Origin of the sequence: Bradyrhizobium sp. 62 (assembly GCF_023073035.1) — a bacterium.
GTDB lineage: Bacteria > Pseudomonadota > Alphaproteobacteria > Rhizobiales > Xanthobacteraceae > Bradyrhizobium.
In genome coordinates this window covers 1-55,096 of record NZ_JADPIT010000009.1, presented here as the reverse complement: position 1 = coordinate 55,096, position 55,096 = coordinate 1, and the positions used below count along the sequence as shown (strand labels likewise).

48 protein-coding genes are annotated in these 55,096 nt (G+C 63.5%); 21 read left to right on the top strand and 27 right to left on the bottom strand.

Annotation, left to right across the window (positions count from 1 at the left end; all coding sequences use genetic code 11):
- Positions 1–457 (bottom strand): NADH-quinone oxidoreductase subunit NuoB (gene nuoB / locus IVB47_RS03755; RefSeq protein WP_276576858.1); only part of this gene is annotated, 457 nt, incomplete at its 3' end.
- 229 nt (positions 458–686) lie between these two features.
- Here nuoB and IVB47_RS03750 point away from each other — a divergent pair.
- Both IVB47_RS03750 and IVB47_RS03745 read left to right on the top strand, forming a co-directional pair.
- Complete coding sequence (locus IVB47_RS03750; RefSeq protein ID WP_026234016.1) at positions 687–1,184, top strand: ferritin-like domain-containing protein; 498 nt, start codon at positions 687–689, stop codon at positions 1,182–1,184.
- Positions 1,185–1,292: 108 nt separating this feature from the next.
- Positions 1,293–1,553, top strand: coding sequence for a hypothetical protein (locus IVB47_RS03745; RefSeq protein WP_247290808.1), 261 nt, complete (start codon positions 1,293–1,295; stop codon positions 1,551–1,553).
- Between the two features lie 24 nt (positions 1,554–1,577).
- Here IVB47_RS03745 and IVB47_RS03740 read toward each other — a convergent pair whose 3' ends face one another.
- The 15 genes from IVB47_RS03740 to IVB47_RS03670 all read right to left on the bottom strand — a co-directional run bounded on the left by IVB47_RS03740 (position 1,578) and on the right by IVB47_RS03670 (position 17,277).
- Positions 1,578–2,645, bottom strand: coding sequence for a UDP-glucuronic acid decarboxylase family protein (locus IVB47_RS03740; RefSeq protein ID WP_027566456.1), 1,068 nt, complete (start codon positions 2,643–2,645; stop codon positions 1,578–1,580).
- Between the two features lie 11 nt (positions 2,646–2,656).
- Entirely contained in the window at positions 2,657–3,781 is a 1,125-nt protein-coding gene (locus IVB47_RS03735; RefSeq protein ID WP_247459949.1) for a glycosyltransferase, read from the bottom strand.
- The gene (locus IVB47_RS03730) at positions 3,778–4,866 is read right to left on the bottom strand and encodes a glycosyltransferase (RefSeq protein WP_247459948.1); all 1,089 of its coding nucleotides are present in this window, start codon (positions 4,864–4,866) and stop codon (positions 3,778–3,780) included. The genes IVB47_RS03735 and IVB47_RS03730 overlap by 4 nt, the downstream gene beginning before the upstream one ends.
- Entirely contained in the window at positions 4,863–5,993 is a 1,131-nt protein-coding gene (locus IVB47_RS03725) for a glycosyltransferase (RefSeq protein WP_247459947.1), read from the bottom strand. The genes IVB47_RS03730 and IVB47_RS03725 overlap by 4 nt, the downstream gene beginning before the upstream one ends.
- Entirely contained in the window at positions 5,990–7,093 is a 1,104-nt protein-coding gene (locus IVB47_RS03720; protein ID WP_247459946.1) for a glycosyltransferase family 4 protein, read from the bottom strand. Before IVB47_RS03720 ends, IVB47_RS03725 begins: the two co-directional genes overlap by 4 nt.
- Positions 7,090–8,376 carry a TIGR04295 family B12-binding domain-containing radical SAM protein gene (locus tag IVB47_RS03715; protein ID WP_247358994.1) on the bottom strand — a complete coding sequence of 429 codons (1,287 nt, stop codon included), beginning with the start codon at positions 8,374–8,376 and terminating at the stop codon, positions 7,090–7,092. Before IVB47_RS03715 ends, IVB47_RS03720 begins: the two co-directional genes overlap by 4 nt.
- Positions 8,373–9,437 (bottom strand): GDP-mannose 4,6-dehydratase, encoded by a 1,065-nt coding sequence (locus IVB47_RS03710; protein WP_027566462.1) that lies wholly within the window; start codon positions 9,435–9,437, stop codon positions 8,373–8,375. Before IVB47_RS03710 ends, IVB47_RS03715 begins: the two co-directional genes overlap by 4 nt.
- Entirely contained in the window at positions 9,437–10,549 is a 1,113-nt protein-coding gene (locus IVB47_RS03705; protein WP_247459945.1) for an NAD-dependent epimerase/dehydratase family protein, read from the bottom strand. Before IVB47_RS03705 ends, IVB47_RS03710 begins: the two co-directional genes overlap by 1 nt.
- Positions 10,550–10,758: 209 nt before the next feature.
- Positions 10,759–11,964, bottom strand: a complete 1,206-nt coding sequence (locus IVB47_RS03700; protein ID WP_247459917.1) for a phosphopentomutase — start codon at positions 11,962–11,964, stop codon at positions 10,759–10,761.
- Positions 11,952–12,905 (bottom strand): beta-xylosidase, encoded by a 954-nt coding sequence (locus IVB47_RS03695; protein WP_247358999.1) that lies wholly within the window; start codon positions 12,903–12,905, stop codon positions 11,952–11,954. The genes IVB47_RS03700 and IVB47_RS03695 overlap by 13 nt, the downstream gene beginning before the upstream one ends.
- Complete coding sequence (locus tag IVB47_RS03690; protein ID WP_247359001.1) at positions 12,902–13,669, bottom strand: TIGR04290 family methyltransferase; 768 nt, start codon at positions 13,667–13,669, stop codon at positions 12,902–12,904. The genes IVB47_RS03695 and IVB47_RS03690 overlap by 4 nt, the downstream gene beginning before the upstream one ends.
- The gene (locus IVB47_RS03685; protein ID WP_247459915.1) at positions 13,666–14,475 is read right to left on the bottom strand and encodes a nucleotidyltransferase family protein; all 810 of its coding nucleotides are present in this window, start codon (positions 14,473–14,475) and stop codon (positions 13,666–13,668) included. Before IVB47_RS03685 ends, IVB47_RS03690 begins: the two co-directional genes overlap by 4 nt.
- A gap of 2 nt (positions 14,476–14,477) precedes the next feature.
- A complete protein-coding gene (locus IVB47_RS03680; protein WP_247436229.1) occupies positions 14,478–15,581 on the bottom strand; it encodes a glycosyltransferase in 1,104 nt (367 codons plus the stop codon).
- Positions 15,578–16,177: a histidine phosphatase family protein gene (locus IVB47_RS03675; protein ID WP_247436232.1), complete on the bottom strand. Its 600-nt coding sequence runs from the start codon at positions 16,175–16,177 to the stop codon at positions 15,578–15,580. The genes IVB47_RS03680 and IVB47_RS03675 overlap by 4 nt, the downstream gene beginning before the upstream one ends.
- Positions 16,177–17,277 carry an inositol-3-phosphate synthase gene (locus tag IVB47_RS03670; RefSeq protein ID WP_247436235.1) on the bottom strand — a complete coding sequence of 367 codons (1,101 nt, stop codon included), beginning with the start codon at positions 17,275–17,277 and terminating at the stop codon, positions 16,177–16,179. Before IVB47_RS03670 ends, IVB47_RS03675 begins: the two co-directional genes overlap by 1 nt.
- A 354-nt stretch (positions 17,278–17,631) precedes the next feature.
- Between IVB47_RS03670 and IVB47_RS03665 the strand changes: the two genes are divergently transcribed.
- Together IVB47_RS03665 and IVB47_RS03660 are read left to right on the top strand one after the other, a co-directional pair.
- Positions 17,632–17,919: a hypothetical protein gene (locus IVB47_RS03665; RefSeq protein WP_247459912.1), complete on the top strand. Its 288-nt coding sequence runs from the start codon at positions 17,632–17,634 to the stop codon at positions 17,917–17,919.
- Positions 17,920–17,957: 38 nt separating this feature from the next.
- The gene (locus tag IVB47_RS03660; protein ID WP_247459910.1) at positions 17,958–18,884 is read left to right on the top strand and encodes a hypothetical protein; all 927 of its coding nucleotides are present in this window, start codon (positions 17,958–17,960) and stop codon (positions 18,882–18,884) included.
- On the opposite strand, the gene IVB47_RS03655 is transcribed toward IVB47_RS03660, so the two are convergent.
- Together IVB47_RS03655 and IVB47_RS03650 are read right to left on the bottom strand one after the other, a co-directional pair.
- Positions 18,859–19,641, bottom strand: coding sequence for a Crp/Fnr family transcriptional regulator (locus IVB47_RS03655; RefSeq protein WP_247459908.1), 783 nt, complete (start codon positions 19,639–19,641; stop codon positions 18,859–18,861). The genes IVB47_RS03660 and IVB47_RS03655 overlap by 26 nt on opposite strands.
- Before the next feature lie 635 nt (positions 19,642–20,276).
- Positions 20,277–21,227, bottom strand: a complete 951-nt coding sequence (locus IVB47_RS03650; protein WP_247459905.1) for an AraC family transcriptional regulator — start codon at positions 21,225–21,227, stop codon at positions 20,277–20,279.
- Positions 21,228–21,435: 208 nt separating this feature from the next.
- Here IVB47_RS03650 and IVB47_RS03645 point away from each other — a divergent pair, with 208 nt between their 5' ends.
- The 4 genes from IVB47_RS03645 (at position 21,436) to IVB47_RS03630 (ending at position 26,202) form a co-directional block, all read left to right on the top strand.
- The gene (locus IVB47_RS03645) at positions 21,436–22,359 is read left to right on the top strand and encodes a methyltransferase domain-containing protein (RefSeq protein ID WP_247459903.1); all 924 of its coding nucleotides are present in this window, start codon (positions 21,436–21,438) and stop codon (positions 22,357–22,359) included.
- A 107-nt stretch (positions 22,360–22,466) separates the two neighbouring features.
- Positions 22,467–23,225 carry a methanethiol S-methyltransferase gene (mddA, locus tag IVB47_RS03640; protein WP_027566476.1) on the top strand — a complete coding sequence of 253 codons (759 nt, stop codon included), beginning with the start codon at positions 22,467–22,469 and terminating at the stop codon, positions 23,223–23,225.
- A 412-nt stretch (positions 23,226–23,637) separates the two neighbouring features.
- Positions 23,638–24,813, top strand: coding sequence for a helix-turn-helix transcriptional regulator (locus tag IVB47_RS03635; RefSeq protein ID WP_247459900.1), 1,176 nt, complete (start codon positions 23,638–23,640; stop codon positions 24,811–24,813).
- A 180-nt stretch (positions 24,814–24,993) separates the two neighbouring features.
- Positions 24,994–26,202 carry a multidrug effflux MFS transporter gene (locus IVB47_RS03630; protein ID WP_247459898.1) on the top strand — a complete coding sequence of 403 codons (1,209 nt, stop codon included), beginning with the start codon at positions 24,994–24,996 and terminating at the stop codon, positions 26,200–26,202.
- Positions 26,203–26,271: 69 nt separating this feature from the next.
- Here the strand turns inward: IVB47_RS03630 and IVB47_RS03625 are convergent, their stop codons facing one another.
- Complete coding sequence (locus IVB47_RS03625) at positions 26,272–26,622, bottom strand: RidA family protein (RefSeq protein WP_247459896.1); 351 nt, start codon at positions 26,620–26,622, stop codon at positions 26,272–26,274.
- A gap of 328 nt (positions 26,623–26,950) precedes the next feature.
- Here IVB47_RS03625 and IVB47_RS03620 point away from each other — a divergent pair, with 328 nt between their 5' ends.
- On the top strand, positions 26,951–29,272 hold the full coding sequence (locus IVB47_RS03620; protein ID WP_247459893.1) for a molybdopterin guanine dinucleotide-containing S/N-oxide reductase: 2,322 nt from the start codon (positions 26,951–26,953) through the stop codon (positions 29,270–29,272).
- Between the two features lie 81 nt (positions 29,273–29,353).
- Here IVB47_RS03620 and IVB47_RS03615 read toward each other — a convergent pair whose 3' ends face one another.
- Positions 29,354–30,337 carry an AraC family transcriptional regulator gene (locus IVB47_RS03615; protein ID WP_247459892.1) on the bottom strand — a complete coding sequence of 328 codons (984 nt, stop codon included), beginning with the start codon at positions 30,335–30,337 and terminating at the stop codon, positions 29,354–29,356.
- A gap of 353 nt (positions 30,338–30,690) precedes the next feature.
- Between IVB47_RS03615 and IVB47_RS03610 the strand changes: the two genes are divergently transcribed.
- Entirely contained in the window at positions 30,691–33,573 is a 2,883-nt protein-coding gene (locus IVB47_RS03610; protein ID WP_247459890.1) for a winged helix-turn-helix domain-containing protein, read from the top strand.
- Positions 33,574–33,624: 51 nt separating this feature from the next.
- On the opposite strand, the gene IVB47_RS03605 is transcribed toward IVB47_RS03610, so the two are convergent.
- The 4 genes from IVB47_RS03605 to IVB47_RS03590 all read right to left on the bottom strand — a co-directional run bounded on the left by IVB47_RS03605 (position 33,625) and on the right by IVB47_RS03590 (position 39,274).
- Entirely contained in the window at positions 33,625–34,581 is a 957-nt protein-coding gene (locus IVB47_RS03605) for an alpha/beta hydrolase (protein WP_247459887.1), read from the bottom strand.
- Between the two features lie 136 nt (positions 34,582–34,717).
- Entirely contained in the window at positions 34,718–35,419 is a 702-nt protein-coding gene (locus IVB47_RS03600; RefSeq protein ID WP_247459885.1) for a type 1 glutamine amidotransferase domain-containing protein, read from the bottom strand.
- A gap of 185 nt (positions 35,420–35,604) precedes the next feature.
- The gene (locus IVB47_RS03595; protein WP_247459884.1) at positions 35,605–36,312 is read right to left on the bottom strand and encodes a hypothetical protein; all 708 of its coding nucleotides are present in this window, start codon (positions 36,310–36,312) and stop codon (positions 35,605–35,607) included.
- A gap of 118 nt (positions 36,313–36,430) precedes the next feature.
- Entirely contained in the window at positions 36,431–39,274 is a 2,844-nt protein-coding gene (locus IVB47_RS03590) for a winged helix-turn-helix domain-containing protein (RefSeq protein ID WP_247459882.1), read from the bottom strand.
- Between the two features lie 335 nt (positions 39,275–39,609).
- Here IVB47_RS03590 and IVB47_RS03585 point away from each other — a divergent pair, with 335 nt between their 5' ends.
- The 7 genes from IVB47_RS03585 to msrA all read left to right on the top strand — a co-directional run bounded on the left by IVB47_RS03585 (position 39,610) and on the right by msrA (position 45,079).
- Positions 39,610–40,281: a sensor histidine kinase gene (locus IVB47_RS03585; protein WP_247459880.1), complete on the top strand. Its 672-nt coding sequence runs from the start codon at positions 39,610–39,612 to the stop codon at positions 40,279–40,281.
- Between the two features lie 33 nt (positions 40,282–40,314).
- Positions 40,315–41,052 (top strand): VOC family protein, encoded by a 738-nt coding sequence (locus IVB47_RS03580; protein WP_247459877.1) that lies wholly within the window; start codon positions 40,315–40,317, stop codon positions 41,050–41,052.
- Between the two features lie 264 nt (positions 41,053–41,316).
- The gene (locus IVB47_RS03575) at positions 41,317–42,630 is read left to right on the top strand and encodes an epoxide hydrolase family protein (RefSeq protein WP_247459875.1); all 1,314 of its coding nucleotides are present in this window, start codon (positions 41,317–41,319) and stop codon (positions 42,628–42,630) included.
- Positions 42,631–42,689: 59 nt separating this feature from the next.
- Positions 42,690–43,538 (top strand): enoyl-CoA hydratase/isomerase family protein, encoded by an 849-nt coding sequence (locus IVB47_RS03570; RefSeq protein WP_247459873.1) that lies wholly within the window; start codon positions 42,690–42,692, stop codon positions 43,536–43,538.
- A 109-nt stretch (positions 43,539–43,647) separates the two neighbouring features.
- The gene (locus IVB47_RS03565) at positions 43,648–44,070 is read left to right on the top strand and encodes an OsmC family protein (RefSeq protein WP_027566489.1); all 423 of its coding nucleotides are present in this window, start codon (positions 43,648–43,650) and stop codon (positions 44,068–44,070) included.
- 23 nt (positions 44,071–44,093) lie between these two features.
- Positions 44,094–44,534 carry a cupin domain-containing protein gene (locus IVB47_RS03560; protein ID WP_247459871.1) on the top strand — a complete coding sequence of 147 codons (441 nt, stop codon included), beginning with the start codon at positions 44,094–44,096 and terminating at the stop codon, positions 44,532–44,534.
- 29 nt (positions 44,535–44,563) lie between these two features.
- Positions 44,564–45,079, top strand: a complete 516-nt coding sequence (gene msrA, locus IVB47_RS03555; RefSeq protein WP_247290708.1) for a peptide-methionine (S)-S-oxide reductase MsrA — start codon at positions 44,564–44,566, stop codon at positions 45,077–45,079.
- Between the two features lie 49 nt (positions 45,080–45,128).
- Here msrA and IVB47_RS03550 read toward each other — a convergent pair whose 3' ends face one another.
- Entirely contained in the window at positions 45,129–45,845 is a 717-nt protein-coding gene (locus IVB47_RS03550) for a TetR/AcrR family transcriptional regulator (protein ID WP_247459869.1), read from the bottom strand.
- 59 nt (positions 45,846–45,904) lie between these two features.
- On the opposite strand from IVB47_RS03550, the gene IVB47_RS03545 reads away from it, so the two are divergent.
- From IVB47_RS03545 to IVB47_RS03535, 3 genes are all read left to right on the top strand, one after another.
- A complete protein-coding gene (locus IVB47_RS03545) occupies positions 45,905–47,050 on the top strand; it encodes an HlyD family secretion protein (RefSeq protein ID WP_247459867.1) in 1,146 nt (381 codons plus the stop codon).
- Positions 47,047–48,543, top strand: a complete 1,497-nt coding sequence (locus tag IVB47_RS03540; protein ID WP_247459865.1) for an MDR family MFS transporter — start codon at positions 47,047–47,049, stop codon at positions 48,541–48,543. The genes IVB47_RS03545 and IVB47_RS03540 overlap by 4 nt, the downstream gene beginning before the upstream one ends.
- Before the next feature lie 93 nt (positions 48,544–48,636).
- On the top strand, positions 48,637–49,575 hold the full coding sequence (locus tag IVB47_RS03535; RefSeq protein WP_247459863.1) for an aldo/keto reductase: 939 nt from the start codon (positions 48,637–48,639) through the stop codon (positions 49,573–49,575).
- A gap of 23 nt (positions 49,576–49,598) precedes the next feature.
- On the opposite strand, the gene IVB47_RS03530 is transcribed toward IVB47_RS03535, so the two are convergent.
- On the bottom strand, positions 49,599–52,439 hold the full coding sequence (locus tag IVB47_RS03530; protein ID WP_247459861.1) for a winged helix-turn-helix domain-containing protein: 2,841 nt from the start codon (positions 52,437–52,439) through the stop codon (positions 49,599–49,601).
- Between the two features lie 296 nt (positions 52,440–52,735).
- Between IVB47_RS03530 and IVB47_RS03525 the strand changes: the two genes are divergently transcribed.
- Positions 52,736–53,725 carry a tripartite tricarboxylate transporter substrate binding protein gene (locus IVB47_RS03525; protein WP_247459859.1) on the top strand — a complete coding sequence of 330 codons (990 nt, stop codon included), beginning with the start codon at positions 52,736–52,738 and terminating at the stop codon, positions 53,723–53,725.
- Positions 53,726–53,731: 6 nt separating this feature from the next.
- Here the strand turns inward: IVB47_RS03525 and IVB47_RS03520 are convergent, their stop codons facing one another.
- Entirely contained in the window at positions 53,732–54,871 is a 1,140-nt protein-coding gene (locus tag IVB47_RS03520; RefSeq protein ID WP_247359055.1) for an MFS transporter, read from the bottom strand.
- Between the last annotated feature and the right edge of the window lie 225 nt (positions 54,872–55,096).

The window sequence follows — 55,096 nt, the reverse complement described above, 5'->3', positions numbered from 1 at the left end:
CGACCGAGTAGGAATAGTGATAATAGCCTCCGCCGTTGGCACAGGACCCCATTGAGATCACGTAGCGCGGCTCGGGCATCTGGTCGTAGATCTTGCGAAACGCCGGCGCCATCTTGTTGGTGAGCGTGCCCGCGACGATGATCACGTCCGACTGGCGCGGTGATGCGCGTGGCGCGAATCCGAAGCGTTCGGCGTCGTAACGCGGCATCGACATCTGCATCATCTCGACCGCGCAGCAGGCGAGCCCGAACGTCATCCACATCAGCGAGCCGGTCCGCGCCCAGGTGATCAGCTCCTCCGCCGTCGCCGTGAAGAAGCCCTTGTCCCCAAGATCGTCGCGGATCGTCATGAAGAACGGATCGGAAGTGTTGTCCGGCCGTCCCTCGCCCGGCCGGCCAGATCCAGGCCGGCCAAGCGAAGGGCCTGAGCTGCCGACGTGCGGAAAATTGTTTGTCATTCGTGTCCCTGAGCGCTGCGGCCGTTTGGCGATGCGACCACCCGCTCCGGGAAACAGTGATTTGCATGCGGCGTTCCTGCGGCGGGAGGAGGATTTGCGTTCTGTTATCGCAGGTTAGCTTCGGGTCCGACGGCCGGAACCCGGCATTGGCGTCGTGGATCACCCTAGGAACGATCCACCGAAACTGCGGTTGGCGGCGACAGGGCCCCGTGAAATGGAGAAACATGAAATGACGAACGCAGCCCGCGATACATTCGTGGTTGGATTACGCAATGCGCATGCGATGGAAGTGCAAGCAAGAGAGCTGATGGAGCGCCAGTCGGAACGACTGGACGAATATCCCGAAGTCAAGGCCAAGGTTGCCGCCCACCTTCAAGAGACCAACGAGCAGCTGAAGCGGCTGGAGAGATGCCTGGAAGCTTGCGGCGAGAGTACCTCCAGCCTCAAGGATACGACGCAATCCATGATGGCGAACATGCAAGCGATGGCACACTCGGTGGCCGGCGACGAGATTCTCAAGAACACTTTCGCCAACAATGCCTTCGAGAATTTCGAGATCGCTGCCTACAAGTCTCTGCTCGCCCTCTGCGGCGCCGCCGGTTTCGCGGAGGCCAAGGAGCCGCTCGAGACATCGCTGAAGGAGGAGCAGCGCATGGCCGCCTGGATCGACTCAAACGTCGAGAAGGTGACAATGGAATATCTGGCGCATCAGCGCCAGGCGGCCTGATCGCACATCACACCCGCAAGGGCGAGACCAGCGGCTTCGGCCGCTGAGTCGCCTGCGTCCTCATATGGGCTCGCAGGACCGAAACCCTCTCATCCGCGTTTTGCTGCAATGGCGCACATCATCTTCAGCGACTACCGCAATCCTGCTGCCGAACAGGCCTATGAGATCGCATGGGACTTTCTGGCCCGCAGCGGGGCGATCCACGATGAGTTCGAGGCGTGCGTGTTTCTGGCTCAACGCATCACCATGATGGTCGAGGAAGGGCAGGCAAACCGAATCCGGATGGCCAATCGCGCGATCTCCGAATACCAGTACCATCTCGAGAACCTCTGCAAGCCGGCCCGTGGCGCGGCTGCTTCACGCGCTTGAGGGCTCGCGCGGGTTCGTGGGCTGTTACTGCCGATCTGCGATCGTGAGCTGGCCGCGTGCCCCGGTACGTCCGCTCCTCCGCGGTGCAATGGCCGGGACCAGTGCCGGCGCTTCGCCGGCCATGCGCATGGCGAAATAAGCAATCGTCGCGCGAAGACCATCCTTGAGCGCCACGCGCGGGCGCCACCCCAACGCCTTCACGGCCGTGTCAATGACGGGCTTGCGGCGCTTCGGATCGTCTTTCGGCAGCTCCTCGAACCGGAGCGGGGAGGCTGATTCCGTATACGCCAGCACGTCGCGCGCGATCGCCTCGATCGTAACCTCGTGCGGATTACCCAGGTTGCACGGTCCGGTGACTGACGATGGGCTCTCCATGAGCAACTGGAGGCCACGCACGAGATCGTCGACGAAGCAGAAGCTCCTGGTCTGCGTACCACCTCCATAGATCGTGATCGGCTCTCCGCGAAGCGCCTGCACGATGAAGTTGGAGACCACGCGCCCGTCGTTCTCCAGCATCCGGGGGCCGTAGGTGTTGAAGATGCGCGCGACCTTGATTTCGACCCCGTACATGCGATGGTAATCAAACATCAGCGTTTCCGCGGCCCGCTTGCCCTCGTCGTAGCAGGCCCGGGGTCCGATCGGATTGACGTTGCCGAGATAGGATTCCGGCTGCGGATGCACTTCGGGATCACCGTAGATCTCGCTGGTCGATGCCTGCAGGACCCGTGCGCCTTTGCGCTGCGCGAGCTCCAGCATGTTGATAGTGCCGAGCACGCAGGTCTTCATCGTGCCGACCGGATCTTTCTGATAATGACGGGGTGACGCCGGGCAGGCGAGGCTGTAGATCCGGTCGATGTCGCCCTCGATCTCGACGGGATCGCGTACGTCATGTTCGATGAAGCGAAAGTTCGGATGATTGAGCAGCGGCCGGATGTTGTCGATCCTTCCCGTAAACAGGTTGTCGAGGCAGATCACGGTGTGGCCGCGCTGCAAAAGCGCGTCGCAGAGGTGGGATCCGATGAAGCCGGCGCCTCCGGCCACCAGAACGGTGGGAGAGCGGCGGGACGCGTTGATGCGGGTCTGAACTGTCATGGTGCTGCCTTTCAGATTTGAGCGACCTGCATGGGACGCGAGGCGGGAAGTTGCGGGGGTTTCCGGCGGCGACGTACCGATGCCTCGGCATAGTAGGTCTCCACTTGCCGGGCGCGGTGGTCGGAGGTGTGGTCGGCCAGAACGCGGCGCCGCGCGTTTTCCGCGATCGTGCGCCTTTGCTCCTCGGGCATGTCGCGCAGGATCTCCACGACGTCGCGGGGGCTCGATGCGAGCAGGATTTCCCGGGAAGGCTCGAAGACGGTCTCGATTCCAGGCCACCGGTCCGAGATGACGGGCGTGCCGCACGCGGCCGCTTCGAAAAGCCGAACGCTGGGCGAGAAGCCGAGCGCGCGCATGTCGGCGCGGGTGGCGTTTAGCGTAAAGCGTTGCTGTGCGTAAAATCCCGGATGATGTCTGGGCGTGAGGTGTTCGATCCGGGCGACATTGGCGGGCCAGACCACCTCATCAGGATATTGCGCCCCGGCGACGACGAATTGCTCGCGTGACAGAGTGCGAGCAGGGGCGAGCAGCAACTCCTCCAGAACCGGTTGCCGGTCCTCGCTGTAGGTTCCGAGATAGCCCAGTGCCCATTTCTTCTCCGCGCGTTGCGGCGCGTAGATGTCGGTGTCGGCACTGCAATACAGCACCCGAGCCAACGGACTGCCATAGTTCTCCTCGATCATGCCGGGCACCGGGCCGCCGGCAAAGGACAGATAAAGGTCGAAGCGCGGGATCATCGCCGCGGAAAGGTAGCCCAGGCCCTGCTCGAGCTTCGCAAGCGTGACCGGCGTGTCGATGTCGTAGAAGGCGGTAATCCCCCGGGCGTGGGTCGTGATCCATTCGGAGATCGCGATGCCGTCAGGCACGTAGGAGCCGATGACCACCAGGTCGGCGTCGCGGATCATTTTGCCAAAGCGCTGCGGGATGTCCTTCAAGGATTGATAAAGCTCGACGGTCCAACCGGAAGGCTTGGCAAGATCACGATGCTCGCGATACCAGGGGACGTCGCGTTCCAGAAACGTGACGTGGTGACCTCGTCGTGCCAGGGCTTCGATCAGGGCGCGGTAGGTCGTGGCATGACCATTGCCCCAGGACGAAGTAACCGAAAGACCGACGACGACGATGGTGAGCTTCATTCTGCTGCCTCGATTCGCGAACTGCTTGCGGCAAAGAGATCGTTGAACTGGCGCGCGCGCTGCCGGTAGGTGTGATGGCTCAGAATGCGCGCACGAGCGCGCGCCGCGATCGCCTGAGCCCGGTCGGGGCGCAGTGCGGCAAGATGCTCGGCGACCTCCGTCCCGCTCGCGGCCACCAGCACCTCGCGATCTGGCTCGAGAAAATGATCGATGCCGTCCCACTGGTCGGTGATCAGACAGGCGCCGGCACCGATGGCTTCGAACACGCGCGTTGGCGGCGAGAAGCCGTAGCGCGCCATGCTGTCGCGATTGACGTTCAGCGTAGCCAGCCCGGAGCCGAAAAACGCGTTGTGGTCGCCGGTCCCGACATGCCCGACCTTGTGCAGATTGGCTGGCGTGTCTTTGGAGTCCCACCCCGAGCCACCGAGCACGAACGTCTTGTCGGGCAATTGGCGTGCGACATCGATGAAGAACCGCTCAACGCGCTGCTCGCGATCAGGGAGGCGGTTTGCCAGCAAGCTCAGATCGCAAGTGAAGTGCGTATTGGGCGGCGCCGGAAAGTGCGTGGCGGGGTCGAGCGCATTGTAGATTGGCACGCAGTCTCGCGCGCCGATGCCGCGATAAGCGGATATGACGGCATCGCCGCCGCCATAGGTCAGAACCATGTCGTAGGACCGGATCGCATGGCGCAGATGATGGTCTGGATTGTCCGCCACCGACTCCAGCGTCGCGGGGGCATCGACGTCCCAGTAGATGCGCATTGCATTCGACGGGATGTCGGCGACCGCGTTCTCCAGCTCCTGATCGAAGACGCCGACGCCGCTGGCCTTGACCAGCATGTCGGCCGAGCGGGCGGCTTCCTCAAGCGAGCTTCGCCAACCGTCGGTCGTCGCGGCATAGACCACCACCTTCGCCCAGTCTGGATCGTCGATGTCTCGATGAGCCTGGCGCTCGAAGGCATCGGGCTCGAAGAATGTGACGTCGTGGCCGAGCGCCGCGATCTCCTTCAACATGCCGCGGTAATAGGTGGCGGCACCGTTCCAGTAGGATGAGACGAGGCTGGATCCGAAGAAGCAGATCTTCATGCGGAGGCTCCGATATATCGCAGGGGCTGTGTGGAGTGGCGTGAGGCCCGGAGGTTCTGCACGATGCCGACAAGCTGTTCCGCCCGATGACGGCAGGTGTGATGCTCCTTGATCGTCCGGAGTCCGGTCTCCACCGTGGCGGACCATAAGTCCCGGTCATCGAGCAGCGCACGGAGCGCCCGCTTCATTTCGGTGCCGTCGGAAGCGCTGAGATAGGCACCTTCCGGGAACAGTCCTTCCGCGTCTGACCAGGGGGCCGAGACCAGTGGAATGCCGCACGCCATCGCCTCGAAGACGCGAATGGTCGGAATGCCCGGAAGCAAGCGGACATAGGGGCCGCGGGGGACGTGGACAGTCGCACGTGCGCCAGCGAAAGCAATGGGAGCCCAGTGCGCGGGCAGCCAGCCGCCATACCGAATACCTGCGGCTTGAATGGTGGCGAGGGCTGGGTCCGAATAGCGGACGCCATAGACCCCCGCGCGCAGCTTCAGCTCGGCCACGGGTTCGACCAGAAATTCGTTGAGCTCGGCACTGCGTTCGCCGTCGCCCCAATTGCCGATCCAGACGACATCGTCGGTGCGCTCGATATGCGGCAGCGGATGATACAGGGCGACATCGGCCGCCTCGTGCCAAGTAAAGGCCCGGTCGGCCCAGCCGAGCTTCAGATAGATTTGGCGAAGCACCTCGCCAAAGGCGAGCACACCGTCGAATCCGTCGAGGTCGAACTGCGCAAGTTCGTCCGGTGCGCTGACGGCGCGATGATGGGTGTCGTGGAACAGCAGCGTAAACGGAGCGCCGTGAGCCCGTCTCGATCCGATGTCTGCGATCAGATCAGGTGAATTCCATTCGTGGACGACGACGAGATCGGCGCCGTGCAGCGCCTCATCGAGATCAAGGGAGGCATCGTAGCGGCGGATGCCGATGCCGGGAAACAGCGTTGGAATATCCTCCATGGTCTGATTGCCACCCTCGCGGATCGCATTCAACCGGCTCCAGCCGTCGATCGGCTCGAACACGACGACCTCATGACCGAGCGCGTGAAGTTCGCGGGCATAACCGCGCAGGAAATGGGCATTGCCGTTGTTCCAGCAGGAGGTGAACGCGTGGTAGAACAGAACGCATTTCATGCACGGACCTCCATGGGGGCGGGCGCGTGATGGACGGCAAGCAGCTCCTCGTACAGGCTGAGATAGGCGCTCGTGGTTCGGGTCAGCGAGTAGGTCAGGGAATGCTCGAAGGCGGCACGTTGCAGCCGCACCCGCTCGCGATCGTCGGTGCACAGACCTGCGAGCGCTCGATGCAGCGCCTTGCTGTCGGTGGGATCGACGAACAGCGCGGCCCCACTCCATAATTCCTTAAAGGTCGGAATGTCGGACAGGACGAGGGCACATCCCGCGGCCGCGGCTTCCAGAACGGAGAGGCCGAACGGCTCATAGAGCGCGGGGCTGGCGAAGATGGCAGCGTGCTGCAAGTGCGCGCGCATGGCTTCGTGAGACAACTGCCCGAGCCAGGTGACGGAAGCCGAAGGGCACTCATCCGCCGGCCCGGCGACCTGAACGGGCCAGTCCAGTCCAGGCGCCGCGGCCGCCAGGACCTCGATGTTCTTGGCGCGGTCCCAGAGCCGGCCCGCTGCAAAGATCATGTCTTGCTTCCGTCCCGCGAGGCCCTGAGGCTCAATTCCATTCCAGATCACGATGCCGCGCGAGCGAGGCCGATAGATTTCCGCAATGTCATCGTGGAAGGACTGGCTGGGACAAACCCAGGCCTGTGCCGTGTCGAATGCGGCCGTCACCCGTTCGGTGTAGCCGCGCCATTTCGGTTCGCCGAGCCAGCTCGTATCGCGGCACGCGAGCCCCCAGGAGTTGACGCAGGAATGCGCGACGACCACCACTGGAGCGCGCCAGGCGAAGTTCGCTTCGCGAAAGCTGTTGAGGTGAACGACGTCAGGCCGGATTTTGGCTTCGAGCTTCGTAAGGACGCGCCTGGCCTGGGACAGATCTTGTCCTTCCGGATCCTGCCATTCGAGTGCAAGGTCCGTTTCGATCAGGCGGACCCGCGAGCCACCGAGCATCTCAAGCTGGCCGGCCCGCGCGCGCGGACCCATCGTCACCAGGGTGACGTCGGCCCCCTTCGCTGCAAGGGACGAAGCCAGAGATGACGAATAGGTCCAGACGCCTCCGACGGTATCGGTCGTCATAAGGATCCTGAGCTGCGAGCTGCGGCTCATGATGCCACCTGCAGTTCGAGAGCCTCGAGCGGGACCGGGCGATCGTTCTGCACATCGCTGAACTGGTCGAACATCGCGAGATAGTGCCGGTGTGCGCGTTCCCAGGCGAAATCGTCGGGCTCGCCCCACAGCTTCCGATAATCCGGCGAGCCGGGATAAGGATAGAGCGGGACCGGATCGTTGGCCCAGATGCCGGCATCCTGCATGGTGCGGCGCCAGCGCTGCACGATGGGATCCTCGTCCTCGGGCACTTCGATCAAATTGGCCTGCACGAAGGGGACGTGACGGCGCGCTTCGACCAGCCGTTCGGCGAGCTGGTCGGTCGTCATCTTGCAGTTCTTGGCGAGCGCGGCGCGGCCCTCGACCGTGAGGCTCTCGATGCCGGCTTCAATCGAGACGCAGCCGGCGCGGCCGAGCAGAGCCAGCATGTCCGGCTTCCAGAGGTCGATGCGGGTCTGCACCCCGAACTTCAGCCCGCGTGTGGCCAGCCCTTCCAGCAGTTCCTCGTTCGGAAGAAATATCTCGTCGATGAAATAGACATATTCGATGCCTTGACGGCGCAGGCCTTCGACCTCTTCGAGAACGATGGTGGCAGGCCGCTTGCGGTAGGCGTTGCGGAAGTTCTCCTTGGCGCAGAACGTGCAGTTGTACGGACATCCCCTGGACGCCTCGACCTCAGCGCCCGGCGCCTGCGGCCCGGCTTCGAAACGGTGGTGGTGATGGTGGTGCCGCCGGATCATCTCCTCCGGCCAGTCAAGCGGCGGCTGATCCTTGAATGCGACCGCCTGCGGGCCGCCATTGACGCGGAGCGAGGCGCCATCGGCAAAGCACAGGCCCGGAAAGTCCCGTTCGCCATTGGCGAGACGCAATAAGGAGGCCTCGCACTCGCCCATCACGACGATGTCGGTGCCGAGCTTTCGAAGCGCCGCTTTTGGCACGGTCGAGCCATGGGGGCCCACCGCGACGAGGATCGGAGCCAAGTCGCGCACCGCCCTCGCAAGCTCCTGCGGGACGCGGAGCTCGGGAGGGGCACAGCGCCAGAACAGATAGGTCGGTGCCGTCGTGATGACGATCTGGTCGGGGCCGAACGCGCGCAGCTCGGCTTCGATATCGGCGAGAGAAAGGTCAAACATGTGGGCGTCGAGCAGCAGCGTCTTGTGCCCGGCCGCCTTCAAATAATGCTCGGAGATCCCGAGTTCGAGCGGAAGGTGAGGGGATCGGCAGCCGAAATAGATGCTGCCGCCAAAATCCCAATTCGGGTTGATGAGGGCAACACGCGTCATGCCAGCGCCTCGCGGTTGCCTTGTGACGATCCGAACCGGCCGTCCAGCCAGGTGTGAAGGGATCGGAGGCCGTCTGCGAACGAAACCTGAGGCGCCCAGCCGAGCGCGCTGGAGAGCGCGCGCGTGTCGGTCACGTACCAGGGCTGATCCCCGGGCCTCCAATCGGCGAAGCGATAGGCCACCTTGCGGCCGGTCAGATCGGTGATGCGGTCGATCAATTCCAGCAGACTGATCGCGTTGGCCGGACCGCCGCCGAGATTGAAGACGCGTCCACGGGCGAGCGCGATGCCATCGAGCACGGCGAGCCAGGCCGAGACCGCGTCGGAGACGTGAAGCGCATCGCGGACCTGATGGCCGTCGCCATAGATCGTCAGCTCTTTGCTGCGGATGGTGCTCAGCAGGAAATGCGCGATCCAGCCCTGATCCTCGGTGCCGAATTGACGGGGCCCATAGATGCAGCTCATGCGCATCACCACGGTCTGCAGGCCGTACACCCGCGCATAGTCGTGGACGTATTGATCCGCCGTTCCCTTGGAGCATCCATAGGGACTGTAGAAGTCGAGCGGCGCATTTTCCGAGATGCCGGCGGCGAGCAGGCCGCTTGTCGGCGTGTAGCGGCGGCCGGTGAGCGCGATCTCGCCATCGTCGATCAGGCGTCCGTAGACCTTGTTAGTCGAGGCGAACACCACCGGCGCGGCGTTGTTGTGGAGGCGCACGGCTTCGAGCACGTTCAATGTGCCCCGCGCGTTGATCTCGAAATCGGCGGCCGGATCGCTCACGCTGTCGGTGACGGCGACCTGGGCGGCCAGGTGCAGCACGGCGCGGGCTTCGCGTACGGCGTCGATCACCGGGATCGGCTCGCGAATGTCGGCCACGGTGATTGTGACCCGGTCGCCATGCCGGGACTTCAGCCACTGCGCATTCTCCCGCACGCCGGCGCGGGCGAGGTTATCCAGGATCAGCACCGGCTCGCCGCGCTCCGCGAGGCGGTCGGCAAGGTTGCACCCGATAAACCCGCAGCCGCCGGTGATCAGGACGGGTCTGTTGTCTCGTTCACTCATCACGCGACCAATCCTCGTTGCTGCAGCTCCTTGGTGGCCCGCTCCGCCTGATCGTCAGCGATCTGGTCGGCGAGATATTCCGCCAGCTCTTCGAGCCCATCCCTGAATGCGACGCGAGGCTCGAAGCCGAGCACGTCGCGGGATTTTCCCATGTCGGCGAAGCAGTGCCGGATATCTCCTGCGCGATATTTCCGCGTCAGCTCGGGCGCAATGTCGCGGCGCCCCATGACTTCGGCCAGATCCTCCGCGACCGACAGAATGGTGCGGCTCTGGCCGGAGCCGACGTTGAAGACGTCCTGCGCGTGCTCCGCCTCCAGCGCCATCCGGCAGGCGCGGGCGACGTCATGGACATGGACGAAGTCGCGGCGCTGCCGGCCGTCCTCGAAGACGAGGGGAGGGCGGCCGTTGAGCAGCCGGGCGGCAAAGATGGCCAGCACGCCGGTATACGGATTGGACAGCGCCTGACGCGGCCCGAACGCATTGAAGAAGCGTAGCGCCACCGTCGGGATGCCATAAGCCTTTCCTGTGATCAGGCACATGCGCTCCTGCGCATATTTATTGAGCGCATAGATCGAGCTCAGCGAAGGTTGCTTTGTCTCCGGCGTAGGGACGGGATCGAGCGGTTTGCCGGCTGCATCGCGCAGCTCCCAATCGCCGCGGCGAAGCTGCTCGACCGCCCGCTCCTCGCAGGCGACCACGCTCTGATCGGCGCTCCGGTAGAGGCCCTCGCCGTAAATACTCATGGACGAGGCCACCACGAGCCGCGCGACCGGGCGCTTGGACAATGTCTGCAACAGCACGGCGGTGCCGAGCTCGTTGGTCCTGACATAAGGTTCGATGTCGTACATGCTCTGGCCGACGCCGACTGCTGATGCGAGATGCAGGACCATGTCGGTGCTGCGCAACGCATGATCGACCGCGAGAGCGTCGGTGACGTCACCGACGACGAGCTCCGCGTCTTTGGCAAGATAAGCGGGACGCTGGCGGTTGCCTCCGTGGACCTGCGGCGAGAGATTGTCGAGCAGGCGGACTTCATAGCCGGCCGCCAGCAGCGCGTCGGCCGCATGCGATCCGATGAATCCCGCACCTCCAGTGATCAATACTCGCGTCATTCACCGCTCCGTGCCGCCGTGAGATCGATCCTGCGGGATCAATCCGTGATGAGAATGAAAGCGCGCTGCTGTTCTGGTCGGGCGACCGGCGCGCCAGTCACATTTGGGAGTAGAAGCGATGCAAGGAATGTTCGTTCCTGCGAAACCTACAAACGAATATTTCTCTAACCTGGATCAATAACCCAGGTGAATCTGCCGGGTGCAGCGGACTAGAAATGCACGCCGTGACCTGGCGCCCGCAGTTCGAGATACCTCGCGACCGCTGCGCCGATGTCCGCAAATCCGGCGCGCTTGCCGATCGAAGAAGTTGAGCGCGGGCTCCATGCCAAAATCGGCACTTGTTCCCGCGTGTGGTCGGTACCGCTCCAGGTCGGGTCGCAACCATGATCGGCCGTGATGATCAGGAAATCATCGTCGCGCAGGCGGTTCAGCAGATCCGGAACGCGCGCATCGAATGTTTCGAGCGCCGCTGCATAGCCCGCGACTTCGCGACGATGGCCGTACAGAGTGTCGAAATCGATGAAGTTGGCAAACAACATCCCGCCCTCTCCGAGAGAAGCCAGCCCATTGAGCGTGGCATCGAACAGCGCCTGGTTGCCATCGCCGCGCAGGTTCCTCCCGGTCCCGCGATGAGCGAAGATGTCGTCGATCTTTCCGATCGTGACGATGTCACGGCCTGCGCTTTCGGCAAGATCGAGGATCGTCCGCTCCGGCGGCGGGACGGAAAAGTCCTTCCTGTGCGATGTCCGCTTGAAGCCACCTGCCGACGTACCGATGAAGGGACGTGCGATGACGCGCCCGATGTTGAGGGGATCGACCAGTCCGCGGGCAATGCGGCAGACCTCATAGAGGCGTTCGAGTCCGAACGTCTCCTCGTGCGCTGCGACCTGAAACACGCTGTCGGCCGATGTATAGCAGATCGGTTCGCCCATTCTGATGTGATGCTCGCCGAATTCGGCGATGATCTCTGTGCCGGAGGCGTGACAATTCCCGAGGATGCCGGGCAATCGCGCCTGTTCGCACAGGCGCTCCATCAGGTCGCGCGGGAAGCACGGCTTGGTTCTTGGAAAATAGCCCCAGTCGAACGGCACCGGAACGCCGGCGATCTCCCAATGACCGGATGGTGTGTCCTTGCCTTTGGAGATCTCGCTCGCACAGCCAAATCGCGCGTGCTCAGGACGGCCATCCAGCCCCGGCGGCACGCGCCCGGTGGCGAGACGGCAAGCCTCGCCAAGTCCGAGCGCAACCAGATTAGGAAGCCGAAGCGGCCCCTCCCGGCTGGGTCCGTCGGCAGTGCCGGCCATGCACATGTCAGCAATGTGGCCGACGGTATCGGCACCCTCGTCGCCGTAATTGATGGCATCGGGCGCGGCGCCGATCCCGACGGAGTCCATCACCAGGATCAGGGCACGCATGTCGGCTCCGAGATGGCCGGGCGCGAAGACACTGCGGACGGCGCGAGTCCGGTTTTCGCGCAATAGCGTTCGACCATCTTTGCGCAGAAATCCGCGAACTCGTTGACGTCGAGCGGCGGGCTGGTGTGATGAGGCTCGATACCCCGATGTTCCGGGGTGAAGCAGAAGGTCACCGTGACCTGAAACTCGGCCAGCGCGTCCATCTGCCGATCGAACCAGGCGAGCGCATTGGGACGGAAGCTGTCGGCCCAGGACAGGCCAGTCCTGAGATGCTGCACGCCGAGCCGGCGCATCCAGCGCACGGCGTCGTCGAGGCGGTGGTCCTCGAAGTGAAACCACTGGCACAGGCCCATCGCAGGTGCATATTGGCTGAACAGGCCCGCGGCAGCTTTCGGCGTGCCGTCCTCGCGCAGCAGCCCCATGTGGAAATGCCGATAGTAGGAGGAACCTTCAGCTTCCTTGTGCCGCGTCGTCGCCTCCCAACTGGAAGGAAGATCGTAGAGGCTGTACCAGTGAATCCGCGGCGCCCGGCCAGTCAACAGCTCGGCGGTCCGCGTCAGTCCCCAGGCCTGCACCTCCTCGGCACCGAAGGACGAGACTCCCACCTCGCTCACCCACACCGGCAGCGAAGTGACGGCCTTGATCTCGTCGATCTTGGCCGGCCATTCTGCGATCTGCCACAGGTTCCAGTCCAGCGGAAAGCCGTGCACGGCCACGGCATCGACATGATCGAGCACGCCGCGCGCCTGCATGTTGCGGATGAAGGACGGATCGATCGGCGATATGCCGCCGAGCACACGCGGGAGTGTGGGATGCGCGCTGCGGATCGCCTTTCCCGCAGCGAGCGCCAGGCTCGCGAACATGGTCCAATCCGGATCGATCAGGATGTCCCAGTGCGACTTGTTGTTGGGCTCGTTCCAGATCTTGGCGGCTTCGATCATCGGCCGGTCTCCCGCGACGGATAGACCGGACCTTCCGCCTGCGGCCTTGCTACCCGCTTGCATAGATAGACTTCGTCTTCCGGATGCGCCGCGATCGCAAAGCCGGCGCTGCGCAGCATGGCTTCGGCGCAGGCGCGGTTCGGCACCCACCAATTGGTGGGGTCGTCGGCATATTTGTTCTCGATGAAGTGCAGCTTTGGATAGCCCGGGGAATCGAACTGATCGGTGGTCCAGAAGTCGTAGTTCTTGTCGACGCAATCCACGCGGCTGTCGCCGCGCTGCATCGACTGGAACAGCAGGAGATCGCCGGCCACGTGCTCGTGGATCAGATCGAGTGCCAGCAGAGGGTGCCGGAGGTGGTAGAGCACGCCCATGAAGATCACGAGATCGAACTTTTCGCGCAGCTGTCCGACGTCGTAGGCTGACATCTTGCGGAATTCGATCCTGAGCCCGTTCACCTCGGCCGCGAAGCGGGCTTGTGCGAGATATTCGTCGTCAGTGTCCAGGCCGAGGACGCGCTCGGCGCCGCGCCGCTTCATCTCCATGGCGTAGAAACCGGCGTTGCAGCCGATATCGAGCACGGTCTTGCCCTCGAGGCGGTCCGGGATGATCCCGGAAAAGCGGCGCCATTTCACGTTGGGATAGTCGCCGAGAAAGTGTGAAGGCGCGGTCGGGACGCCGTTCAGGTCCAGATTGTGAAACCATGGCCCGAGCGCGTCGACGCGCTGGCGGATTTCCTCGCGGGAGAGGGCGCCTCTGCTCATGCGGTCACTCCATTGTTCATTGCGTGGGCCGGGCGGGCCGCCTCCGGCGAACCGCCGGCCAGCAGTCGAGAGCGTCCGTTCCCGACGGAGCTTTCGGCGAGCAACGCCATTGCCGTCCGGTAGCCGTCGATGGTGCCGACGTCGACATAGGATTCGCCGGCCTTGACGCCGAGACCCTGGCCGCCGGCCGCGATGTAGGCGTTGACGAGCGTCCCGAAATATTCATCCCGGCGCTCGCGCTTCGTCCACAGCGACTGTAGCTCGCGAAATCCGTTGCCGGACATCTTGAAGGCGCCCCATATCCATTTCGACGCCGCATCCGGCTGCTTGACCTGGATCTCCGTGACGCGATCCCCGTCGAGCACGACGGCATCGAAGAACTCGGGGTGTTCGACCGGAAACAGCAGAAACGACAGGTCAGCGGCCGGCAGCGCCTGCAGGGCGGCCTTTGGGAACCAGACGGTATCCGGAAGTCCGACCAGGATGTCTTCGTTGTGGCCAACCACCGTGCCCGCCCTGAACACGGCATCGCACAGCCCCGACGCATCGGGCTGCACAACATAGGCGAGTTGAGCGCTGCCGTAATGATCGCCGAAATATTCGAGGATGTCCGATTTGCCGGGGGAAATCACGAAGCAGATCTTGTCGGCACCCCCAAGGATCAGCCGCTCCAGCAGATATTCGGAGACGGCGCATGGACGATCGATGCCGTCGTCCCGTTGGCTTCCGACCGGAAGCAATTCCTTGGAGAAGGCGAGCGGCTGGATGCGGCTGCCGCGGCCCCCGGCCGGAACGATGCCCCACATGATCAGGCCTCCTCGGGTTGCTGTCGGCGCGCGCCGAGGGATGCCGTCTGCTCAAGCAGCGAAATCAGCTCGGCAGCGCGCTTGTCGGATGTGTGCTGATCCATGGTCCGCTCATATGCGCGCCCGGCGATGTGCTGAAGGTCGGCGTCGGCCATCGTCAACGCAGCAAGCGTGTCCTTCGCATCATGTGCGATCAGGATTTCCTGGCCGGGTACAAAGAATTCATCGAGTCCCGGCCAGTCGTCGCTGAGGAGCGGGGCCTTGCAGGCAGCGGCTTCGAACAGGCGGCCGGAGGGACACCAGCCCATCTCCGCCATGGCGCGGCGCGTGACGTTGAGCGTCAGCCGGGACGACGCAAAGAACGACGCGTGCTCAGACGGCGGCAAGTGCTGCACGAAGTAAATGTTTGGCGACCAGGGAAAATCTTCCGGGTACTGTGCACCCCCGATCAGGAAACGCCGATCCTGCCTGTTGCGTGCGGGTTCGACGAACAGAGCCTCGAGCGCGCGCTGGCGATCCTGCGAATATGTGCCGAGATAGGACAGATCCGCACGGTAATGCGGCTGCGACGACACCGGTCGATGGGTGTCCGTATCGACATGGCCGTAGAGCGGGCGGACATTGCCGGCGCCGAGCCTGTCGCGAAATTCGTTGCAGATGCGTGGACCGCCGGTGAAGCTCAGGACCAGGGCGAAATCCCGCAGGCCCCGCGGCCCGATATAGGGAACGGCCTCGCCGGCCATGAGCTTCGCCAGCGTGACCGGCGTGTCGAGGTCGTAGAACACGGGCACCGCGTGGCCCTCGGACAGGGCAAGTTCCGTCGCGGCGATCGCGTCGGGACAATAGGAGGTCACGATCGCGACATCGGCATCACGAATGTCGCTGCGCGCCAAAGGAAGTACATCGTCCCAGTTCGAGAACAGGCGCAATTGGCCGCCGGGCACTTCGTGCAAATCCCGCGCGCCGGCGTAATAGGGAACGTCGCGCTCGAAAAAGACGACGTTGTGGCCGGCTCGCGCGAGATGCTTGCAAAGCCCTCGCCACAAGGTGGCGTGACCGTTGCCCCAGGATGAGGAAATTGTCAGGCCGAAAATCACGATCTTCACGCTGGCACCCGCTGATTGATCCCGGTGATCTTGAGTCCGCGATTGTCCACGCTGAGGGTGCTGACGCTGCCGGGGTCGATCTCGATCGAGAGGAAGTCGTCCAGCTCTTTCCGGGAATAATGCAGCAGCGCCGCGCGGATCGGTTCGGCGTGGCTGACGGCGACGACGACCGTGCCGCTACCATGATCGTTGCGCAGCTGCTCCAGATGGGCGACGACGCGCCTCTGGAGCGACCGCATGCTTTCGCCGCCCGGCGGGCGGTTCGTTCCGCGTTGTTCGTTCCAGCGCGACCATCGGGGGTCTCGGGCGAGTGCCTCGAACGACAGTCCGGTCCATTCGCCGTAGTCGAGCTCGTCGAGTGCCGGCACGATCTCCACCGGCAAGCCGAAGCGTGCGGCCAGGATGCAGGCCGACTGCATGCAGCGCCGCTGCGGGCTCGACTGAACCATGTTCGGCGGCGGCGTGAAGGTATCGGCACATCGCGCGATTTCCTCGCAGCCGAGATCATCGAGCTCTACGCCTTTCATCCGGCCACAGAGAGTGCGGCCGAGCAGGGCATGATGCCCGTGGCGGATCAGATGAATGATGTTCGCCATCAGGTGTACGCCTTGTCGTCGATGAAGGCGCGCGTTCGCCGTCCGGCTTCCTCGTCCGGGAACTGCTGAGGCGGCGACTTCATGAAATAGCTCGAGGGGCCCGTCAGCGCGCCGGCTTGCCCGCGGTCCATGGCAAGCTTGGCGCAGCGGACCGCGTCGATCACGACGCCCGCCGAGTTTGGAGAGTCCCAGACCTCGAGCTTGACTTCCGCGCTCAAGGGAACACCGCCGAACGTCGTGCCCTCCAGGCGGATAAAGGCCAGCTTGCGGTCGGTCAGCCACGGCACATGGTCGCTCGGGCCGACATGGATATTATCGGCATCCATGGGCACGTCGAACTGGCTGGTCACGGCCTGGGTTTTGGAGATCTTCTTTGATGTGAGCCGCTCGCGCTCGAGCATGTTCTTGAAATCGGTGTTGCCGCCGACGTTGAGCTGGTAGGTTCTGTCCAGCCGCACGCCACGTTCGCGGAAGAGATTGGCGAGCACACGGTGCAGAATGGTGGCGCCGACCTGGCTCTTGATGTCGTCGCCGACGATCGGCAGGCCTGCATCCTCGAATCGCCGCCGCCAGTCGGGATTCGAGGCAATGAAGACCGGGATGCAATTGACGTAGCCGCAGCCGGCCTCGATCGCGCGCGCGGCGTAAAATTCGCTCGCGCGCTGCGAACCGACGGGAAGATAGGACACAAGCACGTCCGTGCGCGAGGTCGCGAGCACTTCGGAGACGTCGGCTTCCGGGACATCCGCGATCGGGACGTCGTCCTTGAGATAATGGCCGACGCCGTCCATGACCGGGCCGCGTTGGACCATGACGCCGGTGGCTGCGACGTCGGAGAAGCGGTGCGTATTGTTCGGCGCTGCGAAGATCGCCTCGGCCACGTCGCGTCCGACCTTGCCGGCATGGACGTCAAAAGCCGACGCGACCTGAATGTCGCTGATGTGGTAGCCGCCGAGATCGGCGTTCATCAGCCCAGGCACCGGCTCGTTCGATTTGGCGTCCCGGTAATAGGAGAGCCCCTGAACGAAGGAGCTCGCACAATTGCCGACACCGACGATGCCGACGCGCACGCGCCGCCTGTCCTGAAGACGAGAATGCATGGATCGAGGCCCTCCGGAAGACGTGCAGCGTTGAGGCATGCAGTGTTGAAGACTTGCAGTGTTGACGTAAGTACGTCGGCGAACGTGAGGAACGTATGTTCGTTCCTGAACTCACGGCACTATGTCCGCCTCACGTCGGATTTCGGCCGAAAAAATTTCACGCGCTTAACCTGGGATAGAATCCCGGGCAGTTTGGCGGGAACGAAACGCTTCCATGATGAAGATGAAGAAGATGATGCTTTGAGAGAGTCCGGCCTACGAAAGAACAAATCCTCGCGTCCGGCGTTCACGGCGAAACAGTCTGACGCGAGGGCCGATCCGTCGCTCGCTCCTTGTCAGGAATCGAGGTGTCACATGTCATCCAAATCACAAACCAGCGAAGCCCAGCAGACCACCAGCCATGACGTGATCCGGAAATGGGCGGAGGAACGCGGCGGAAAGCCCGCGACGGTCAAGGCTACCGAGGAGGACGGACACGCCGGCATCCTGCGCATCGATTTCGATCCGCCCGACGAAGGGCTCGACCGGATCAGCTGGGACGAATTCTTCGCCAAGTTCGACGAGACCCGCATTGCGTTCCTCCACCAGGACCGCACCAAGGACGGAAAGCCGAGCCGCTTTCACAAATTCGTTCGGCGTTGATCGGATCACCGCGGGTGTCGGGCGGTTGGACGGAGGCGATGCGGGCAGGCGAATTCGAGCGCGCCTGGGCGATCAACGATCGCGATCTGGCAACGTTTGCGTATCCACCCAAGCATACCGGGCCTCGTCACCTCCAGCGCATCTGGCGCGGCGAGGAGCTGAGGGGCAAGGATGTACTGGTCCGCTGTTACCACGGGCTCGGCGACACCATCCAGTTCCTGCGCTTCATGCGGCCGCTTCGTGACGTCGCGCGCCGCGTCACGGTCTGGTGCCAGGGCGAGCTTCTGCCGCTGGTCGAGCGAGCGGCAGGCGTCGATCGGGCTTTTGCGCTCCATGATGGTGCACCTGAGATCGACTTCGAGGTCGATATCGAGATCATGGAGGTGCCGCATGCCATAAGGGCGAGGCGGGAGCACGTCGAGATGCGTGCATCTTACGTATCGCTGCCGCCGGCGGTCGAGCAAGTCCGAGGTCTTGAAGTTGGAGCTCTTGCCGTCGGCCTGGTTTGGGAAGTCGGCAACTGGGACAAGCGAAGGACCATCCCGCCGTCCCTGCTAGGGCAACTTGCCGTTCCCGGAGTGACGCTCTGCTCGCTGCAACGCGGGGCCCGAACGCCCGAACTGGCCGAGATCGACGCGAAGGACGTCAGCACGCCTGACATTACGGTTCTCGGTCGTCTCCTCCAGCGGCTCGATCTCCTCGTTTGCGTTGATACCATGGTGGCCCATCTTGCGGGAGCGCTCGGCTGTGACGCGTGGGTCTTGTTGCATGCGGATTGCGACTGGCGCTGGCCGTCATCCGAGTCCCATTCCCTTTGGTATCCGAGCCTGCGGCTGTTTCATCAGAGGACATCAGGCAATTGGGATGACGTCCTTGGAGAGGCGCGGGAGGCCCTGATTGCACGCTCCGCAAGTTTCCAACGTGTCGTCCGAAAGGGGCTCAAGCGAGCGCAAGGTCCGCCGTAAGTGGCCGGAGCCGCAATGACGACGCATCGTCGCGGCTGGACTGAATGCCCAGGTAAGTCGGATCGAATCTTGCGAGCCGCACGAGTCCCGGCCAGTCCGTAATCGTTACCGTCTTACCCTGCCATTGCAGGAGGTTGCATCGTCGCAGCTCCTGAATCGTGCGGTTGGCGTGGACCGGGGAGATGCTGCATGCTGCCGCAAGGTCCGATTGGGTAAAAGGAGATGGCAACCTGAGATCTCTCGCCAAGCCGACGCTTTGCAGGCGGATGGTGATCTCGCACAGCAGATGCGCCACACGCGTCAATGCATCACGGCTACCCAGGTTCACTGTCCAGTTGCGCTGAATCGCGTGGCTGGTGAGCAGCATCAGCAGCAATGCGCGAGACATCGCGGGCGAACGCGCGGACAAATCGCGGAAGAAACGGTGTGGCACGAGAGCGACGATGGCGGGGCCAAGTGCGATCAAATTGCCGTCAACGCGAGGACGATAAAGCGTGTGCAGATCGGCGATGTCTCCGGGAACATGGATTGAAGTGATCTGCCCGTCTGCACTCTCTGCATCCTGCCAAGACAGATATCCCTGAAGGAGCAGACAGCACTGAGTGGCATCATCGCCATGCCGCAAAACGGCCTGGCGCGAACTTAGATGCGCGATTGTGCTTGCCATGTCCGCGAGCAGGTGGAGATCGTCGGCCGTTACGGGAGTGAGGCTCGCCAACCGGTCGGCGAGCTTGGAGAACGCAAATCCTGCCTGCATTGGTCGCCTAACAACTCAGAACCCGTCCCCAATCTGATCGATGAGAACGACAGAGCGCATTAAACTTTGATAGTTTCACTCCATGCAGGTCATGTTTGTCTGCCCAGCATGCGCCCAGAAGTGGGAGGGACCATCGGTCAAACGGTTTCGGAACAGTAGACGGCGCATGCGATCGTCCTCAAGGATCGGACGATTCGGAACCAGAAGCGCGAGGCGCTCAGGCGAAGCATCTGTGTTCTCGCGGCGGGATCCGCGGAGATCGCGCTAGTCATGCTCATACTGTTCCGAGGGAAACTGATTGATCGCGTCGAACGCCTGCAACCGGTTCTTCTCCAGCAGAACCATGTGCGTGCCTTCGCCGATCTCGACCCATCGCCGATATTACCCGTGTTTGTGCGCACCGAAATCGGCGTGCGTGACGCGTCCCCTACTCCAGGTCCACGCCGAGGGCACTGGGCGTGCCTATCAGCTGGTCACATGCTCCGCTGTGCGAGGTAGACAAGAGGTGCGATTCCGACCGTCCATGGCGGTTTTGACCCGCCACGGCTCTCGCCGCGACGGCGACGCATCATTTCCTGATCGTCCCCTATGGAGGCTCGTTCTGAAACTTGACGCGTGCGCAATCAATTGGCTTGTCAGCGTTGCCGCCATCGCGCAGGCGCCAGGCCGAATTCACGCCTAAACGCCCGGCTGAATGCTTCTCCGGATCCGTAACCCACTTCCTCTGCGATTTGGTCGATGGGCTTGCGGGTTTCTCGTAGGCTCACCTTGGCTGCCTGAAGCCGCCAGATGGTCAGATACCGGATTGGTGGCACCCCGATCAGGGTTGTGAAGCGGTCGACGAAGGCGCTCCGCGACATCGAGACTTCTCTCGCGAGGGACTCCGCGGACCACGGCAGCCCGACGTTATGATGAATGGAGGCGAGCGCGCGTCCGATTTGCGGATCGGCAATCCCCTTCAGCCATCCCCCATCTTGATCGGTGTATGTCACGGAATACTGGCGCATCGCTTCTACGAACAGCAGTTCGGAAAGCCGAGACATCAGGTTTGACGAGGCGAACCTGCCGGCCGTCAGTTCGCCGGCTGCATATCGCACTGAAGCCTCGATCCAGTCGCGTGCGACGCCCTCGCGAATGTCGAGCTTCAGCACTCTTGGCAGGGCCGCGATCAACGGATTATAGGTTTCCTCGCTGCCGAGAAACCCGCACACGATTTGCGCCGGCTCACCGCCTCCGCCGTGCAGAATTTTTGCCAGCCCTCCATCCACTGAGGGTTGAATGAGATGACGCGCGCTTGTCGGTATCAGACCCGCGTCGCTGGCCAGCGTATGAACATCGTTTCGCGGCAGCAGTACGATTTCCCCGGCCCGCACTTCAATGGTGGGTTCACCATCGACGCTGAGCAATAATTTTCCCGCGATGACGAAGTGGTAAGCGATCAACAGCGACGGTTTGACTGCGAAAGTCCCGCAGTCCTCAGCGACGATCTGGGTATGCACGCTCCACGGCGCGGTGAAACGCGCATCCAGAAAAATCCCGCCAGTCAGGCGAACCGATCGAAGCACTTCCGATAGCGGATCGATCATTAGGCTAATCTCAGATTTGGACGATCGGTCAACTGATCCGGCTGGGCGATCATTCACCGTGGCGGTCCCCCCGCTTATACGGGGCTCATGAATGAACTGCCAAGTAACCGATTCCTCCACGTTTCCTTGAGACGCTGTCCAGACGGTCAGGCGGACGCGGAACCGGTTGCGGAAGAACGGAAAAGCGGGACGCACGACGGGGTTCCGGATGGCAACCAAGCAGACGGACATCTCGATCATGAGCATCGCGCAGGCTAACGCAACCGTCACTCCGTATATCGATTTCTGGAACGCAATACTGGCTCCGAAATTCAATGCGTGGCGGCACATCCTCGCCGGCGGCCTTCACCTGCATAGCGCTAAAGTATTCCCGTCGCTGCCGATCAGAGCCGGCGGCAGGGTCTTGGATGTGGGATGTGGCTGGGGCGACACCGCAATTGAACTTGCGCGGCGCGTCGGACCGGCCGGATCCGTCCTCGGCCTCGATTGCTGCAATGCCTTCCTCGACGTCGGCCGCGCAGATGCGAAGGAGGCAGGGGTGACCAATCTCAGCTTTCTCGAAGCGGATGTTCAGACCCATCCGTTCGAGCCGGTACATGATTTTTGCTTCTCTCGCTTTGGAACCCAGTTCTTCGAAAACCCAACGGCTGGCTTGAGCAACATGCGATTTGCGCTCAAGCCGGGTGGACTGATGACGATGGTCGTCTGGCGCGAACGGGCGGACAATCCGTGGCTTACACTGTCGAAGGAGGTTCTGCTTCGTTACCTGCCCCCCGTCAGGGAAGACGCCGCAACCTGCGGCCCCGGACCGTTTTCCATGACCGATCCCGAGGCCGTGACTCGGCAATTGATGATTGCCGGCTACAGCGGCATCAGGTTCGAACGGATCGATGCCGAAGTCCTGGTCGGGCGAGATCTTGACGAAGCGGTCGCGTTTCAGCTCGCGATCGGTCCCGCAGGGGAAGTCTATCGCGAAGCCGGCCCGAAGGCTGCTCGCCTGTTTGATACGCTGGTGGCGGCCTTGAACGACGAGTTGAAACAATTCGTCCGCCCTGAAGGCGTGATGATGAATTCAAGCTCTTGGATGGTCACCGCGCAGAATCCGGGATCACCGCAGCGGCCCCGGGGGTGACGTACCCGCGCCGGTCTCTGCTCGAAATCTCTCCATTGTAAGCACCGCCGCAGCCGCCGCGATCTGACGAATCGATGCAAAAAATTGAACTCTCTGGGAGAAGATTGATGGCGGGTCTAGTTGCGGTCCTCTACGGCACTGCCGCTTACGGGGTGACGCTGATCGCGTTGCTCTATCTCATTGGCTTCACCGGGAACCTGGTCGTTCCAAAGTCTGTCGATTCCGGGGCCATTGGTCCGGTTCTGCCAAGCATTGTTATCGATGTGCTGCTAATCGGACTGTTCGCGATCCAGCACAGCGTGATGGCGCGTCGGGGCTTCAAGCGCTGGTGGATGCGAATCGTGCCGGCTTCGGTCGAGCGCAGCACCTACGTGCTGTTCGCCAGCTTTGCACTGCTGTTGCTGTACTGGCAGTGGCAGCCGATCCCCACGCCGGTCTGGACCGTGAGCCACCCGGTCGCGGCGGGGGCAATCGACGCCATCTTCTGGCTGGGTTGGGTCGTGCTGGTGGCCAGCACGTTTCTTCTCAATCATTTCGAGTTGTTCGGCCTCAGCCAGGTGTTCATGCGCCTGTTCGGTAAACAACCGTCCGAAGCCAGCTTCCGCACGCCGTTGCTCTACCGGTATGTCCGCCATCCGATCTATCTCGGCGTCCTGCTCGCAGTCTGGGCCACGCCTGCGATGACGATCGGTCATCTGCTCTATTCGCTTGGCATCACCGCCTACATTCTGATCGGCATTCAGTTGGAAGAGCACGACCTGATCCAGCAGTTCGGCGACCGGTATCGCCGCTACCGCCGTCATGCGGCCATGCTCGTCCCGCTTCCAGGCCGAAGATTCGCTGCTTCCGAGGACGCCGACATCTGACCCAAGACGCTCGTCAAGACAGGCCAATCAGTCAGCAAGCAGGGTGGATTGAAAGAGCCTGGGCACAAGCTATCCGCGACTGGCACTTGCTGGGCAGGCCTTGATTGCCGCGTCCGCGCCAAGTGTCGCGCTATTTGGCGGGGTTCCAGGGCGGCGCGTTGTCCGTTCGCAGCCGTATCGACACGGGCGGGGCGGCGTGCGCATCGCGTTCTGATCAACTCATTTTCAACCTGAAGCCTCCGGCCAAGATGTCACCGATCGCACTGATCATCCTCCATTTGAAGGATGGCCGATATTCCCCGCGGCCCCGCTGGGACACGATCAAAATGATTTGAGCGCGACACCGGCTCGATATCAGCGGAAAAGCTTAAAGTTGTTTCATAGCTATCCTCATACTGGGGCGCGTCGTCGAATGAACAGGGTTTCACATCCGCGGTCGGCTTCGGAATCGTCGCAAGACAATTCAGATGATCAGCAGCAACTGAGCGACCTGATCAGCGTCATCTACGATGCCGCAATCGATCCCTCTCGTTGGGAAGACGCCATCGTCAGCATCGTGCAATTCGTTGGCGGCGCGGGAGGCGGGCTGTTCTGCAAAGACATTGGTGTTCAACACGCCACGGTGCCCCATCGCTTCGGATTTGACGTGCCGTTGCGGGTCGAACTTTTTCGGCAGATTTATTCCTCCGCGGAGGGTCACTTTCTCGGTGACCTCGAACAGCCGGTCGCGACGACCGATTTGATGTCCTTCGCAGCACTCACCCAGAGTGAACTATACCGGCAGTGGGCCGAGCCCCAGGGGCTTGTCGATTTCGTCAGCGCGGTTGTCGACAGAACCACGGTCAGCACAGCCATTTTTGGGGTCTTCCGCCACCGGCGAAATGGGATCGTAGACGAGCACGCGCGCCGGCAAATGAGGCTGATAGCGCCGCATGTCAGGCGTGCCGTCGTGATCGGGAAGATGTTCGAGTTCAAGGCCGCTGAACTCGCGACGTTCGTTGACACGTTGGACGGGCTCGGTGCCGGCATGTATCTCGTCGATCCCGGTGGACGTCTCATTCACGCCAATACGGCCGGGAATGCCATTCTCGACGCCCGCGATATTTTGAGTTCGGTGGGTGGGCGGCTGGTCGCCAACGATCCGCAGATCGATCGCACCCTACGAGATGTCTTCGCCACCGCGGGGCAGGGCGATGCCGCACTTGGTATAAGGGGCATCGCGGTGCCGCTGACCGGCAGGGAGGGCGACCGCTATGTGGCCCATGCATTGCCGCTCACGTCAGGCGCGCGTCGGCGGGCCGGTATTGTTTACACCGCCACGGTGGCCTTGTTCGTTCGCAAGGCGTCGCTGGCCGTCGCTTCTGTTCCCGGAGCCATCGGCAGCGCGTTCAAGCTGACGCCGACCGAGCTTCGCGTGTTGCTGGCCGTCGTCGAGGTCGGTGGCATTCCCGAGGTTGCTATGGCGTTCGGGGTCGCGGATAGCACGGTTAGGACGCATGTCAGCCGGTTGTTTGAAAAAACAGGTGCCGCGCGCCAGGCGGATCTCGTCAAGCTGGTTGCAGGCTATACGACGCCGCTGGCCGAATAGGAGAGAGGTCGCTCGTTGCAGCACCCAGAAGCAGCAAATATTTGCGCGCTCCTCCCACGTTCGCAGGACGACACCCAAGCAGCGGTTGTTCAGGATGGCATGCGTCCCGCCGGCACGCAGTGGGGTAGGTGATCAGGCGTCCCTGCCTCGCCGCATCTGGACAGGAGTTGGGAGCGCAGCATGTCCATTGACGTCGAGGGCACGGTTTCTGCGGCGGGGCATGGGCGTAAAGCAGGGGCGGCGGCGCGCAGAATAGTGATTTGTGCCCTGGCGGCGACAGGCATTCTTGCAACCAACATCTTCTTGCCTTCGCTGCCGGTCATCGCGGCCGATTTGCATGTATCCAGCGCGGCGGTCACGTCGGCCTTCACGATCTTTCTGGCGATTTTCGCCATAGGGCAATTGATTGCCGGCCCGCTGTCGGACCGGTTCGGGCGACGCATGCCGATCCTGATAGGACTCGGAATTTTCATCGCCGGTACGATCTGGTGCGCTTTCGCGCGCGATCTATCGAGCCTGCTGATCGGCCGATCGATGCAGGCTTGCGGCGCATGTGCGGCTTCGGTGCTTTCACGTGCGATCGCCCGGGATCTGTTCGATGGCCAGGCACTTGCAAAGGTCATGGCGTCGATCACAATGGCAACCGCGGCCTCCCCAGGCTTTTCACCGCTGCTGGGGAGTGTGCTCGTTCTATTCTTTGGCTGGCGCTCGGAATTTGCCTTTGTCGCGGCCTTCGCGCTCTGCACGGCTTTGGCCTATGCGACCTTCGTCGGCGAAACCAATGACGGCGCGCGTCGTTCTCTGAACCCGCTCAAAATTGCCGGGGCCTATCTGGAGCTTGTTCGGGATCGCCGGTTCGTTGCGCCTGCTAGAACCGCTGGACTGGTGATGGCCGGTCTATTCGCGATTTTCTCCAGCGCGCCGCGGGTGCTGCTCGAATTGTTTGGATTCTCGCCAATCACACTTGGTCAGCTATTTGCGGGCGTCGTCTTCCTGGTGTTTGCGGCCGGCATGCTGGCGCCTAGGCTATCGGCGCGGGTTGGTACCTGCCGTGCGACGTCGGTCGGTTTGGGATTAACCGTCCTCGGAGGCGTCGGGCTGCTTTGCGCGGTGCTGCTCGCGAACGGCGCGCTGCTGCCATTTCTGTTAGCGGCTTCCGTCTTTCTGTTCGGCGTCGGAGTGGTGAGCCCGCTGTCGAGCGCGGCAGCGCTGTCGCCGTTTGGCAGCAAGGCCGGTATCGCCGCAGCCCTGTTCGGATTCTCGCAAATGGCGGGCGCTGCATGCGGTGCCTCTCTCGCGGCGATTGTCGCCAGCGATCCGGCCGTCGGGCTAGGTATCGTGCTGACAGCAACGTCGCTGGTGGCGGTTATCCTTCACAAGCGGCGCTAATCTGAGGTGGATCTTGCCGAGAACAAAATGGGTTTGGTGTGAGGTTCTTTGCGGCGCCTTGGCATGCCACTATTGTCGAGCGGCGACGGCTGTGATCTCGAGTTTGACACCGGGACCGAGATCGGCCACGCCGATTGCGGCGCGCGCCGGCAGATGAGCTTGTGCAAAATGCGCCTTCCAGGCCGCATTGAACTCTGCCTTTTCCTTGAGGCTGGTCATATAGATGGTCACCTGCAAGACGTTGCTCAGATCGGCTCCGAGGGTCTTAAGCAACTGCGCCAACTGCCCGAGGACGTCGTTTGCCTGGCCCGACATATCGAGGCTCGTGTCCTCGGGGACGATGCCACCGATGTAAAGCACGCCATTGTGCTCGACTACTTCGTGGAGCAGACCTTCGTAGGGCAAGACGCGCTTGATCATGATGGGACCGATGTTGCTGTGTGACGGGCCGGGATATCGCACATTTCAATGTCAGTGTCGTCGCAAGAGATCTCGCGCAAGGTCTTGTCGGAAGACGGACCTGCACAGCTCAGAATGCAGACGGCTAACGCGTTGAAAATAAAAGTACAAATTGGTCGAAAAATCGCCGCCGGTCGTCCATGCAAATGTTCGCCAATCTGTCTTTGCACGAGCGCCCGGCATTTTCGCCGGCCCAGACCCGACGACATCGAAGAGCGGATCGCTATACTGCTATCCGGATGACATCGGTACGGCCGGGACCGCGCCGACCGGAACAAGGAATGCGACGATGGACGATACGATTGGCTTCCCCGACCCCGGCCTCGACCTCTCCGACGGTTTCAAGCCGCACACCTCGCATTGGGGCGTGTTCTCGGCACGTCAAGGCGAGGCCGGGCTCGAGGTCAGGGCCTATGCGGGCGATCCCGATCCGAACGGCATCATCGACAATTTTCCCGGCGCGCTGCGTCATCAGGCGCGCATCACCCAACCCGCGATCCGCCGCGGCTGGCTCGAACGCGGTCCCGGTCCGGACGATCGCCGCGGCCGCGACGAATTCGTCTCCGTCAGCTGGGAAAAGGCGCTCGATCTGCTCGGCGACGAGCTGGCACGCATCCGTGACACGCGCGGCCCCGGCGCGGTGTTCGGCGGCTCCTATGGCTGGTCGAGCGCGGGCCGCTTCCACCACGCCCAAAGCCAGGTGCATCGCTTCCTCAACGTCGCCTTGGGCGGCTATGTGCGCTCGGTGAACTCCTATTCCTCCGGTGCGTCCTCGGTGCTGTTGCCGCAGATCCTCTGCGGTTACGAGGACATCACCAAGCGCAACGTCACCTGGGAGCAGATCGCGGCTGATACCGACGTCGTGTTGGCGTTCGGCGGCATGGCGCTGAAGAACTCGATGGTCGCAGGCGGCTCGATCAGCAAGCACGTCGAGCGCGGCGCGATGGAAGCCGCGCGCCGCCGCGGCTGCGAGTTCATCCTGGTCAGCCCGTTGCGCGAAGACCTGCCGGTCGAGGCCGGCGCCGAATGGATGATATGCGTGCCCGGCACCGACACAGCGCTGATGCTCGGCATCGTTCATACGCTGGTCGCGGAAAACCTGCACGACCAGGCTTTCCTCGATCGCTACACCGAGGGATGGCCGGTCTTCCTGCGCTATCTCACCGGCGAGAGCGATGGCCAACCCAAGCACGCCGAATGGGCCGCCGCGATCTGCGGCGTCGACGCGAATACAATCCGCAAGCTGGCGCGCCGGCTCGCCGGCAAGCGTGCGCTCATCACCGTCTCTCATTCGCTCCAGCGCGCCGAGCACGGCGAGCAGCCGGTGTGGATGGGCATGGTGCTGGCGGCAGCGCTCGGCCAGATCGGCCTCTCCGGCGGCGGCTACGCCTATTCGTTGGGGGCGATCGGCTATTACGGCCGCCGCGTCAACGACGTGCCGGGGCCGACACTGGGGCAGGGCCGCAACGCTGTCCGCGATTTCATTCCGGTGGCGCGCATCGCCGACATGCTGCTCAATCCCGGCAGTACCTATCGCTACAACGGCGAGACGCGCACCTATCCGGATATCCGCCTCGTCTACTGGGCCGGCGGCAATCCCTTCCATCACCACCAGGACATCAATCGCTTGCGCAAGGCGTTTGCGAAAGTCGACACGCTGGTCGTGCACGAACTCGCATGGACTGCCACGGCCCGGCATGCCGACATCGTGCTGCCCTCGACGATGACGCTCGAGCGCGAAGACATCGGCTATTCCAGCAACGATCCCCTGATGGTCGCCATGCACCGGATTGCCGAGCCGTTCGGCCTTGCGCGCGACGACTACGAGATCTTTGCCGATCTCGCCGACCGTCTCGGCGCGCGCGAACCCTTTACCGAGGGGCGGACGTCACGGCAGTGGCTGGAGCATCTTTATGAGCCGACCCGCGCCTCGCTCGAAGCGCGCGGCCTGGAGGCCCCGAACTTCGAAGAGTTCTGGCGGCGGGGCAGCCTGGTGGTGCCGCAACAGCCCGACGACGGCGGCCGGCTGCGCCGCTTCCGCGACGATGCCGTCAACCACGCTTTGCCGACGCCGAGCGGTCGCATCGAAATATTCTCTGCCAAGATCGCGGGTCATGGCGATGCGGATTGCCCGGGCCATCCGGTCTGGCTGGAGAAGTCCGACATGCCGAAGCCGGGGGCGCCGTGCTTCCTGGTCGCCAACCAGCCGGTGACGCGTCTGCACAGTCAGCTCGATTTCGGTGGACATTCGCTTCAAAGCAAACATCGCGGCCGAGAGGTCGCGCGCATGAACCCGCAGGACGCAGACGCACGCGGAATCAAGCACGGCGACATCATTCGGCTGTTCAACGCGCGCGGCGCCTGTCTCGCCGCGGTTCACGTCACCGACGGTATCGCGCCCGGCGTGGTTCAGCTCCCGACCGGCGCCTGGTACGACCCGATGGACCCCGAAGACGACGCGCCGCTCTGCGTGCACGGCAACCCGAACGTGCTCACACGTGACGTCGGCACCTCGTCCTTCGCGCAGGGCTGCACCGGCCAGCTCACGACAGTCGAGGTCGAGAAGTTCACCGGCAATCTGCCGCCGATCCGGGCTTTCGATCCGGTGTAGAAAAAAAGGGGCCGCCCTGTGGGTGCAGGGACAGCCCCGAGTGGCTCGCAGGCCCGGGAGGATGAGGGCGCGAGCGAATGTTCACGCGGCTGCGCTGATCCAGTCTCTCTCCGTAGAAGGACGACGCGGCGGGAGTGCTTGCACCTCTCGCCGTTCGCCCTTACTGGCGAGGCGCCAGCGTGCCGGGGATTGATCGCTGATGCGCTTGAACACGGTCGAAAAATGGGCCTGCGTGCTGAAGCCGACCGCAAGCGCGATCTCCGCCAACGGCCGGTCGGTGGTTGCCAGCAGCATCTTGGCATGCTCGATCCGGTGATTGAGAAGATATTCGCGGGGCCGGTAACCGGTCGCGACGCGGAACTGCGCCGCAAAGTGCATTCTGGACAGGCCGGCGACGTTGGCGAGTTCGGACAGGCTGATGCAGCGGTGGAAATGATCGGCGACATATTGTTCTACGCGCCGCAGCCGCCATTTCGGCAAGGCATTGACCCTGGCGCGTGGCAATTCCAGGCGCGCCAGATGCATCGCAAGGGTTTGACCGATGCAGCGCGTAAACTCGTGGTCCGCGGCGTCGCCAAGTTCGATTAGCGCCTTGGCAAGCTCGGCTGCGAGCGGATCGCGCAACAGGACGAGATCATTCAACCCCTCGGTCCCGGAAAATTGTGCCGGAAATTGGTCCGCGGAAATGTGAATGTGCAGGAAGGCGCATGGCGACTGGAATTGCACGGCAAGGGGCTTCGACGGCGCGGTGAGATACAGTGTGCCCGCGGGCATGGTCCCGTCGAAAATGACTTGGCGATCCCGGGTCAGTTTCGCCCGCGTGGTCTTGAGGGCGATGCCGACGAAATAGCGATCCTCAGGCGTCGTCGCTTGGTGCGACGAGGTGCTCCGCGGGTCTTCCCATCGCGAGATCGCGATGTCGTCGGCGGCCGCCCCCGCGCGCGGGTCGATCTGACGCCATTGACGCTCGCGAATGATCGCTTGTGTTGCCTGAGGCATCTCGCAATCCCCCGAGGCGCCCGGAAATTCTATCCAGGCATCACCTGCCTGCAAATTGGTCAACATCGTTCGTCCTCTCCGGGCGTTCTCCGCTGTTTGCAACCAGCAAACGCGCAAAGCCCTGCTTTCCATGTTGAGAGGATAGGCGTGAGCTGACCTGCAAGCTCGTTAGTGGTGATTAGGATGTGTTAGTTTTTGTGGGAGCGCATCAGGTGCGGCATCCCGTCTCAGGAAGCGTCCTTTTTGTACAATTTATCAGATATTTGCGCATTCTCGATCCGACTCAGGAGAGCGCCGGACGTCGCGAGGAGATCGATGCGGCGGTGTGAGTTCCATGCGTTGCCCTCGCTGGACCTCGCATCGGTGCCGGGTATAGTCGCGCCGCATTTCGAAGGAGCGATCGTCAGGATGAGTCAGAAATGACCGAGCTCTCGGCAGGACATGGCCCCCGCGGCAGCGACGCCGCAACGATTCTGGATCTCGATGCCGTCGCGTTCGGGCCATTTTCGCTTCGGTCGCGGCTGCTGGAGAAGGATGGCTTGCCGGTCAGGCTCGGCAGCCGCGCGACGGATATTTTGCGCCTGCTGGTCAGTCGCGCCGGCGAAGTGGTCCCGAAGAGCGAAATTCTCGGCTATGCGTGGTCCGGACTTTCCGTCGAGGAGGTCAGCCTGCGCGTCCATGTCGCGGAGCTGCGCAAGGTGCTCGGCGACGGAAAGGATGGTGCCCGCTACATCACCAACATCCCGGGCCGGGGCTATTGCTTTGTCGCGCCCGTGCGGCGTGGCGGGCGCGCGGAGGTGGCTACACCGGCGTCGCGTGTGCCTGAAAGGGCCGCGCCGCCACCGTCGCTACAGCGCCGATTGGACCGGATGGTCGGGCGGGAGGACGCCGTGGCCGAGTTGGCAGCGCGCTTGCTCCGCGATCGCTTCGTCACGCTGCGAGGGCCGGGCGGCATCGGAAAGACCACCGTTGCGACCGCGCTCGCGCACGAGATGTGCGATAGCTTCGACGGCAACGTCCATTTCCTCGAATTCGGTCCGCTCAAGGACGGAGCGCTGGTCGCGAGCACGGTTGCAGCCGCGTTGGGCCTCGTCGTGCACCACGAGGACCCCTCGGCCAGCATCGTCAATTTCCTGCGCGGCCGCCGGCTGCTTCTCGTGCTCGACAGCTGCGAGCACGTCATCGAGGAGGTCGCGCGCCTTGCAGAAAACATCTACCGGGAGGCGCCCGGCATCGTCATCCTCGCAACCAGCCGCGAGTCGCTGCTGGTGGAAGGCGAGCAGATTTTCGAGCTCGTTTCGCTCCCTGGTCCGCCGCAGGGCACCCGCCTCAGTGCCGGCGAGGTGCTGGCCTATCCCGCCGTGCGCCTGTTCGTCGATCGCGCCGTCGCGGCGGGGCATCGCGACGACATCACCGACGAGGATGCCGAAGTCCTGGCCCGGATTTGCGGCAAGCTCGACGGCATCGCGCTGGCGATCGAGCTGGCTGCCGCACGTGTCGGTCTCTACGGACTGCGCGAGATGGCGGCGCTGCTCGACAACCGGCTGCAGCTCGAATGGCGCGGGCGGCGGACGGCGCCGCCGCGACAGCAGACGCTCGGCGCTACGCTCGACTGGAGTTTCGGTCTGATCGGCGAGAGCGAGCGGATCGTATTTCAGCGCCTCGCCGTCTTCGCAGGTCACTTCACGTTGAAGGGCGCGATAGCAGTCGCGGCCGGGGCGGAGATGGCGGAGGATCGCGTCGTCGAGGCCCTGGAGCAACTCGTGGTGAAGTCGCTGGTTTCCACCCAGCCGGACGGCGCATCGCGGCGCTATCGCCTGCTCGACGCAACGCGTGCCTATGCCCTGCAGAAACTGGCCGACGGCGGACAGATGGCGCAGATCGCGCATCGTCATGCTCTCTATGTTCAATGCACGCTCGAAGCGGGCATGAGGGACAAGGAGGGCAGCGATCATGCGTCACGTTTGCAGGAACGCGCGAGCCTGCTCGCCGATGCCCGCGCTGCGCTGCAATGGGCTTATGCCAACGACGACGGCGCCGGCTTGCGCGTGCCGCTCGCCGGCAGCTGCACAAGGCTGTTCGTCGAACTCAATTTGCTGAACGAGGCCCGCATCTGGTCCGATCGCGCACTCGCAATGCTGGACGAGGCCGACCGGGGCGGCGCATGGGAGCTCGAACTTCAGTCGACGCTCGGTCACGCCTTCATGTTCACCGAGCGTAACAGCGAGCAGGCGGAATCGGCGCTCAGGCGCGGGCTGGAGATAGCGGAAGCGCTTTCCGATCACGCCAACACATTCAGGCTGTTGTCCCGGCTCAACATGTTCTACCGCCGGACCGGTCGCTATCGGCATCTGGTGCCGACTGCGCTTCACGCCGAGCGGATTGCCCGTGTGATCGGTGATACCGCGGGCATCGCCGGGAGCAAAGCGCTGCTCGGCGTGTCATATCACCTCGCCGGAGACCAGGCCGAGGCGCAAGCCCATCTCGACCAGGGCCTGCGCGACGACGCTGCGCTCCGCGGGACGCAACCTGGGCATTTCGCCTATTCACGCACACCGCAGATTCCGCTCGCGCGCGTCCTATGGCTGCGCGGCTTTCCCGATCGCGCGCTCGAATGCGTCCGGCCGCTCGTCGGCGCTTCGGCGCCGCATGACGTGATCATGCATTGTATCGCATTATGCTGGTCCGCTTCGGTGTTCGGCTGGCTCGGCGACTGGTCGTCAGTCGAGGCCATGACCGATCGCCTGGCGGCGCATGCGAGCATGCACGGACTCGTGCCCTACGAAGCCGTCGCGACGGGTTTTCGGGCACAGAGCATGATCGCCCGGGGCGAGGTGGCCGGCGGCGTCGACCTAATGCGGAGTGCGCTTCCACGCCTGCATGCCGATCGCTACGAACTCTATGCCTCGGCGTTCGCCGCGGATCTGTCCCAAGGTTTGGTCACGTTGGGACAATTGACGGAAGGCATTCAGGTTCTTCACGAATCCATTGCTCGGGTCGAGCAGGAAGGGGGCGCCTTCGATCTGCCCGAGCTGCTCCGCCTGCGCGGAGAGCTGGAGATCCTTGGCGGCAATCCCGACGCGGCCGAGGCGGATCTTGTCGCCTCGATCTCGCTTGCCGAACAGCAGGGCGCCTTGTCCTGGCGGCTGCGAGCCGAGATGTCGCTGGCGCGGCTTCGAATCCGGCAGCATGTACAAAATCCGCTCGCACAGCTCGCTCAAACCTATGCCCGGTTCTCCGAAGGTCTCGAGACCGCCGATCTCATTGCAGCACGGCACATGCTGAACGGGCCGGCGGCCTGACCAGGTCGACACGACCGTGCCCTTCTCGCTGCTGAGCGCGTCCACCAGTGCTCAACCCTTGTGTCCACCCAGCCGCGCCAGGAAGTCGCGGACAAGCGTAGCGATCTCGTCGGTGGCTTCATCTAGCGCGAAGTGGCCGGCTTCGAGGATGTGAACCTCGGCATCCGGCACATCGTCGCGATAGGACGTCGCGCCTGCGACAGTGAAGGACGGATCGTATTTGCCCCAGACCACCAGCGTCGGTGGCCGCGTCTGGCGCAACCACGCCTGCCACTTCGAATAGGAGGCGACGTTGGTCCGGTAATCCAGGAACAGCGTGGTCTGAATCTCGGCCTGGCCGGGACGCGTCAGGAACGCGTATTCGTCGATCCAGGCGTCGGGGTCGTAGCGCTCGGGACGCGGACTGGAGCCGAGATGCCGCTGACGCGTCGCCTCCAGGGATGTGAAGTTGGCCTTGAGCGCCTCGAGCTCGCGTGCCGGGTCGGCCCAGTACTTCCTGCGCGCATTCCACAGCGGGCTCAGCCCCTGCTCGTGCGAAACCGCGTTCTGGATGATGATGGCGCGGACGCGTTCGGGATGCGCCAGCGCCATGCGGAAGCCGACAGGACCTCCATAGTCTTGCATGAACAAGACGTAGTCCGTGAGGCCGAGCTTCGTTGTGAGCTCGCCCATTGCGGCGGCGATGTTGTCGAACGTATAGTTGAAATCGGACGGCAGCGGCGCGCTGCTGTTGCCGAAACCGGGATAGTCCGGCGCGATCAGATGATATTTGTCGGCGAGCAGCGGCATCAGAGATTCCCACATCCGCGACGACGAGGGAAACCCGTGAAGCAGCAGCACCGTCGGAGCGTCGGCGGGCCCGGCCTCGCGGTAGAAGATCTCGAGGCCGCGGATGTCGACCTTGTGATAGCTGATCGAGCGCCGGCTCGATCGCAGATCCTGCGCCGAGACCTGCACGGTCGCGCAGGCCAAAGCGGCTGACAGGGCAAGAGTGATTGGGATGTTCATGTCATCGCTCCGAATCCAGCATGTGGCGTGAAGATGTGTCGCAAGTGCATTGCGCTTGCTGCGGGGCATGCCTCCGGCCTGTCGGCGTCGAGAGGCCCGATTGCGGGCACCTCTCGTGATGTGCCGCATCCGGGAACTACGAAGCGCGTGCCAGCGGCTTGCCCTTCAGGGCGGCCAGCAGGGCCTGCGCGGCTGGACCCGAGGAGTGCGGGTTCTGGCCCGTGATCAAGAGGCCGTCGGTGACGACGTGAACGCCCCAGTTTGCCGTTTTCGAGAAGACTGCCCCGAGCTTCAGCATTTCGTCTTCGACCAGGAAAGGCACCACCTTGGTGAGGCCGACGTCCTCCTCTTCACCGTTGGTGAAACCGGTCACCTCCTTGTCCTGGACCAGTGGCTTGCCGTCGGGCGCCTTGACGTGGCGCAGCGCGCCAGTCGAGTGGCACACGACGGCGACTGTCTTGCCGGCGGCAAGGAAGGATTCGATGAGCTTGACCGAGTCCTTGTCCTCGGCGAGGTCCCACATCGGGCCGTGACCGCCTGGGTAGAAGACGGTGTCGAAATCTTCCTGCTTGACGCTGTCGAGGCGAACCGTCCTGTCGAGCTGGGCTTCCGCGTCGGCGTCGGCTTCGAAGCGCAGCGTCAGGTCGGTGCGAAATTCGGGCTCGTTGCTCTTGGGGTCGAGCGGCGGACGGCCACCCTTCGGCGAGGCGAGGGTGATCTCGGCCCCGGAATCCTTAAAGACGAAATAAGGGGCGGCGAGCTCCTCGAGCCAGAAGCCCGTCTTGCGCCCGGTGTTGCCGAGCTGGTCGTGCGAAGTGATGACCATCAATATTTTCATGACCGTTCTCCTTGAGTGCGTTTGCGGCGATGACGCACTCCATTGTGGTGGAGATGCGCCGAGCTGGATCTCGTCCGAGCACGTCACGTCGTTCGTTGCTCGCGATCCCAATCTGCACTCAAGGCCGGCTGTCGGCGCGTTATGTATTGTTAGACGTTGAGAGCACGGAGATGTCGCGCGTCCCGCTACTCGAAGACGGCGTCAAAGATCTCGACGTCCATCAGCACGGGCTTGGCGACCACGGTTCCGTCGGGCCGCAGCGTCTGCGCGCGTCGGAGCGTCGGCACCACGATGCCGCCGAAGCTGTCATGGGCCCAGGAGTAATGCGCGACTTTCATGCCGAACAGATCGTGGTCGGTCCGCCGCTGCAACGCGTTGTGGTCGAAATAGAAGATCTGCTCGGGCGCGAGCGTGATCAGGCCCGGCGGGAACTGCGCCCGCAACCGCCGCCATGACTCGTTGTTCTCCTGCCACGGCGGCAGTTCCTCCACCACCACGTCGGGATGGACGAGCAGGAATGGATTGGTCAGATAATTCCAAATCGCGACGCCGCAGAAGAACACGAGATGCAGTTCGTCCGCGAGCGCGGGCGAACCAGTCTCGGTGAACGCAAGGCTCGGATTGGGCCAGGTCCTGAGAATCTCACCCTTGAGGCTTTCGATCGTGATCGCGTCAGGTTGAAAAGAGCCAGAGTGTTCGCCTCCGGTGATGCCGGTGAAGCGGACCGACTGGGTGCGGGTCGAGCCCTCCGCCGTCACGTCCTTGAATTCGCTGGCATGTCCGGTGCTGGAGAACAGCGTTCCGGCGACGGAGAGGTGAAGCGTGAACCGGCTCAAGCTATTCCAGCGGGCCATTCCGCCGCTGGCATCAATTACATCGTCAAGAAGCGCCATGTCCCGCCATATCCACCATGAAGTGTCACCACCATGGCGGGGCGGATGCGGCTTGGCGTGTTAGAATTTGTTAGGAGTTGCGAGCGGATAGCCTTGCGGTATCCCATTGAAGATACTCTCAATTCAGCGCCGTAAGGAGCTCCCTGGCGGCGACGAGATCACGGGTCTGGAGGCCCTCTTGGTATCGTGCGACGAGCGGAGCGAGCAGGGCGCGGGCGTCTCGGGCTTTACCAGCTTGGCGCCAGACCCGGCCGAGACTGATGGCCCCCCGCAGCTCCCAGCCGAGCGCGCATTGGCGACGTGACAGATCGAGCGAGTCCCGGAAGCAGCTTTCGGCCTCCGCGGCCTTGCCCGACCGGGCGAGGATGTCGCCTTTGGCCCTGAGCATCTCCGGCATGTCGAAGGATTCGCCATGATCGGGAATCTCGGCGATGGCATCATTGATGGTCTGCAAGGCTTCGCCGGCCTGGTTCTGGAAGGCGAGACCCTCAGCGAGCGCAGTCGCAAACACCGTCGTCATGATCCGGTGTCGCGTCGCGTACAGCGTGGCCTGGCTGCGGCGGAGGTGCTCGATGCCGGCGGCGACGTCGCCGCGGCGAAGCAGCAGCTCACCCTTCTGGCCGATGCCGACCGCGTGATAGGGCCCGAGGAAGTGCCGCGCGGAATGATCGATCAGCCGCTCGATCAGGATTTCCGCATTGGCCAGATCGCCGACCCACAGGAACACGTAGATGGTCCAGATCAAGGAAATACCGAGAGTAAGCGGCTGTTCGAGCAGCTCGGCTTCGCGAATGGTGTATCGCGACGCCTCGATCGCACGATCGGGCCGGCCGGTGAGCCAAAGCCCGCGTGCCAGCGCCACCAGTGCGACGATGCGGTCGTCATAGCCGAGATGCCCGATATTCAGCCGCTGCGAGCCGGGATTATGCAACATCGCGCTCTCGCAGAGCTGCACTGCCTTGTCCTGGTTGCCGATTAAATGATGGGCGACCCCCAACATCCATTCGACGTTCAGCGTGCTGGCGGGATCGTTCAGCTTCCGCGCGACGCTTTCGCCCTGTTCACCGATTCCGAGTGCTCCGTGAAAATCCCCGACCCTGGTGAGGTAGATGTGTAATCCGCGCAGCAGCCAGAGCTGCCAGTGCAAATCCTGGAGCTCCCGCGCAAGCTGGAGACTGCGCGTGAATGCCGAGCGGACCGCTTCGGTATTGCCTTGCGTGAACATCGCGGAGACGCCGAGCGCGGCCTGCAAGATCATTTCATTGCGGCCATCCTCCGCGCTCGCGTCGAGGGACGCCAGCGCCTGCTGGGTCCAGCGGTAGCATTCCGTCAGCAATGTCAGCTCAAGGAAGAACTGGGCCGCTGACGCCGCCAGATCCACGCCGATCGTTCGGTCCCCGCCGTCCGAAAAGCTCCAGTTCAGCGCGGCCCGGACATTGGGCAGGTGGTCGGCATAGGGAAGAAAGCCGCCGGCACTCTGCATGCCCGTGGATTGGAGAGCGATGTCGCGCAGGAAGTCGCGAAAATATTCGGCGTGGGCGCGTGCGACGCGGTCCGCTTCGCCGTTCTCGACGAGCTTCTCCGCGACGAAGGCACGTGTGGTGTCGAGCAGGCGATAGCGCAGCCGCCGCTCCGCAGGCGAGGTCGCGATCAGCGATTTGGAAAGCAGATTGGAGATCGCCTCGGCGGCTTCTGCTTCGCCAATGCCCTGACAGGATGCGACCGCAAGCGCGGCTTCCAGGGTGAATGGCCCGACGAATGCCGACAATCCGCGCAGCGTTGCGCTTTCGGTTGCCGGCAGCAAATCATAGCTCCAGGCGAGCGCCGCACTCAGGGTGTGGTGCCGCGGGACGGCGGTGCGCCGCCCGCGCCACAGCAGCGAGAAACGGCTGTCGAGCAGAGAGGCGGTCCCGGCGATGCCATAGGCATTCACACGCCCGGCCGCGAGCTCGATGGCGAGCGCGATGCCGTCCAGCCGACGGCAGATATCGGCTACGAGCGGCGCATCCTCTTCGCTGAGCTCGAAATCGCTCAGGCTCTCTGCGATGCGTTCCACGAAGAGCTGAGTTGCAGGATAGGCAAGGATGTCGGCGATGCCGAGGCCGTCGCGCTGTGGCGGGCAATCCAATGGAAACAGCCGATGGACACGCTCACCTTCGGCGCGGAAAGATTCGCGGCTGGTGGCGAGAATATGCAGCTCGCCCGCTTCCCGGACGATGCGCTCGGCCAGAGGGGCGAGATCGTCGAGGATGTGCTCGCAACTGTCGAAGACCAGCAGCATCCGCCGGCTGCGCAGGAATGTCAGCAACCCCGGCATCGGGTCGTCGGAATTGACTGTCAGGCCCAGCGCGGCCGCAATCGTTCCCGTAACGAGCCGGGTCTCCCTCAGTGCGCCGAAATCGACAAAACACACCTGGCCGTCGAAGGCCTGGAGCTCGCGATGTGCGACCGCCAGTGCCACCGAAGTCTTGCCGATTCCGCCGGGGCCGACGATCGTGACGAAGCGATGCAAGGCCAGCTCGGCGGAAATTCTCTCGACCGCATGGTCCCGCCCGATCATCCTCGCGAGCGGCGAGGGCAGCGAGCGCGGCGCAGCAACGGGCAGGCTGGTCCGGCTCTCCGAAGGGGCGGCCTGGAGCAGCGCGGCCGTGAAGCAATAACCTCGTCCGGGGACGTTGACGACGTAGCGGGAGCCTTCGCCCGGATCGCCCAAGGCCTTGCGCAGTGTCGTGATGTGAAAGCGCAGGCTGCCTTCGTCCACATTCACGTCGGCCCAGACCCGCCGCATCAACTCACGCTTGTCCACGACCTCGCCGGCTCGCTCGGCGAGAAAAACGAGAATGTCGAGCGCACGGCCGCCGAGGTGAACCGGGGCGCCGTCCTTCTCGAGCAGCCGCGTCTTTGCGAACAGCCGGAAAGGCCCGAAAGCAATGGCCGAATCCTGGTCGTTAGTGTCCGGCACGTGCCAATCATTCCAGTGAAAGAGCTGAACTCTGCACTTTGATCTACCAGAAGGGAACCCTGAGTAAACTGGTCGAAAGTGGCGAAATCGCGTGGAGGGTGCCGGCAATTGGCCGGTCGCGCGCGACGATCCGTCGCAAATTGTACTCAAACGCGAGCATCTTGCGAAGCGATCGGGACAACCCGGCAGCGTGCTTGACCGACGAGCTCACGTTCGGAGTGCCCGTCGTCGTACCGCCATCATAACAGAATCTTGCAACGTCTAACGAGCAATGCGCACGAACTGCATCCAGTATCCGTTCCGAGTTTGGCGTTAATTCCAACGGGGAGGCTACGATGTCCGGTATCGATGCTCGGCCGAATGACGACGTCGTTCGATCTCAATTTGTGGCTAGTCTTGACGATCAGTCGCGTGACTGGGAGCTCGTGCTGCGGGAATCCCACCATCGGATGAAGAACACGCTGACGATACTCGGTGCGTCAGTCCGCCGCGATTTCACCAGAACGGGTACCAGGGACGTGTCGCTTGCAGCGGACCGGCTCGAGCGGCGCATCGTCGCCTTCGGCAGGCTCTATCAGCTCTTGTCCGACAATGACGACCATACGGCGATCCCGGTCGCGGCCTTTTTCGAAAACCTGTGCGGAGCGATTTCCGAGGCCGTGCTGGAGCCGGCGGGCATCCGCTGCGAGGCTGCGATCGAAAGCGGGACGCTGCCGGCGTCGCAATGCCATCGGCTTGCGCTGATGCTGACGGAGCTGGTGACGAATGCGGCCAAGCACGCCTTCCCGAACAGGAATGACGCACTGATCCGCATCGACATGGCCAATCGCGACGGCGCCTGGTTCTGCACGGTAACAGACAACGGGATCGGCGCGACCGGGCCGCTTCAGGGCACCGGCAGCCGGATTCTCGAAGGACTCGCACGCAGCATTCACGCCCGGCTGCAGGGCGAGGCGGGCGACGACGGCACACGCGTAACCATCGTGATGCCGATCACAGCTGCCTGAAGCTCGTCTTAGATCCAACCCAGGGAGTTCGACATGGCCACTGCCGAAATCGACCGCGACGCCGCGGCCAAGCTTTCCAATAAGCCTTCCAACAAGCCTTCCAACAAGTCTGCGAAGACGCCTTCGACATCGCCTAGCGTCGATCAGCGGCTCGAGGTGATCGTGATCCCCGTGTCCGATGTCGATCGCGCCAAGGCCTTCTACGCGCGTCTCGGTTGGCGACTGGACGCCGATTTTGCCTCCGGCGATGACTGGCGCGTGATCCAGTTCACGCCGCCGGGTTCGGCCTGCTCGGTGATCTTCGGCAGGAACGTGACGGCGGCAGCGCCGGGCTCGGCGCGAGGCTTGTACCTGATCGTCTCCGATCTGGAGGCGGCGCGAACGGATCTGCTCGACCGCGGCGTCGAGGTCAGCGCTCCATTCCACGGTGCCGGCGATGTTCACGCCGGGACCGACGAGCCTTATCTCTCCGGCAGCGTTCGGGTGAGCGGTGCTGACCCGAAGCGCGGCAGCTACGGCTCATATGCGTCGTTCAGCGATCCCGACGGCAATGGCTGGTTGTTCCAGGAGGTCACGACGCGATTGCCGGGACGGATCGCGGGCGGCGGCACGACATTCGCTTCACAGACTGCGCTGGCCGCAGCACTGCGCCGCGCGGCGGCGGCACATGGCGAGCACGAGAAGCGGACCGGCGGGCACGATGAGAACTGGGCCGATTGGTACGCCGATTACATCGTCCGCGAGCAGGCGGGCCAGCCGCTGCCATCCTGAGCTGGACAGCACAGATTCTTCGACTGATGCAAGCCGACACGGCGCGCGATGACTGAGCTCATCGCGGGCCGTGTTGCTTTGGCGGCGCGCATCGCGAGTCGACGATCGCTCTCCTCGGTGTCGCGCGGCTCGCAACGGCTAACGCGCTCTAACAACCCATAACGAGCAAATTGCCAGGGCCTGCGCCAATCTCTCGGCATGACGAACCGAGGCGTTGATGTCGAATTCGGTCAGCGTCACCGACCAAAGCCAGGGAGATCGAACATGACCACGCAAGCACGCACCGACATTCTCAATCCGGACCGCCGTCAACTGCTGACCCAGGCCGCGATGACCGCGGTCGCGGCAAGCGTGTCGAGCCTGCTGCCGCTGCATTCCGTGAAGGCCGGCGTGAGCGGGGCGGTCCGCCCGTTCCACGTCAGCGTGCCCGAGCAGGATCTGCTCGATCTCCGCCGCCGTCTCGCCGCGACGCGCTGGCCGGATCGTGAGATCGTTGCCGATCAATCGCAGGGCGTGCAGCTGACGACGGTGCAGCAACTCGTGAGCTACTGGCAGAACGACTACGACTGGCGCAAGATGGAGGCGCGGCTGAATGCCGTGCCGCAATTCGTCACCGAGATCGACGGCGTCGACATCCACTTCATTCACGTTCGCTCGCGTCACGAAAACGCGCTGCCGATGATCGTCACGCATGGCTGGCCCGGTTCGATCATCGAGCAGATGAAGATCGTCGGCCCGCTCACCGACCCCACCGCACATGGCGCGAAGGCGGCGGACGCCTTCGATCTCGTGATCCCCTCGCTGCCCGGCCACGGCTTCTCCGGCAAGCCGACGGAGCTGGGCTGGGACCCCCAGCGCGTCGCGCGCGCCTGGATCATGCTGATGAAGCGGCTCGGCTACAACCGCTATGTCGCGCAAGGCGGCGATTGGGGCAATGCCGTGACGGAGCAGATGGCGGTGATCGCGCCGCCGGAACTGCTCGGCATCCACACCAATATGCCCGCGACCGTTCCGGACGACATTGCCAAGGCGCTTCAGCCCGGCGGATCGCGGCCGTCGAACCTCTCGGCCGACGAGCGCTACGCTTACGATCAGCTCGATGATTTCTACAAGCATGGTCTCGGCTATGCGATCGAGATGTCCAACCGGCCGCAGACGCTCTATGGCCTGGTGGATTCGCCGGCGGGTCTCGCGTCCTGGATGCTCGACCATGATGCGCGCAGCACCGCGATGATCGCTCGGGTGTTCGCGGGCAAGACGGAAGGGCTGTCGCGGGACGACGTGATCGACAACATCACGCTCTACTGGCTCACCAACACCGCGGTGTCGTCGGCGCGGCTGTACTGGGAGAACAAGCTGGCATTCTTCGAGCCCAAGCACATCAAGATCCCGGTCGCCGTCAGCGTCTTCCCGGACGAGATCTACGCCGCGCCGCGCAGCTGGACCGAGAAGGCCTATCCGAAGCTGATGCACTACAACCGCCTCAATAAGGGCGGCCACTTCGCTGCTTGGGAACAGCCCGCGCTGTTCTCCTCGGAAATGCGCACCGCCTTCCGAGCGCTGCGTCAGTCGATCTGAGACCTGCGGGGACGCGCACTTCCGCGCGTTCCCTTCTTTCCCATAGACAGGAATACATCATGAACCGCCCCGAACGCAGCTTCACCACTGACCAAATCCGCGTTGAACGTCGACTGCCGTCATATTGGCGTGTCACCTTCGACATGCCCCCGGTCAATATCTTCGGCCCCAAGCAACTTCCGCTTCTGGACGACGTCGTCACGGCGATCGAGACCGATCCTGAGGTGAAGGTCGTGGTGTTCGACAGCGCCGTCGAAGGCTTCTTCATCACGCATTACGACTTCCTCGCGCCGCTGGAGGATTCGCTTCGTATCCCGCCCGGGCCGACCGGCCTGCAGGCGCTGCCCGACATGCTGGTGCGTCTCAGCCGCGCGCCGGTCGTCTCGATTGCCTCGATCCGGGGCCGCGCGACCGGCGTCGGCAGCGAGCTGGCGCTCGCGAGCGACATGCGCTTTGCCAGCCGCGAAAAGGCGATTCTGTCGCAATGGGAAGTCGGTGCGGGCCTGGTGCCCGGCGGCGGGCCGATGGCGCGGTTACCGCGCCTGATGGGCCGCGGCCGCGCGCTCGAAGTTCTGCTCGGCGCCGACGATATCCACGGCGATCTCGCTGAACGTTACGGCTATGTGAACCGGTCGCTGCCGGATGCCGAGCTCGACGGCTTCGTCGAGGCGCTGGCTATGCGCATCGCGTCCTTCGACAAGGAGGCGATTGCCGAGACCAAGCGCCTCGTCGACGTCGCGAGCCTGCCGCCGGATGTCGAGATCAAGCCGGAATGGGACGCGTTCCTGGCCTCGCTCAGCCGCCCCGCGAGTCAGACCCGCATCAAGGCGCTGATGTCGCGCGGCCTCCACCGCGCCGGTGACGTTGAGAACCGGCTCGGCTTCCACGTCGGACAGATTGGCGCCTAACGGAACCGCTGCGGCGTTCGGCCGGGCGGAACGGCGACAGGTGGTCGTGCCAATGTCGCTTTCGTCCGGTACCGAGCCCCGGTGCTGAAATCAAACATGGAGAATTGAGATGATCCGCAAGGCAACAGCAGTCTGGAAAGGCACCGGTCGCGATGGCACCGGTCAGCTATCGAGTGAATCCGGCGTGCTCGCCGCGACGCCCTATTCGTTCAAGACCCGCTTTGAGAACGAGAAGGGCACCAATCCCGAGGAGTTGATCGCGGCGGCCCATGCCGGTTGCTTCACCATGGCGCTGGCCTTCGGTCTGCAGCTCGCCGGCTTCACGCCTGACGAGCTCTCGACAGAAGCCGCGGTCACGCTCGAACCTGAAGGCAAGGGTTTCAAGATCAGCAAATCGGCGCTGACGTTGCGTGCCAAGGTGCCGAACCTCGATGACGCAGGTTTCGCCAAGATCGCCGGCGAAGCCGAGAAGAACTGCCCGGTGTCGAAGGTGCTCAACGCCGCAATTACGCTTGACGCCAAGCTGATATAGCTCAACACACCAGGACTGCCGTCATGCCCCGCCAACATCAGCCGGACGAAGACAGGTTCCGGGCCATTCTGCCCGAGGATATCGCATGGCAGCCGTTTCCGGCATTCCCGCCGGACGCGCGGCTGGCCGTCATGGTTGGCCACCCCAGTGAACCCGCGCCTTACGTAGTCCGGGTGAAAGTGCCCGGCGGCACCAGGCTGATGCCGCACAAGCATCCGGAGGACCGCATCTACACAGTCATGTCGGGTGTGTTCTACATCGGGCTCGGCGAAAGCTTTGACGGCGACAAAGTAAAGGCTTATCCGCCGGGCAGTGTTATCGTGCTGCCCGGCGAGACCTGGCATTTTCATTGGGCGAAGTCCGGCGAATACGTCACGCAGGTTTCAGCCATCGGCCCATTGGGCCTGGAGTATCACGACGACCATGATGACCCGCGCCTGCGTGCCATCGCAGAACAGCGGTAAGCATCTCAGCTAAACGGATGGAGCATCGAATGACAACGGAACGCGCAATTCTGGCCGGAGGCTGCTTCTGGGGCATGCAGGATCTGATCCGCAAGCAGCCGGGCGTGATCTCCACCCGTGTCGGCTACACCGGCGGCACGGTGAAGAATGCCACCTACCGCAATCATGAAGGTCATGCCGAAGCGATCGAGATCACCTTCGATCCCGCCAAGACCAGCTTCCGGACCATGCTGGAGTTCTTCTTCCAGATCCACGATCCGACCACGCTCAACCGCCAGGGCAATGATTTGGGCACGAGCTATCGCTCGGCGATCTTCTATATGAGCGACGAACAGAAGCGGATCGCAAAGGACACGATTGCAGACGTCGAGGCGTCCGGTCTCTGGCCTGGCAAGGTCGTGACCGAGGTCGCGCCCGCGGGCGAGTTCTGGGAAGCCGAGCCGGAGCATCAGGATTATCTCGAACGCTATCCGGACGGCTACACTTGCCACTTCATCCGCCCCGACTGGAAGCTGCCGCGGCGCGGGGCTGCAGCGGCAGGCTAAAGCTGGTCGTCGCTATTGCCGGGTGGAGCCATGGCTGAAATCCGCGAGATCATCGCCCTGATCCGCAGAGCACATCGACCGCTTTTCGGGACATCTCTCTCAGCTCGGAGCGGCGGGCGCCGGCACGGGCGCGAATGGCAATGGTGTGCATCGTGGCTGAAGCGAGAATGGCAAGCGCCGCCGGATCGGCGTCGCGCTTTAGCTCGCCCTTGTCCTGCGCGAAGCGGAAGCGGGCTTCGAAATCGGCATCTATCATGCGCAGTCCCGCCGCGACGCTGCTCCGGATCGCGGCATCTTCTGCGACTTCGGTCACCGCCGTCCCCACCACGAAGCAGCCGCGCGCGGCTCCCTTGCCGGAAAAATAGATCGACAGCGCCGCGTCATAGGCCAGCATCAGCGCTTCGTCCAAGGGATGGTCCCCGGCGAGAGCCTCACGCGTCGCGGCCAGGCTGATCTCCCAATAACGCGCGAGCGCCTCGAGATAGAGCGCATGCTTGTTGCCGAACACTGCGTAGAGGCTCGGCGGACTCATGCCGGTCGCCGCAGCGACCTTGTCCAGGGAGGTACCGGAATAGCCCGTCCTCCAGAACGTTTCCGTTGCCCGCTTCAAGGCCGTCTCTGCGTCGTAGGCCGGTGGCCGTCCCCGGCGGGCCGGGCTCGTTTCGCTCTTTTTCCGTGCCATGTCGTCAGAATCCCGGTTGCCACGTTCCACACATATATTTGTATGGACCGTTATAAAAATCAAGGTCGCGCCCTTGATCGCCACGTAGGAGTACAATATTTGTAACGATCGTTATTAAATGAGTTGAACCCGAGGATATTCCGATGCGTTTCGATTTTGCGCCAATCGCCGGCGGGCTTGGTGATCGCAACAGCTTCCGCCCGAGCGAGGCCGCCGCGCAATGGTTCGGGACAGGGCTCGGCAAGCGGCTGCGACGGCCGCTGATGCTCGCGCTGCCGATGGCGGTGGCCGTGGTCGGCGCCTTCATCTATCTGGCGCAGGAGCAATATGTCTCGACCGACGACGCATTCGTTCGCGCCGCCAAGGTGACCATCAATGCCCGGGTTTCCGGCCAGGCGGTCGAGATCGCCGTGCGTGACAATCAGCGCGTCCGGCGGGGCCAGGTGCTGTTTCGCATCGACCCGGAGCCTTATGAAATTGCCGTCGACCAGGCCGAGGCGCGCCTCGGAAGTGCGCGGCTCCAGATCGAATCCCTCAAGGCGACCCATCGTCAGCAGCTGGCGGAGCTGCAATCGGCCAAAGAATCTGCTGCCTTCGACGAGCGCGAGTTCGATCGCAAGAAGATGCTGGTTGCCTCCGACTTCACGCCGCGCGCGGTCTACGAGCGGGCCGAGACGGACATGAAGGTCGCTCGCCACCGCATGGTGTCGATCGAACAGCAGATCGCCAATACAATCGTTGCCCTCAATGGCGATGCCGACATCGACATCGATCGCCATCCGACCGTTCGCGCGGCCAGGGCACAGCTCGACCGTGCGCGGCTCGATCTCTCCTATGCCACCGTGACGGCGCCCGAGGACGGCATCGTGACCAAGGTGGACGATCTCCAGATCGGCGGCTTCGTCAATGCCGGGGCACCGACGTTCTCGCTGCTGTCGAGCCGGCACGTCTGGGTCGAGGCGAATTTTCGCGAGACCGGTCTCAATCATATGCGTCCAGGGCAGGAGGCGACGATCGACGTCGATGCCTATCCGGATCGCAAGTTCAGGGCGCATATCGTCAGCATGAGTCCCGGCACCGGATCGGACTTCTCGCTCCTGCCGCCCGAGAATGCGACGGGAAACTGGGTCAAGGTCGTCCAGCGATTGGCGGTGCGCCTGGAACTCGACGATCTCGATCCAAGCCGGCCGCTGTTCTCGGGCATCAGCGTGACGGCGCGGGTTGATACCGGCCATCGCCGCAGCTGGGCACATCTGCTCCAACCCGCGCGCGCAACGGAGGGAAAATGAGTACGCCCCTTCCATCGACCACGGCGCCCGGTGGTCGTCACGCGATCGCCGCGGCCGCCCTCATGGCGACCTACATGCAGGCCGTCAACATTTCGATACCGAACGTGGCGCTACCTCATATTCAGGCGACGCTCTCGATGGCCAATGACGAGGTCGGCTGGGTGTTTTCCTCTTATATCGCTGCGAGCGCCGTGACAATGTCGATCACGCAATGGCTGGCGGGACGCTACGGCCGGAAAGTGGTCTATCAGGCCGCCGTCACGATTTTCGTGTTGGGTCTCGCCCTCGATACACTGGCGACGACCTCGATCCAGTTCGTGCTGGCGCGAATCCTCCAGGGCGCGGCGAGCGGACCGCTGGCGCCGCTCTCGCTGGCGATCCTGCTCGAGGCGACATCGCCGGTGCGACATGCGCGCATGAGCCTGGCGTGGACCGTCTGCTCCCTGCTCGGCATCAGCAGCGGCCCAGCCATTGGCGGTTGGCTCAGTGAATATTACGGCTGGCCCGCGATCTTCTATTTCAGCCTGCCGATGACGGGCTTCATTTTCCTGACGACGGCTCAGCTGCTCGGCGAGAAGCGGGCCGAGCGGAGCCAGCCCTTCGACTTCTTCGGCCTGACGACGTTCTCCGTCGGCATGATCGGGTTGCAGATGTTGCTCGACCGCGGCGAGCGCCTCGAATGGTTTGCCGCGACGGAAATCTGGATCGAGGCGGGCGCCTCCGTGCTCGGCTTCTATCTCTTCATCGTGCACGTCATGACGACAAAGGAGCACTTTCTCCGCACGGCGCTGTTCAGGGACCGCAATCTCGTGCTCTCGACGGTCATCTCCTTCGCGCTTGGCTTCGTGCTGCTGCCGACCCTGGCCCTGACGTCCCCGATGCTGGAGGAATTGCTCAACTACCCCGTCGACACCACCGGATACATGACTGTTCCGCGCGGCGTCGCACTGATGGGAGCGCTGGTGCTGACGAGCCTGGTCCCCGCGCAGATCGACTACCGGCCGTTCCTCGTGGGTGGAATGACGCTGGTGGTCTATGCCAACTGGCTGATGCTAGGCTATTCGCCGGCGATGGATTGGCGGCCGGTGGTCGAGGCCGGCCTGCTCCAGGGAGCGGGTCTCGGCATGTTGCTGCCCGCGCTCGCCAGGGCCGCGTTCGGCACGCTCGACCCGAAGCTCCGCCCGGAAGGCAGCGCGTTGATCAATCTGTCACGCCTCTATGGCAGCACCATTGGCATCGCGGTCGTCCAGCTCTTCTTCTACGCCAACACGCAGGCTGTGCACGCCGCACTCGCAAAGAATCTCACGCCCTATCGTGTCGCCGCTTATGTCGGGGGCTCGGTCGGCAAGCCGGGCCTTGCGGCCCTCAACGGCATGGTCACGCGTCAGGCGGCGACCGTCGCGGTCATCGACCAGTTCGAGATCCTGATGTTCGCCATGCTCGTCGTGATTCCGCTCGTGTTTTTTCTCCGTAAGCCGCGGCCTACCGGTTAACGCCTTGAGCCGTGGAACGACATCGCATCGTCAATTCCGAATACCTCGTCCCTTACTTTTGGGGGAGCCGTGGACAAGCAAAGGAGCATCAGCATGACTTCGTCAGATACGCTTCGTTATACGAGAATTCCAACTCATCAATCCGGGACGATTCCCGCGGTGGGATTTGGCACGCTGATTCCGGATCCGCTCGTGACCAGGCGGGCCACCAAGGCTGCGTTGGAGGCCGGATTTCGACATCTTGATTGCGCGGAGCGCTATCGCAACGAGGAAGCGGTCGGCGACGCGCTGCAGGAGACCTTCAAGGCGGGGACGCTTCAGCGCAAGGACCTGTTCGTTACGACGAAGCTATGGAACACCAATCATCGGCCGGAACGGGTCAGGCCTGCCTTCGACGCCAGTCGCCGGCGGCTGCAGCTCGACGAGATCGATTGCTACATCATCCATACGCCCTTCGCCTTTCAACCCGGCGACGAGCAGGACCCGAGGGATGAGCACGGTCGGGTCATCTATGATTCTGGGGTTACGCTGGCCGAAACGTGGGGGGCGCTGGAACGCCTTGTCGACGAGGGGCACTGCAAGTCGATCGGCCTGTCGGACATCACCCTGGACAAGCTACGCGAGATCGTTTCGGTCGCGCGGATCAGGCCCGCCATGGTGCAAGTCGAATCGCATCCGTATCTCCCCGAATGGGACCTGCTCGACTTCTGTCGAGAGCACGGAATTGTGCTGCAGGCGTTTGCAGCGCTGGGACACGCGATGAAGCCGAACGTCCTGGCTGATCCGGTGATCACTGCCATCGCGGAGCGTGTGCACAAGACACCGGCTCAAATTGCGCTGGCGTGGGCCGTCCAGCGCGGCACCGCTTTCCTGACGACTTCGACCAATCCCCGGCGCATCCAGGAAAACTTCGATATTTCAGCCTTGCCCGAAGACGCCATGCGAGAGATGAGGGACCAGATCACGACAAACATCAGGTTCAACACGGTCGTCGAGACCGGCGTGCCCGGATTCATCCCGCGGGCTGGATGAATCAGTGCCGGTCAGCCGACTCGTCAAGCCCGGAGCTGCTCGATCAAATCGTGGGCGCTACGGATCTCGGCGATGCCGGCGCCCTCTTTGAAAGGCCCGCATGCGCGTTCCAGAATTGCCAAGGCTTCCGTGGTCTGGCCAGCCCCAATCATGAACCGCGCCAGGCTGACCGCGCTCCGCAGCTCCCAGAAGCGCGCGCCTTGCTGGACGGCAATGTCCATGGCCTCGCGAAAGTGCGCCTCGGCGTCTTCCGAATGCCGAGTGCTCCTGAGCATCAACTCTCCCTTGATGCGGATCAGCTCCGGCAGATACCAGAGCTCCTGCCGGTCGTTGCAGCGGGTCAGGACATCCTCGATCACGTCGAGCCCGCGATCGACCTGGTCGGCCTCTCCGGAACACGCGGCGAGCTCGCCGAGCAGGGGCAGAAAGCGCGGCAGGAAGCGCGCATCGCCGGCGCGATTGAGCTCCTCACGCAGCAGCGGCAACCCGGTCGTGACGTCGCCGCACTTGACCATGACCGCGGCATTGAAGGCCCGCGCCCACAGGCCCCACAGCCGGATCGCGTGGCGCTCGGTGTGTTCGAGCAGCTCGGCGCCGTGACGTTCCGCAGCGTCGAAATCGCCGGACCAGAAGGCGATAGGGCAGGCGGCTTGTCCAAGCACGCTGCAGAAGGTCAGCGCGTGGCCGTTGGCCCGGCCTTCCTCGATGTTTCTGGCGGTAAGGGCCTGAGCCTGATCGGCCAGGCCCTGAAGCCACAGGATGCGAGCCCGAAAATATTGCGTCGAGATTCTCAGATCGAGCGGAAAGATTTTCGGCTTCTCCGCCAACACATGCAGCGATGCATTGACCCGCTCGATGCGCAGCCGAGCCTCGTTCTGATCCCCGAGATAGTGCAGCGCCACGGCCATCAGCCGGTCGCCCAGCATGACATCGGTCTTGTCGGGCGAGTTCGCGGCCGCGTTCGCAAAGCGATCGGCGAGCGCACGGGCCTTGCCGAACTGTCCGTTGTTGAACTGGTCGATGCACAAGCCCCAGAGCGCGCGCAGCCGGAAATCCTTGTCGTCGAGCCTGTCAGCAAGCTCAAGGGTCGTCTCGAGGATCGGCCGCGCCTCGCGCGCGCGGCCCTCGCCATACATCAGCGACCAGCCGAGCGCCGACAGCAGCTGCATGCGGATGCGGTTATCGTCGGCGGTGTCTCCGAGCGCCGCGAGCGCCGTTCTGCTGCGCTCACGGCACTCCGCGAACAGCGAAAGACGCACCCACAGCGTGACCGCGGCCGCCGTCAGCGCGATACCGAGTCTCGCCTCGCCGTCGGGGCCGAAGGCCCAGTCCAACGCCGCACGCACATTGTCCAGCTCCGCGCCATAGATGCTCAGCCATTCGGGCAGCGGCGTCGAAATATCCGCCTCCGCGCGCTGGAATAAATCGCGAAAATGCTCGGCATGACGCCGCGCGAACTGCCTGGCTTCGCCGAGCTCGTTGAGTTTTCCGTATGCATAGGTGCGCGTGGTGTCGAGCAGCCGATAGCGCAGCGTGCGCGAGCCGGACGGCGAAATAAGCGACTTGGTCACCAGGCTGTCGATTGCTTCGAGAGTCTCGGATGCATTGAGTCCGTCACCGGACGCGACCGCGGCAGCCGCCTCCGGCGCGAAAGGCCCAGCGAAGACCGACAGGCGTCGCAGCGTGGCGCTCTCCACGGGAGGCAGAAGGTCGTAGCTCCAGTCGAGAGCCGCAGCGAGCGTCTGGTGCCGCGGCACGGCGGTACGCCGGCCCCGCCATTGCAGCGAAAAGCGGCTGTCGAGCAGGGATGCCGTGCCGGCGATGCCGTAAGCATTGACGCGGCCCGCCGCGAGCTCGATCGCCAGCGCGATGCCGTCGAGGCGCCGGCAGATGCTCGCGACGAGGGGCGCCTCCTCTGCACTGAGCTGGAACGGGCCCGAGCTCTGCGCAATGCGGTCCACAAAGAGTTGAGCCGCGGGATAGGCAAGGACCTCGTCGACAGCAAGCCCTTCGCGCTCGGGCGGACAATCCAGCGGGAACAGCCGGAAAATCCGCTCGCCTTCGCTGCGGAACGATTCGCGGCTGGTTGCGAGAACACGAAGCTGCGGTGCCTCGCGAACGATGTGCTCGACCAGCGGCGCCAATTGATCCAACACATGTTCGCAACCGTCGAAGATCAGCAGGGCCGGGCCGGTCTTCAGAAACGTCAGCAGAGCCGGCGTCGGATCCTCCGCGCTGATGGTCAGTCCGAGCGCCGAAGCAATGGTGGTCGCGATGTGACTGGCATCCCTCAGCGGACCGAAATCGACGAAGAAGACTCGCCCGTCGAAATCCTGGGAACGGCGATGCCCGACGGTGACGGCGACCGAGGTCTTGCCGATGCCGCCCGGGCCGACGACGGTCATGAAGCGATAGAGCGAAAGTCCGTTCGAGATCTTCTCGATGACATCTTCCCGGCCGACCATCCTTGTGAGCTGAGCGGGCAGGGAGCGGGGAGGGGCGGTTTCGGCCGGGAGCGGGGCGGCCGGCAGAGCTGCTTGAGCGAACGAGGCGACAAAACAATAGCCTCGGCCCGGCACGTTGACGACGTAACGGGCCGACTTGCCGGTGTCGCCGAGCGCCTTGCGCAGCGCCGCGACGTGGAAGCGCAGGCTGCCCTCGTCGACATTGACGCCGGCCCAGATGCGCTTGACCAGCTCTCTCTTGTCGACGACTTCTCCGGGGCGTCCGGCAAGGAAGATGAGAATGTCGAGCGCGCGGCCGCCGACATGAAGCGGCGAGCCCTCCTTCTCCAAGAGCCGGGACTTCGGAAACAGTCGAAATGGCCCAAAGGAAATGGCCGAGTCTTCGCTACGATCTGGCACGCGCCATCGCCCCCTCGAAGGGAGTCAAAAGGTATTACTTTTTGGTCTACCAGAACGAGGCGTACAGTAAACTGGCCGAAAGCAGTGGGCAGGGCTGGCAGCCCTGCGTGGACGGCTTGGGTCGGCTCGCTCGCGAAATTATGCTTGGAAAGTAAAGAGTTAGGCCGACGTGACAATGCGATGACACCGGGGTTCGTCCGGATGGAGCATTGACTGTGGTGCCGGATTGCTGCGATGGCATGGTCCGGGAGCCGGTCCCGCCACCACATTGACTGCCGACTTCCGGAATTTCCAGCATGGCCTCTTTCACGCGGCGACAATTCGTGCACGCGTTGACAAGCGCGGCGGCGCTCGCCGCGCTTCCCCGCAGCGGACAAGCCGCCGACTATCCGTCTCGTCCCATTCGCCTGGTGATTCCCTACGGAGCCGGCGGATCGGGCGACCAGATCGCGCGCCCCTGGGTGGACAGGATGCCGTCGCTGCTGGGGCCGACCTTCGTCGAATATATCGGCGGCGCGGGCGGCGCCATCGGGACCGCGGCGGTCGCGCGCGAGGAGCCCGACGGCTATTCGCTGCTGCTCGGCAACGGCAGCACGCAGGTCATCATTCCCATGACGTCGGCGAATCCCGGATATTCCGTTGGCGATTTCCGCGCCATCTACCGCCTGATCAACAGCGCGCTGGTTTTCGCCATCAATCCTTCGGTGCCCGCCGCAAACCTGCGCGAATTGATCACCTATGCGAAAGCCAATCCGGGAAAGCTGTCCTATGGCACGCCGGGGATCGCCACCGGAAACCATCTGGTCGGCGAGTCCTTCAAGCAGCAGGCCGGTGCGCTGGACATCGTCCACGTGCCCTATCGGGGCATCGCGCAGGCGACCAACGATCTCGTCAGCGGCCAGATATCGCTCGTCATTGCCGTCATGTCCGTTCAATTGCAGCAGTTGGCTCAAGCGGGGAAAGTCAGACTGCTGGCGGTCACCACCGAAACGCGGCTGAGCGGCGCGCCCGAGATCCCGACCGCCGTCGAATCCGGCATGCCCGGCATCCGGTATGAGGGCTGGTTCGGTCTGTTCGCACCCAAGGACACCGGCGATGCGATCATCGAGCGGATCGCGCAGGCGACGCGGCTCGCCATGGCCGATTCGGCGCTTCTGGCGAGCTATCGCGCCCAGGGCATGGAGCCGGACAACGATTCAAGCCCGGACAAATTCCAGCGCATCGTCGAGGCCACATCCGCAAGCCTCGCGCCCCTGATCAAATCGATCGGGCTGAGCAATTTGTGAGGCCGCTCAGCCGTCGGCGCGCGTGACAATGCGCGCCGTCAGCGTGACGAGACCCATCAGCGCGGCCAGGAGCCAGAACGCGACCGGCAATCCGCCAAGGCGTGCGACGAAGCCGACACCGGCGGGGCCGACGAGAACGCCGGCGTAGCCGGCGGTCGTGATCGCTGCGACGGCGAGCCCCGTGGGCATCACCGTCTGCCTCGCCGCCCGGCGGAACAGCACCGGCACGAGGTTCGATGCGCCGAGGCCGATGAGCAGGAAGCCGGCCACAGCCACCGCCACGACGGGAGCCGTGAGCAGGACCACGAAACCCGCGATCGCAATCAGGCTGCCCCAGAACAATGTGGTGCGGTCTCCGATGCGCGCGACGACGGCGTCGCCGCCGAGCCGCCCGATCGTCATCGCGACCGAGAACACGATATAGCCGATCCCGCCCTGCGCCTCGGAAACGAGGCCCGCGCCGATGACGAGCAACGCGCCCCAATCGAGCATCGCGCCTTCGACCAGGAAGGTGATGGCGCAAAGCAGTGCGAGCAGGAGCACGGCGCCATGCGGCAGCACGAACAGCGGTCCCTCCTGCACCTGCACGGAGCGAAGCAGCCGCGGCCAGGCCACAAGCATCGCGATCAGCATCAGGACGGAGCAGATCAGCGTGCAAGCGAGCGCGCCGAGTTGCAGCGAGAGCAGTGCGGTCATGAGCGCGGCCCCGGCGAAGCCGCCGATGCTGAACAGCGCGTGGAAGCCGGACATCAGCGGACGTCCCGCGGCGCGCTCCACCTCCACCGCGTGGATGTTCATGGCGACGTCGATGGAACCGAGCGCGGCGCCGAATGCGAGAAGTGCCAGCGCCAGCGTCGCCGGCGAGCTCGCGATTGTCAGCAGAGGCAGGACCAAGGCAAGACCGAGCCCGCCCGCAATGATGATCGGCTTGCTGCCATAGCGCGCGCTCAGCACGCCGGTCAGAACCATCGCGATGACCGAGCCGATGCCAAGGCTGAGCAGGAGCAGTCCGAGGATGCCGTCGTCGACGGCGAGCCGCGCCTTCGCGAACGGCACCAGCGGTGCCCAGCACGCGATGCCGAAGCCCGCGACGAGGAAGGCAAGCCTGGTCGCAAGGCGTGTCGCCGGCTTGTCGGCAGAAGACATGGGAACTCCGGGGAGAGGAATTAGGGCGGGGGCGATCGACAAGCCTCGCAATTGTTGCGTCTTTATGTCCGCGGCGGACTCGAATTTGTCGCAGGCGGCCCTGGGCGGACGGAACGCCAGTGCGAACAAAGGAGTGAGGCTTCGTAGCCCGGATGGAGCGCAGCGCAATCCGGAGCCGCTCGCGCGCATTCGGCACCGTCCCGGATTACGCTTGCGCTCCATCCG

What these genes read in the sequence shown, in the direction of transcription:
- IVB47_RS03635 (WP_247459900.1), top strand. Translation starts at nt 23,638, where the DNA reads ATGAACAGGGTTTCACATCCGCGGTCGGCTTCGGAATCGTCGCAAGAC.
- IVB47_RS03575 (WP_247459875.1), top strand. Translation starts at nt 41,317, where the DNA reads ATGACCACGCAAGCACGCACCGACATTCTCAATCCGGACCGCCGTCAA.
- IVB47_RS03740 (WP_027566456.1), bottom strand. Translation starts at nt 2,645, where the DNA reads ATGACAGTTCAGACCCGCATCAACGCGTCCCGCCGCTCTCCCACCGTT.
- IVB47_RS03595 (WP_247459884.1), bottom strand. Translation starts at nt 36,312, where the DNA reads ATGGCGCTTCTTGACGATGTAATTGATGCCAGCGGCGGAATGGCCCGC.
- IVB47_RS03670 (WP_247436235.1), bottom strand. Translation starts at nt 17,277, where the DNA reads ATGCATTCTCGTCTTCAGGACAGGCGGCGCGTGCGCGTCGGCATCGTC.
- IVB47_RS03540 (WP_247459865.1), top strand. Translation starts at nt 47,047, where the DNA reads ATGAGTACGCCCCTTCCATCGACCACGGCGCCCGGTGGTCGTCACGCG.
- IVB47_RS03660 (WP_247459910.1), top strand. Translation starts at nt 17,958, where the DNA reads ATGCGGGCAGGCGAATTCGAGCGCGCCTGGGCGATCAACGATCGCGAT.
- IVB47_RS03705 (WP_247459945.1), bottom strand. Translation starts at nt 10,549, where the DNA reads ATGACGCGAGTATTGATCACTGGAGGTGCGGGATTCATCGGATCGCAT.
- IVB47_RS03735 (WP_247459949.1), bottom strand. Translation starts at nt 3,781, where the DNA reads ATGAAGCTCACCATCGTCGTCGTCGGTCTTTCGGTTACTTCGTCCTGG.
- IVB47_RS03615 (WP_247459892.1), bottom strand. Translation starts at nt 30,337, where the DNA reads ATGTTGACCAATTTGCAGGCAGGTGATGCCTGGATAGAATTTCCGGGC.
- IVB47_RS03685 (WP_247459915.1), bottom strand. Translation starts at nt 14,475, where the DNA reads ATGTGGGGCATCGTTCCGGCCGGGGGCCGCGGCAGCCGCATCCAGCCG.
- IVB47_RS03655 (WP_247459908.1), bottom strand. Translation starts at nt 19,641, where the DNA reads ATGCAGGCAGGATTTGCGTTCTCCAAGCTCGCCGACCGGTTGGCGAGC.
- IVB47_RS03700 (WP_247459917.1), bottom strand. Translation starts at nt 11,964, where the DNA reads ATGCGTGCCCTGATCCTGGTGATGGACTCCGTCGGGATCGGCGCCGCG.
- IVB47_RS03585 (WP_247459880.1), top strand. Translation starts at nt 39,610, where the DNA reads ATGTCCGGTATCGATGCTCGGCCGAATGACGACGTCGTTCGATCTCAA.
- IVB47_RS03665 (WP_247459912.1), top strand. Translation starts at nt 17,632, where the DNA reads ATGTCATCCAAATCACAAACCAGCGAAGCCCAGCAGACCACCAGCCAT.
- IVB47_RS03535 (WP_247459863.1), top strand. Translation starts at nt 48,637, where the DNA reads ATGACTTCGTCAGATACGCTTCGTTATACGAGAATTCCAACTCATCAA.
- IVB47_RS03720 (WP_247459946.1), bottom strand. Translation starts at nt 7,093, where the DNA reads ATGAGCCGCAGCTCGCAGCTCAGGATCCTTATGACGACCGATACCGTC.
- IVB47_RS03580 (WP_247459877.1), top strand. Translation starts at nt 40,315, where the DNA reads ATGGCCACTGCCGAAATCGACCGCGACGCCGCGGCCAAGCTTTCCAAT.
- IVB47_RS03645 (WP_247459903.1), top strand. Translation starts at nt 21,436, where the DNA reads ATGGCAACCAAGCAGACGGACATCTCGATCATGAGCATCGCGCAGGCT.
- IVB47_RS03715 (WP_247358994.1), bottom strand. Translation starts at nt 8,376, where the DNA reads ATGACGCGTGTTGCCCTCATCAACCCGAATTGGGATTTTGGCGGCAGC.
- mddA (WP_027566476.1), top strand. Translation starts at nt 22,467, where the DNA reads ATGGCGGGTCTAGTTGCGGTCCTCTACGGCACTGCCGCTTACGGGGTG.
- IVB47_RS03600 (WP_247459885.1), bottom strand. Translation starts at nt 35,419, where the DNA reads ATGAAAATATTGATGGTCATCACTTCGCACGACCAGCTCGGCAACACC.
- IVB47_RS03725 (WP_247459947.1), bottom strand. Translation starts at nt 5,993, where the DNA reads ATGAAATGCGTTCTGTTCTACCACGCGTTCACCTCCTGCTGGAACAAC.
- msrA (WP_247290708.1), top strand. Translation starts at nt 44,564, where the DNA reads ATGACAACGGAACGCGCAATTCTGGCCGGAGGCTGCTTCTGGGGCATG.
- IVB47_RS03750 (WP_026234016.1), top strand. Translation starts at nt 687, where the DNA reads ATGACGAACGCAGCCCGCGATACATTCGTGGTTGGATTACGCAATGCG.
- IVB47_RS03620 (WP_247459893.1), top strand. Translation starts at nt 26,951, where the DNA reads ATGGACGATACGATTGGCTTCCCCGACCCCGGCCTCGACCTCTCCGAC.
- IVB47_RS03745 (WP_247290808.1), top strand. Translation starts at nt 1,293, where the DNA reads ATGGCGCACATCATCTTCAGCGACTACCGCAATCCTGCTGCCGAACAG.
- IVB47_RS03570 (WP_247459873.1), top strand. Translation starts at nt 42,690, where the DNA reads ATGAACCGCCCCGAACGCAGCTTCACCACTGACCAAATCCGCGTTGAA.
- IVB47_RS03710 (WP_027566462.1), bottom strand. Translation starts at nt 9,437, where the DNA reads ATGAGTGAACGAGACAACAGACCCGTCCTGATCACCGGCGGCTGCGGG.
- IVB47_RS03625 (WP_247459896.1), bottom strand. Translation starts at nt 26,622, where the DNA reads ATGATCAAGCGCGTCTTGCCCTACGAAGGTCTGCTCCACGAAGTAGTC.
- IVB47_RS03605 (WP_247459887.1), bottom strand. Translation starts at nt 34,581, where the DNA reads ATGAACATCCCAATCACTCTTGCCCTGTCAGCCGCTTTGGCCTGCGCG.
- IVB47_RS03650 (WP_247459905.1), bottom strand. Translation starts at nt 21,227, where the DNA reads ATGATCGATCCGCTATCGGAAGTGCTTCGATCGGTTCGCCTGACTGGC.
- IVB47_RS03730 (WP_247459948.1), bottom strand. Translation starts at nt 4,866, where the DNA reads ATGAAGATCTGCTTCTTCGGATCCAGCCTCGTCTCATCCTACTGGAAC.
- IVB47_RS03690 (WP_247359001.1), bottom strand. Translation starts at nt 13,669, where the DNA reads ATGAGCAGAGGCGCCCTCTCCCGCGAGGAAATCCGCCAGCGCGTCGAC.
- IVB47_RS03560 (WP_247459871.1), top strand. Translation starts at nt 44,094, where the DNA reads ATGCCCCGCCAACATCAGCCGGACGAAGACAGGTTCCGGGCCATTCTG.
- IVB47_RS03565 (WP_027566489.1), top strand. Translation starts at nt 43,648, where the DNA reads ATGATCCGCAAGGCAACAGCAGTCTGGAAAGGCACCGGTCGCGATGGC.
- IVB47_RS03675 (WP_247436232.1), bottom strand. Translation starts at nt 16,177, where the DNA reads ATGGCGAACATCATTCATCTGATCCGCCACGGGCATCATGCCCTGCTC.
- IVB47_RS03610 (WP_247459890.1), top strand. Translation starts at nt 30,691, where the DNA reads ATGACCGAGCTCTCGGCAGGACATGGCCCCCGCGGCAGCGACGCCGCA.
- IVB47_RS03545 (WP_247459867.1), top strand. Translation starts at nt 45,905, where the DNA reads ATGCGTTTCGATTTTGCGCCAATCGCCGGCGGGCTTGGTGATCGCAAC.
- IVB47_RS03520 (WP_247359055.1), bottom strand. Translation starts at nt 54,871, where the DNA reads ATGTCTTCTGCCGACAAGCCGGCGACACGCCTTGCGACCAGGCTTGCC.
- IVB47_RS03525 (WP_247459859.1), top strand. Translation starts at nt 52,736, where the DNA reads ATGGCCTCTTTCACGCGGCGACAATTCGTGCACGCGTTGACAAGCGCG.
- IVB47_RS03630 (WP_247459898.1), top strand. Translation starts at nt 24,994, where the DNA reads ATGTCCATTGACGTCGAGGGCACGGTTTCTGCGGCGGGGCATGGGCGT.
- IVB47_RS03695 (WP_247358999.1), bottom strand. Translation starts at nt 12,905, where the DNA reads ATGATCGAAGCCGCCAAGATCTGGAACGAGCCCAACAACAAGTCGCAC.